39 protein-coding genes and 1 pseudogene are annotated in these 40447 nt (G+C 72.7%); 17 read left to right on the top strand and 23 right to left on the bottom strand.

Features of this window, described 5'->3' with window-relative positions:
- The 4 genes and pseudogenes from glnA to ntrC all read left to right on the top strand — a co-directional run.
- Positions 1-477: pseudogene (gene glnA / locus PKC53_RS13085) on the top strand (glutamine synthetase); the annotation flags it as partial.
- 135 nt (positions 478-612) lie between these two features.
- Complete coding sequence (locus tag PKC53_RS13080) at positions 613-1161, top strand: hypothetical protein (protein WP_324429271.1); 549 nt, start codon at positions 613-615, stop codon at positions 1159-1161.
- A 14-nt stretch (positions 1162-1175) separates the two neighbouring features.
- A complete protein-coding gene (gene glnL, locus PKC53_RS13075; RefSeq protein ID WP_324429269.1) occupies positions 1176-2264 on the top strand; it encodes a nitrogen regulation protein NR(II) in 1089 nt (362 codons plus the stop codon).
- A gap of 15 nt (positions 2265-2279) precedes the next feature.
- Positions 2280-3779, top strand: a complete 1500-nt coding sequence (gene ntrC / locus PKC53_RS13070; protein WP_324429268.1) for a nitrogen regulation protein NR(I) — start codon at positions 2280-2282, stop codon at positions 3777-3779.
- Positions 3780-3887: 108 nt separating this feature from the next.
- Here ntrC and xth read toward each other — a convergent pair whose 3' ends face one another.
- The 3 genes from xth to PKC53_RS13055 all read right to left on the bottom strand — a co-directional run bounded on the left by xth (position 3888) and on the right by PKC53_RS13055 (position 6100).
- Positions 3888-4658 (bottom strand): exodeoxyribonuclease III, encoded by a 771-nt coding sequence (gene xth, locus PKC53_RS13065; RefSeq protein WP_324429266.1) that lies wholly within the window; start codon positions 4656-4658, stop codon positions 3888-3890.
- A gap of 288 nt (positions 4659-4946) precedes the next feature.
- Positions 4947-5522 (bottom strand): hypothetical protein, encoded by a 576-nt coding sequence (locus PKC53_RS13060; RefSeq protein ID WP_324429264.1) that lies wholly within the window; start codon positions 5520-5522, stop codon positions 4947-4949.
- On the bottom strand, positions 5519-6100 hold the full coding sequence (locus PKC53_RS13055) for a sigma-70 family RNA polymerase sigma factor (RefSeq protein ID WP_324429262.1): 582 nt from the start codon (positions 6098-6100) through the stop codon (positions 5519-5521). The genes PKC53_RS13060 and PKC53_RS13055 overlap by 4 nt, the downstream gene beginning before the upstream one ends.
- A gap of 91 nt (positions 6101-6191) precedes the next feature.
- On the opposite strand from PKC53_RS13055, the gene PKC53_RS13050 reads away from it, so the two are divergent.
- A complete protein-coding gene (locus PKC53_RS13050; RefSeq protein WP_324429260.1) occupies positions 6192-6977 on the top strand; it encodes an MBL fold metallo-hydrolase in 786 nt (261 codons plus the stop codon).
- A gap of 92 nt (positions 6978-7069) precedes the next feature.
- Here the strand turns inward: PKC53_RS13050 and PKC53_RS13045 are convergent, their stop codons facing one another.
- Complete coding sequence (locus PKC53_RS13045; RefSeq protein WP_324429258.1) at positions 7070-8110, bottom strand: helix-turn-helix domain-containing protein; 1041 nt, start codon at positions 8108-8110, stop codon at positions 7070-7072.
- A 126-nt stretch (positions 8111-8236) separates the two neighbouring features.
- Here PKC53_RS13045 and PKC53_RS13040 point away from each other — a divergent pair, with 126 nt between their 5' ends.
- From PKC53_RS13040 to PKC53_RS13030, 3 genes are read left to right on the top strand one after another with little or no spacing between them, the layout of a single operon-like run.
- Positions 8237-8998: a sterol desaturase family protein gene (locus PKC53_RS13040; RefSeq protein WP_324429256.1), complete on the top strand. Its 762-nt coding sequence runs from the start codon at positions 8237-8239 to the stop codon at positions 8996-8998.
- A gap of 10 nt (positions 8999-9008) precedes the next feature.
- Positions 9009-9434 carry an alpha/beta hydrolase gene (locus tag PKC53_RS13035; protein ID WP_324429254.1) on the top strand — a complete coding sequence of 142 codons (426 nt, stop codon included), beginning with the start codon at positions 9009-9011 and terminating at the stop codon, positions 9432-9434.
- Positions 9431-10750, top strand: coding sequence for a tetratricopeptide repeat protein (locus tag PKC53_RS13030; RefSeq protein WP_324429252.1), 1320 nt, complete (start codon positions 9431-9433; stop codon positions 10748-10750). The genes PKC53_RS13035 and PKC53_RS13030 overlap by 4 nt, the downstream gene beginning before the upstream one ends.
- Positions 10751-11328: 578 nt before the next feature.
- Here the strand turns inward: PKC53_RS13030 and PKC53_RS13025 are convergent.
- Complete coding sequence (locus PKC53_RS13025; protein WP_324429250.1) at positions 11329-11943, bottom strand: hypothetical protein; 615 nt, start codon at positions 11941-11943, stop codon at positions 11329-11331.
- A gap of 242 nt (positions 11944-12185) precedes the next feature.
- Between PKC53_RS13025 and PKC53_RS13020 the strand changes: the two genes are divergently transcribed.
- Complete coding sequence (locus PKC53_RS13020; RefSeq protein ID WP_324429247.1) at positions 12186-12848, top strand: GNAT family N-acetyltransferase; 663 nt, start codon at positions 12186-12188, stop codon at positions 12846-12848.
- A gap of 66 nt (positions 12849-12914) precedes the next feature.
- Here PKC53_RS13020 and PKC53_RS13015 read toward each other — a convergent pair whose 3' ends face one another.
- The 6 genes from PKC53_RS13015 to PKC53_RS12990 all read right to left on the bottom strand — a co-directional run bounded on the left by PKC53_RS13015 (position 12915) and on the right by PKC53_RS12990 (position 19026).
- Positions 12915-14045 (bottom strand): 3-deoxy-7-phosphoheptulonate synthase, encoded by a 1131-nt coding sequence (locus PKC53_RS13015; RefSeq protein ID WP_324429245.1) that lies wholly within the window; start codon positions 14043-14045, stop codon positions 12915-12917.
- Positions 14042-14572, bottom strand: a complete 531-nt coding sequence (locus PKC53_RS13010) for a dihydrofolate reductase (protein WP_324429243.1) — start codon at positions 14570-14572, stop codon at positions 14042-14044. The genes PKC53_RS13015 and PKC53_RS13010 overlap by 4 nt, the downstream gene beginning before the upstream one ends.
- Positions 14569-15447 carry a DMT family transporter gene (locus PKC53_RS13005; RefSeq protein ID WP_324429241.1) on the bottom strand — a complete coding sequence of 293 codons (879 nt, stop codon included), beginning with the start codon at positions 15445-15447 and terminating at the stop codon, positions 14569-14571. The genes PKC53_RS13010 and PKC53_RS13005 overlap by 4 nt, the downstream gene beginning before the upstream one ends.
- 13 nt (positions 15448-15460) lie before the next feature.
- Positions 15461-16282, bottom strand: coding sequence for a thymidylate synthase (locus PKC53_RS13000; protein ID WP_324429239.1), 822 nt, complete (start codon positions 16280-16282; stop codon positions 15461-15463).
- Positions 16283-16394: 112 nt separating this feature from the next.
- Positions 16395-17060, bottom strand: coding sequence for an OmpA family protein (locus tag PKC53_RS12995; RefSeq protein WP_324429237.1), 666 nt, complete (start codon positions 17058-17060; stop codon positions 16395-16397).
- A gap of 139 nt (positions 17061-17199) precedes the next feature.
- Positions 17200-19026 (bottom strand): ABC transporter transmembrane domain-containing protein, encoded by a 1827-nt coding sequence (locus PKC53_RS12990; RefSeq protein WP_324429235.1) that lies wholly within the window; start codon positions 19024-19026, stop codon positions 17200-17202.
- Between the two features lie 176 nt (positions 19027-19202).
- On the opposite strand from PKC53_RS12990, the gene PKC53_RS12985 reads away from it, so the two are divergent.
- Positions 19203-20033, top strand: coding sequence for a GGDEF domain-containing protein (locus PKC53_RS12985; protein ID WP_324429234.1), 831 nt, complete (start codon positions 19203-19205; stop codon positions 20031-20033).
- Between the two features lie 15 nt (positions 20034-20048).
- On the opposite strand, the gene PKC53_RS12980 is transcribed toward PKC53_RS12985, so the two are convergent.
- The 8 genes from PKC53_RS12980 to PKC53_RS12945 form a co-directional block, all read right to left on the bottom strand.
- On the bottom strand, positions 20049-21194 hold the full coding sequence (locus PKC53_RS12980) for a lipocalin-like domain-containing protein (protein ID WP_324429232.1): 1146 nt from the start codon (positions 21192-21194) through the stop codon (positions 20049-20051).
- On the bottom strand, positions 21191-23728 hold the full coding sequence (locus tag PKC53_RS12975) for an ABC transporter permease (protein WP_324429230.1): 2538 nt from the start codon (positions 23726-23728) through the stop codon (positions 21191-21193). The genes PKC53_RS12980 and PKC53_RS12975 overlap by 4 nt, the downstream gene beginning before the upstream one ends.
- Before the next feature lie 58 nt (positions 23729-23786).
- Positions 23787-24452 (bottom strand): ABC transporter ATP-binding protein, encoded by a 666-nt coding sequence (locus tag PKC53_RS12970; RefSeq protein WP_324429228.1) that lies wholly within the window; start codon positions 24450-24452, stop codon positions 23787-23789.
- Between the two features lies 1 nt (position 24453).
- Positions 24454-25434 (bottom strand): tRNA (adenosine(37)-N6)-dimethylallyltransferase MiaA, encoded by a 981-nt coding sequence (gene miaA / locus PKC53_RS12965; RefSeq protein ID WP_324429226.1) that lies wholly within the window; start codon positions 25432-25434, stop codon positions 24454-24456.
- Positions 25431-26681, bottom strand: coding sequence for a multidrug effflux MFS transporter (locus PKC53_RS12960; RefSeq protein ID WP_324429224.1), 1251 nt, complete (start codon positions 26679-26681; stop codon positions 25431-25433). Before PKC53_RS12960 ends, miaA begins: the two co-directional genes overlap by 4 nt.
- A gap of 63 nt (positions 26682-26744) precedes the next feature.
- Positions 26745-27482, bottom strand: a complete 738-nt coding sequence (locus tag PKC53_RS12955; RefSeq protein ID WP_324429222.1) for an arginyltransferase — start codon at positions 27480-27482, stop codon at positions 26745-26747.
- A complete protein-coding gene (gene aat / locus PKC53_RS12950) occupies positions 27479-28264 on the bottom strand; it encodes a leucyl/phenylalanyl-tRNA--protein transferase (protein WP_324429220.1) in 786 nt (261 codons plus the stop codon). The genes PKC53_RS12955 and aat overlap by 4 nt, the downstream gene beginning before the upstream one ends.
- A gap of 6 nt (positions 28265-28270) precedes the next feature.
- Positions 28271-29095, bottom strand: a complete 825-nt coding sequence (locus PKC53_RS12945; RefSeq protein WP_324429218.1) for a pyruvate, water dikinase regulatory protein — start codon at positions 29093-29095, stop codon at positions 28271-28273.
- 184 nt (positions 29096-29279) lie between these two features.
- Between PKC53_RS12945 and ppsA the strand changes: the two genes are divergently transcribed.
- The 7 genes from ppsA (at position 29280) to PKC53_RS12910 (ending at position 36137) form a co-directional block, all read left to right on the top strand.
- A complete protein-coding gene (ppsA, locus tag PKC53_RS12940) occupies positions 29280-31676 on the top strand; it encodes a phosphoenolpyruvate synthase (RefSeq protein WP_324429216.1) in 2397 nt (798 codons plus the stop codon).
- Between the two features lie 162 nt (positions 31677-31838).
- Positions 31839-32207 carry a 30S ribosomal protein S6 gene (gene rpsF, locus PKC53_RS12935; RefSeq protein ID WP_324429273.1) on the top strand — a complete coding sequence of 123 codons (369 nt, stop codon included), beginning with the start codon at positions 31839-31841 and terminating at the stop codon, positions 32205-32207.
- A 31-nt stretch (positions 32208-32238) separates the two neighbouring features.
- Positions 32239-32532, top strand: coding sequence for a primosomal replication protein N (priB, locus tag PKC53_RS12930; RefSeq protein WP_324429214.1), 294 nt, complete (start codon positions 32239-32241; stop codon positions 32530-32532).
- Between the two features lie 52 nt (positions 32533-32584).
- Positions 32585-32875, top strand: a complete 291-nt coding sequence (rpsR, locus tag PKC53_RS12925; RefSeq protein ID WP_324429213.1) for a 30S ribosomal protein S18 — start codon at positions 32585-32587, stop codon at positions 32873-32875.
- A 16-nt stretch (positions 32876-32891) separates the two neighbouring features.
- Positions 32892-33344, top strand: coding sequence for a 50S ribosomal protein L9 (gene rplI / locus PKC53_RS12920; protein WP_324429211.1), 453 nt, complete (start codon positions 32892-32894; stop codon positions 33342-33344).
- Between the two features lie 139 nt (positions 33345-33483).
- Complete coding sequence (gene dnaB / locus PKC53_RS12915) at positions 33484-34908, top strand: replicative DNA helicase (RefSeq protein ID WP_324429209.1); 1425 nt, start codon at positions 33484-33486, stop codon at positions 34906-34908.
- An 86-nt stretch (positions 34909-34994) separates the two neighbouring features.
- Positions 34995-36137 carry a PA0069 family radical SAM protein gene (locus PKC53_RS12910; protein ID WP_324429207.1) on the top strand — a complete coding sequence of 381 codons (1143 nt, stop codon included), beginning with the start codon at positions 34995-34997 and terminating at the stop codon, positions 36135-36137.
- Between the two features lie 217 nt (positions 36138-36354).
- Here PKC53_RS12910 and PKC53_RS12905 read toward each other — a convergent pair whose 3' ends face one another.
- The 4 genes from PKC53_RS12905 to PKC53_RS12890 form a co-directional block, all read right to left on the bottom strand.
- Positions 36355-36564 carry a hypothetical protein gene (locus PKC53_RS12905; protein WP_324429205.1) on the bottom strand — a complete coding sequence of 70 codons (210 nt, stop codon included), beginning with the start codon at positions 36562-36564 and terminating at the stop codon, positions 36355-36357.
- Positions 36565-36610: 46 nt separating this feature from the next.
- Positions 36611-38269: a response regulator gene (locus tag PKC53_RS12900; RefSeq protein WP_324429204.1), complete on the bottom strand. Its 1659-nt coding sequence runs from the start codon at positions 38267-38269 to the stop codon at positions 36611-36613.
- Between the two features lie 43 nt (positions 38270-38312).
- Positions 38313-39461 carry a molecular chaperone DnaJ gene (gene dnaJ / locus PKC53_RS12895; RefSeq protein WP_324429203.1) on the bottom strand — a complete coding sequence of 383 codons (1149 nt, stop codon included), beginning with the start codon at positions 39459-39461 and terminating at the stop codon, positions 38313-38315.
- Between the two features lie 111 nt (positions 39462-39572).
- A partial coding sequence (locus PKC53_RS12890) for an Hsp70 family protein (RefSeq protein ID WP_324429202.1) occupies positions 39573-40447 on the bottom strand: 875 nt, incomplete at its 5' end.

Below are 40447 nucleotides of genomic sequence, written 5' to 3'. Positions count from 1 at the left end.
ATCACCAACCCCGGCACCAACAGCTACAAGCGGCTGGTGCCCGGCTTCGAGGCGCCGGTCAAGCTGGCGTACTCGTCGCGCAACCGCTCGGCGTCGATCCGCATCCCCTACGTCGCCAATCCGAAGGGCCGGCGCATCGAGGCGCGTTTCCCGGACCCGATGATGAACCCGTACCTGGGTTTCGCCGCGCTGCTGATGGCCGGGCTCGACGGCGTCGAGAACAAGATCCATCCGGGCGAGGCCGCCAGCAAGGACTTGTACCACCTGCCGCCGGAGGAGGACGCGAAGATCCCCACCGTGTGCTCGAGTCTCGACCAGGCGCTCGACTACCTCGACAAGGACCGCGCCTTCCTGACCAAGGGCGGTGTGTTCACCGACTCGTACATCGACGCCTACATCGACCTGAAGATGACCGAGGTCACGCGCTTCCGCATGACCACGCACCCGGTCGAGTTCGACATGTACTACAGCCTGTGACCCTGGCGCCGCGCGCGGCCGCGGTGGCAAAGGCAGGAAGGGGCGGCTCGGGCCGCCCCTTTTCGTTGCCTGCGCGCCGTGCAGCCTGGGTCACAATGGCCGCGCGGTGCGTGCGCCCGCGACGGAGAGACAGGCATGAAGCGGTTGGGAACTCGTACGCTCGGCGTCGGCACGGCGGCGGTGTGGGCGCTGGGCACGCTGGCCGGATCGGCGGCGTGGGCGCAGCAGCAGGGCGGCAGCGTCGTCTACCGCTGCCCGGGGCCGCCGGTGCTGTACACCGACGCGCTCACGCCGGCCGAAGCGCAGCAGCGCGGCTGCCGCACGATCGAGGGTGCGCCGATCAGCGTGATGCCGTCGACGCCGCGCCCGCGCCCCGAGGCCGCGCCGGCCGCGGCCGCCGCGGCGGCTTCAGCGCCACGCCCGGCGGGCAGCCGGGTCGACCCCGCCGAACAGCGCAGTCGCGACAGCGACCGTCGTGCGATCCTCGAGGCCGAACTCAGGCGCGAGCAGCAGCGCCTGGCCGAACTGCAGCGCGAGTACAACAACGGTCAGCCCGAGCGCCGCGGCGACGAGCGCAACTACCAGCGCTACCTCGACCGCGTCGCCGAGATGAAGGCCGGCATCGAGCGCAAGGAAGGCGACATCGCGGCGATCAGGCGCGAGTTGGGCAAGCTGTCGAACTGACGGGGGCGAGCGCGATGCCGCTGCCGTTCCTGCGTCCGGACGGCGCCCCGTCTTACGACGCGTTCGACCTGCTGGCGACGATGGTCGCCGTGGTCGACCCGGGGGGGCGGGTGCTGTTCGCCAATGCGATGTTCGAGCACCTCGTCGGCGCGTCGCGCAAGGCCATCGTCGGCGGCGCGGTCGTCGACTGGGTCGCCGACGCGAATCCGTTGCGCGAGGCGCTGCAGGCGGCGGCGCGCAACGACATCGCCACCGCGCGCTTCGACGCCGAACTGCGCCGGGTGCCCGGCGCGCACCCCGACCGGCTGCCCGTGCACGTGATCGTCAACCAGACCGAGTACGCCGAGCGCCTGGTCGTCGAGATGATCGAGATCGAGCAGCAGACCCGGCTCGATCGCGAGGAGCGCGCCCACGGCCAGGCCGAGGCGACGAAGGAGCTGATCCGCAACCTGGCGCACGAGATCAAGAACCCGCTGGGTGGCATCCGCGGCTCGGCGCAGTTGCTGCAGATGGAGCTCGAGTCGAAGGAGCTGGCCGAGTACACGCAGGTCATCGTGCACGAGGCCGACCGGCTGCAGGCGCTGGTCGACCGCCTGCTCGCGCCGCACCGCAAGGCGCAGGTCGTCGGCGACGTCAACATCCACGAGGTGTGCGAGCGTGTGCGCACCCTGGTGCTGGCCGAGTTCGCGCAGGGCCTGAAGGTCGAGCGCGACTACGACATTTCGATCCCCGAGTTCCGCGGCGACCGCGAGCAGCTGATCCAGGCGGTGCTGAACATCGCCCTCAACGCGGCGCAGGCGCTCGAGCCGCGCCGCGCGGTCGGCGACGCGGTGATCCTGCTGCGCACGCGAAGCGTGCGGCAGGTGACGATCGGCAAGACGCGCTGGCGGCTGGCACTGGAATTGCATGTCGAGGACAACGGGCCGGGCATTCCGGCGTCGATCCGTGATCGCGTCTTCTACCCGCTGGTGTCGGGGCGCGACGGCGGCTCGGGGCTGGGCCTGACGCTGGCGCAGACCATCGTGCAGCAGCACCAGGGCACGATCGAATGCGACAGCGTCCCCGGACGCACCGTGTTCAAGATCGTCGTCCCCCTGCCGTAGCGGACCGCACAGCGCATGAAACCCATCTGGATCGTCGACGACGACCAATCGATCCGCTTCGTGCTCGAGAGGGCGCTGGCGCGCGAGCAGTTCGCGGTGCGCTCGTTCTCGAGCGGCCACGACGTGCTCGCCGCGCTCGACACCGACGAGCCGCAGGTGCTGGTGTCGGACATCCGCATGCCGGGCGGGTCGGGCATCGACCTGCTCGCCAAGGTCAGGGCGCGGCTGCCGGCGCTGCCGGTGATCATCATTACCGCGTACGGCGACCTCGACAGCGCGGTGTCGGCGTTCCAGGGCGGCGCCTTCGAGTACCTGCCCAAGCCGTTCGACGTGACCAAGGCGGTCGAGCTGATCCGCCGCGCCGTCGAAGAGAGCCTGCGCGAGGCCGTGCAGGCCGAGCGCGCCGCCGAGATGCCCGAGATGCTCGGCCAGGCGAGCGCGATGCAGGACGTGTTCCGCGCGATCGGGCGACTCAGCCAGAGCCACGTGACGGTGCTGATCACCGGCGAGAGCGGGTCGGGCAAGGAGCTCGTCGCACGCGCGCTGCACAAGCACAGCCCGCGCGCCGGCGGGCCGTTCGTCGCGATCAACACCGCAGCGATCCCGAAGGACCTGCTCGAGAGCGAACTCTTCGGCCACGAGCGCGGCGCCTTCACTGGCGCGCAGACGATGCGCCGCGGCCGCTTCGAGCAGGCCGAGGGTGGCACGCTGTTCCTCGACGAGATCGGCGACATGCCGTTCGATCTGCAGACGCGGCTGTTGCGCGTGCTCTCGGACGGCCAGTTCTACCGCGTCGGCGGCCACCAGCCGCTGAAGGCCAACGTGCGCGTGATCGCCGCGACGCACCAGAACCTCGAGCAGCGCGTCAAGGACGGTGCGTTCCGCGAGGACCTGTTCCACCGCCTGAACGTCATCCGCCTGCGCCTGCCGGCGTTGCGCGAGCGCCGCGAGGATATCCCGATGCTCGCGCGCTTCTTCCTCGCGAAGAGCGCGAAGGAACTCGGCGTCGAAGCCAAGCGCATCGGCGACGCGGCACTGGCGCGGCTGGTGGCGTTCGACTTCCCGGGCAACGTGCGCCAGCTCGAGAACATCTGCCACTGGCTCACCGTGATGGCGCCGGCGCAGGTCATCGAGCCGAAGGACCTGCCGCCGGAGCTCGATGCGGGCGCAGCCGCCGCACCGGCGCCGACCGCGCCGACCGTGGCGTCGCCCGCAGCCGACGCCGTGCCGGGCATTGGCGCGGCAATGCCCGCGCCGACCTGCGCGCCGGCGTCGACGCCGGCGCTCGGCTGGCTGCACGACCTCGAGAGCGAGGCGCGCACGCTGCTGCAGTCCGGAGCGCCCGACGTGTGGGACACGCTGACCCGCCGCTTCGAGGGGCGGCTGATCCTCACCGCGCTCGAGGTCACGCGCGGGCGGCGCATCGAGGCGGCACACAAGCTGGGCATCGGCCGCAACACGATCACGCGCAAGATCCAGGAGCTCGGGCTCGACGACGACGCGCGCTGCAGGTGATCGAGCGTGGCGTCTGGGTCGGCGCCGCACGTCCGGCAGCCGATCGACCCTGGGCCGCCGGCGCAGTCGACCGGTGCGCAGGCGGCCGCGGGCCGCAGCCCGCGCGCCTCAGCCCGCCACGATCTCGACCACCACGGGCGCGTGGTCGCTGGGGCGCTCGTTGCGCCGTGGCGCCTTGTCGATCGTGCACGCGCTCACGCGCGGGCGCAGCGCCTCGCTGACCAGGATGTGGTCGATGCGCAGGCCCTGGTTCTTGCGGAACGCCAGGTTGCGGTAGTCCCACCAGCTCCAGCTCTTCGGCGGCTGCTCGAACAGGCGAAACGCGTCGACCAGCCCGATCGCGAGCAACTCGCGGAAGTGCTCGCGTTCCTCGGGCGTGCAGTGGATCTGCCCGGCCCACGCGACCGGGTCGTGCACGTCGCGGTCCTCGGGCGCGATGTTGAAGTCGCCCATCAGCACCAGCCGCGGGTGGACGGCCAGCTCGGCGCGTGTCCAGTCGCGCAGCGCCTCGATCCAGCGCAGCTTGTAGACGAACTTGTCGCTGTCGGGCGCCTGGCCGTTGGGGAAGTACGCACCGATCACCCGCACGCCTCCCAGCGTCGCGGCGATCACGCGCGCCTGCGCGTCGTCGTGCCCGGGGATGTTGCGCACCACGTCGGCGGCGTCGCCCTTGCTCAGCAACGCGACGCCGTTGTAGGTGCGCTGGCCGAACCACTGCGCACGGTAGCCGGCCGCCTCGATCTCGGCGACCGGGAACCTGTCGTCGGTGAGCTTGGTTTCCTGCAGTGCGATCACGTCGACCGGATTCGCCTCGAGCCAGGCGAGCAACTGCGGCAGACGCACCGCGAGCGAGTTCACGTTCCAGGTGGCGAGTTTCAAGGCAGTCCTGAGTTGTCGTCCTGACGGGGCTTCACTGTCACCGCGGCCTGTCGGACCGCCATGCACGCCGGCAGACGCATGCGTCGCGAACCCGACCGGCGCCGACAGGTCACCCGCGGCGGCCCCCATCGTACAAGGCGACCGGGGGAGCCTCGGCGCCGGCGGCTCGGCGGCGTGCGGCGCGAGCCGGTGCTCCAGTCGCCATGCCGGCCGGACTGCCCCGTCCGCCGTGTGCGCGCGGACGAGAGGCCGCCGGCTGCGGATGACCGTGCCTGCCGCAGCGGCGCCTCACCCGGCGCTCGCGCCGGCCTGGTGGTGGAAGGTGTAGCGGCCGATCTCGCGCTCGCCCGCATCGTCGACGGCGAGCAAGCGAAGGACGGAATCGTGCGCCGGCCGGTGGCGGAGCTCCGCCAGCTTGGGCGCGAGCAGCACCTCGCCGGCGGCCGCGTCGAAGGGCAGGTCGACTAGGCGTTGCTCCTCGCCCGGCGCGAAGGAGTAGCTCAGCACGGCGTCGAGCCGCCGCACGTCGCGAAGCGACGCACCGACGCGGCTGACGAGCAGCTCGTCGTCGGGCGCGACGCTGCACCGCACGCTGCCGCCGGCCGGCACCCTGTACTCGCGCACGCGGCGGCCGCCGGCCTTCAGCCTCTCGACGAGGCCTGGTGTCAACACCGCGGGCACGAGGCCGCGCGAGAAGGCGTCGCGAACGCCGCGTGCGAGCGCGACGACTTCGTCGAACGCGGCACCGCAGGTGTCGCAGTGCAGCAGGTGTTCGTCGACGATCTCGGTGGTGGCGGCATCCATGTCGCCCAGCCAGTAGTCGACGAGAGCCTGCCACTCGGGATGTGCGCGTTCGTGGGTCATTCGATTCTCCGGGTGGCGTCGACGCAGCGGCGCAGCTTGTCGATGCCGCGATGGCGGATCACGCGGACATTGCCGGCACTCAGGCCGAGCGAGCGGCCGACGTCCTCGGCGGACTGCTCCTCGTAGAAACTCAGCACCAGCACGGCGCGCTCGCGCTCGGGCAGGCGCTCCAGGCACTGCGCGACACGCTCGTGGTCCAGCCGCGGCGGCACGTGCAGGTCGGCGAGCGGCACGTCGCCGGCGAAGCGCTGCAGCAGATCCTCGCGCCGGCGCTGGTCGCGGTACAGCGCCGTCACCGTCATGCGGCACGCGCCGAGCACGAAGGAGACGACGCGCGCGGGCTCGTCGACCGCGCCGGCGCGCAGCTTCTCGATCGTCAGCGCCATCACCTGCTGCATCAGGTCGTTGGCGGCATGGTCGTCGCGCAGGTGGCGCTGGCCATAGCGCCTCACGCGCGGCGCGAGCAGCCGGTACAGCTGCGCTTCGGCCTCGGGGTCGAAGGCCGGGGCCGCGGCGACGATGCGCGCGGCAGCCCGGGCCTCGGGCGTCCCGGCGGGTGCGACGTCGACGCAGTCCATCACGCAAGCATAGTCCCGGCGGGCGCGCAAGTCTCGCTGTAACGCGGCGGCGGCTCGAGTCACATCCCGGTTGTCAACCACAGGAGGCACCATGCTCATCGATCCGAACACCGGCACCAACGTCCACGAGGTCGCCGACGGCATCTACCGCATCAACACGCCGATCACCTTCCCCGACGGACAGGGCTTCAGCTTCAACCAGTACCTCGTCGTCGACGACGCACCGTTGCTGTTCCACACAGGCCCGCGCGCGCTGTTCCCCATGGTGCGCAAGGCCATCGCCGCCGTGACGCCGATCGAGCGCCTGCGCTACATCGGGATGTCGCACACCGAGGCCGACGAGTGTGGCGCGATGAACCTGCTGCTCGCCACGGCACCCGAAGCCGTGCCGCTGTGCAGCCGGATCGCGGCCATGGTCTCGATGAACGACCTCGCCGACCGGGCACCGCGCGCGCTCGCCGACGGCGAGCGGCTGTCGCTGGGCCGGCGCGAGGTCCAGTGGTTCGACACGCCGCACGTTCCGCACGGCTGGGACGCGGGGCTGCTGATGGAGCGGACCACCCGGACCTTCTTCTGCGGCGACCTGTTCACGCAACCGGGCCCGGGCACCGAGGCGTTGACCGAGGCCGACATCCTCGGCCCCAGCGAAGCGTTCCGCGCGCCGATGGACTACTTCGCCCATGCGCCGCACACCGGCGCCTTGCTGCAGCGGCTGGCAGCGCAGGAGCCGCGCACGCTTGCCTGCATGCACGGCAGCGCCTGGCGCGGCGACGGCGCGGCGCTGCTGCGTCACCTGGCCGAGGCGGTCACCGCCTCCGATGCCCCCGGAGGCGGCGGCGCAAGTCCGTCGGCGCACGGCAACGCACGCAGGCCATAGCCCGCCGCGTCGAGCGCGTGCGCGATGCGTTGCCCGACGCCGCGGTGCGCACGCGGCTTGGCGCGGCCGCGCCAAGCCGCGCCGCGACCCGATCAGGCGCCGAGCGCGGTGCGCGCCTCGCGCAGGCGCGACCTCAGCGCCCCGAAACGGCGCCGGTACTGGGTGGGCGACATCAGCACCTTGCGCCGGAACAGCCGGTTGAAAAAGCTCGCGTCGCGGTAGCCGACCTCGTAGGCCACCGCCTCGATCGACGCCTCGCCGGACTCGAGCATCTGCTTGGCCTCCTCCAGCCGCAGGTGATGCACGTAGTCGAGCGGGCCCATGCCGGTGGCCTGGGCGAAGCGACGCTTGAACGTGCGCTCGGCAAGGCCGGAGACAGCGACCATCTGCGCCACCGGCGCCTCGTGCCGGTAGTTCTCGGCCGCCCAGGCCTGTGCGGCCGCCACCGGCGGGTCGCTCGCCTGGGCGCCGTGGCGCAGCGACGCGTAGGCGATCGGGCTCGTCGCCGCCCAGTCGATCAGGTTGATGCGCGCCACCTGCATCGCCGCTTCGGCGCCGGCGAAGCGGCTGATCAGCGCCATCACGAGCTGGTGCCACGCGATGCCGCTGCCGGCCATCACGATGCGCTGGCCGGCCCCGGCGAAGAGCAGGCCGCGCTCCGGGTGCCAGCGCGTGCGCGGGTACTCGCGACTCAGGGCGTCGCAGTAGGCCCAGTGCGACGTGGCGTCCAGCCCTTCGAGAAATCCGGTGCGCGCGAGCAGCACCGCCCCCGAGCACGACGAAGCCAGGATCGCGCCCTGGTCATGGCGCTCGCGCAGCCAGGCCACCTCGGGGTCGTAGTCGTCGCCGAGCGGCTCGCCGGGGGGCACCGCGATGTCGGTCACGCACACCACGTCGGGCGATTCGCAGGCCTCGAACGAAGCGTCCGGCGTGATGCGTACGCCGTTCGCCGCCTCGAGCGGCCGGCCGTCGCGGCTGACGATGAGCGAGCGAAACGGCGACTCGGCGTCACCGCCGTGCAGCAGCGACCAGTCGCGGTGCACGCCCGACAGGCAGTCGTGGAAGCCGTACAGCGTTCCCGCGGTGACACCGGGCATCGCCAGCAACGCCACCGTGATCGGTCGCTTCGTCATGGACGCCTCCGTGTGGCCGGAATGGACGGATTCTTGCCGAATCGCCGCTGGTCGGCATCGGGCCGCGTGCGCACACTGCCGCTCCTGCGCCGACCCGCGCCGAACCCCACTTGCCGGAGCCCATCGATGCCGACCCCTCTCGACCTGCTGCTCGATCCGATCACCCTGACGATGCTCGCGATGTTCGCGGCCCTCGCGCTCGCCGAGCGCCTGGCCCCCGGCCGGCCGCTGCCGCGCGTGCCCGGCTGGCACGCCCGTGCGCTGGCCGTGTTTGCGCTGTACTTCCTGCTCTCGTCGTACCTGCCGCTGCTGTGGGCCGACACGCTCGCGCCGCTGCAGCTGTTCGACCTGTCGGGCTGGCCCGTCTTGGCCGCGGCGGGTCTCGGCCTGATCGTCTACGAGCTGTTCGCGTACGCCTATCACCGCGGCATGCACGGCATCGACGCGTGGTTTCGCGTGTCGCACCAGATGCACCACAGCGCCGAGCGGCTCGACGTCTACGGTGCGTTCTGGTTACGCCCGCTGGACATCGTCGGCTGGTCGCTGGTGCCCAGCGTGGCGCTGACGCTGCTCGGCCTGCCGCCGGCCGCCGCGACGGCGACGATCCTCGTGATCACCTTCCTCGCGATCTTCCAGCACGCCAACCTGCGCACGCCGCGCTGGCTCGGCTTCATCGTGCAGCGCCCGGAGAGCCACACGATCCACCACGCCCGCGGCATCCATGCGAAGAACTACGCCGACCTGCCGCTGGTCGACATGCTCTTCGGCACCTTCGAGAACCCGCGCCGCTTCGAGCATGCCACCGGCTTCTGGGACGGCGCCTCGGCACGGATGCTCGACATGCTGCTCGCACGCGACGTCTCGCGTCCTGCCGCCGACCGACCCTGAGTACACCTCGATGAAGACCACCGTGCGCCAGATCCAGCTTCCCGGCCGCCTGCGCCTCGAGTTCGCCGAACAGGGCCGCCGCGGCGACGACCTGCCGGTGATCGCGCTGCACGGCGTCACCGACTCGTGTCGGAAGGTGCCGGCGCGCGTATGGCGGGCCGCCTTCGCCGGCTTCATGCGCGACGACTTCTCGGTGCGACTGCGCGAGATCGACGTACCCACGTGGACCGTCTGGGGGCGTCACGACGCCGTTTGTCCGGCCGCCGAGCAGCAGGCGATGCTGCAAGTCATCGGCGGTTTGCGCCTCGTCGAGTACGCCGACGCGGGGCATGCCATGCACTGGGAGGAGCCGCAGCGCTTTGCGCCTGACCTCGCCCGTTTCACCCAATCCGTCGCCACCGCAGTGGTGGCCCCATCCGAAGGAGACCTGCCATGACCACCCTGATCGATGCCCTCGGCCATCCGGTGAGCGGCGCCACCGCCACCGCGATCGAGCACTACGAGCAGGCCGCGCACGAACTGCGCTGCCTGATCGGCGACCCGCTCGCGACGATCGACCGCGCGCTCGCCTACGCGCCCGCGATGTCGGTCGCGCACACCCTGCGCGCCTGGCTGCACCTGCTCGGCACCGAGGCGAGCGCGCTGCAGACCGCGCGCGACGAGGCCGAGGCCGCGGCGCGCCATGCCGGCACCGAACGCGAGCGCATGCATGCGCAGGCCGCCGCCCGGGTGGCCCAGGGACGCTGGCGCGATGCGGCCCGTCTGCTCGAGGACCTCTCGGCGCAGCACCCGCGCGACCTGCTCGCGTTGCAGGCCGGCCACCAGCTGGACTTCTTCACCGGCGACTCGCGCATGCTGCGCGACCGCATCGCCCGCGTGCGGCCGCACTGGAACGACGCGATGCCCGGCCACCACGCGGTGCTCGGCATGCACGCCTTCGGCCTCGAGGAGATGGGCGACTATGCGCAGGCCGAACGCACCGGTCGGCGCGCGATCGAACTGCAGCAGCGCGACACCTGGGCCTGGCACGCGGTGGCGCACGTGCACGAGATGCGCAACGCGCCGAAGGAGGGCATCGCCTGGCTCGAGCCGAACGTCGAGCACTGGGCGCGCGACAGCTTCTTCGCGGTGCACAACTGGTGGCACTTGGCACTGTTCAAGCTCGAGCAGGACCGCCACGACGAGGTCCTCGCGATGTACGACGCCTCGATCGGCGGTCCGGGCTCGGGCGTGGTGCTCGACATGATCGACCAGAGCGCGCTGCTGTGGCGCCTCGTGCTGCGCGGCGTCGACGTCGGCGACCGCTGGCAGGCCCTGGCCGAGCGCTGGGCCCCGCACGCCGACGCGGGCAACTACGCCTTCAACGACCTGCACGCGATGATGGCGTTCGCCAGCGCCGGGCGAGCCGACCTTGCCGCGCGGCTGCGCGAGACGCAGCGTGCCGCGATGGCCGACGGCGGCGACAACCGCGCCTTCACCGCCGAGGTCGGCGAGCCGGCCACGCGCGCGGTGCAGGCCTTCGTCGCGGGCGACTTCCCGACCGTCGTCGCGCTGTTGCGGCCGGTGCGCTCCTACGCGCATCGCTTCGGCGGCAGCCACGCCCAGCGTGACCTGATCGACCTGACGCTGATCGAGGCCGCGCTGCGTGGCCGGGACCGATCGCTCGCGGCAGCGCTGACCGCCGAGCGGGCCGCGATGCGCCCGGCGAGCCCGCTCGCGCAGCGCCTGGTCCAGCGGGCCGAGGCCGCCTGAGCGCAGGTCGGACCCGATCGATGGGCCGTCGCGGCGCCGCACCGGCGAGCGCGGCACGGTGCAGCGACGCCGGCCCGATGCACGCGCCCGGTCTGTTCGCGCCCAGCGACGTCACCGACCGTCGGGACCCGGTCGCACCAACGCGCCATGCACGCGACGAGCCGCACCGACGCTCGTCGCGCGCGAGGCCGTGATGATGGGCGCGGTCATCACGGGTCGACACTGCGCGCGAGCGCCGTCGACGGCAGCCGTCCCCGGATCCCGCTGCGGCACCGCGTCGGCGGCCGTCGTCACCCGCAGAGCCGGTTCGATCGACCGGTCAGGCGACACGAGCCGGGGCCCCGGCGCTGCCCCGGTCACCACCGACATCGCCATCGTCGCCAACGGCGGCACGGCCCAGGCCGGCGCGCCGGTTGCGCCGACGGGCCTGTGGCTGGCCTGCCGCCGGGCGCGTCCGCCGGCAGGCCTCGGCCGGGGCAGCGCAGCACCCGGTGTGCCGCCCGGTCATCGGCCGTGCAGCGGGGGACTCCGCGGTCGCAGGCTTCATGACCGGACGTGTCGGGTCGGGGTGAACGCGGTCACGACGCCTGCGCGAGCTTGCGCGCGGTGTCGCGGTTCTTGCCGATCTGCGCGATCAGCGACTCCTCGCCGGGTACCTCCAGCGCGCGCTCGAACAGCTGCACGCCCAGTGCATGCCGGCCGGCGGCGCAGGCCTGCACGCCAGCCAGGTTCAGCCAGCGGCGCGGCCCGCCGCCCAGGCGCAGCGCGGCCTCGAAGTCGGCGGCGGCGTCGTCGTGCCGATGCAGCACCTTGGCCAGCGTCGCGCCGCGCTGCAGCAGCGCGTCGGCGCCGGGGGCCGTGTCGATGTCCTGCGTCAGCCGTGCAACGCGCGCCTGCGCCTGGCGTTCGATGCGCGACAGCACCTGGTTCGCGTTGATCCAGCCCGCCGCGTAGATCGCCGCGGCCAGCGCCAGCGCCGCGTACGAACCCTGCTGGCCGAGCCACACCACCAGCGTCACCGCGGGCAGGGCGTAGGCCCACCCGTGCGATTTCTTGCCCAGCTGGTCGAACGCGACGACGAGCAGCCAGCCCAGCGTGACCACGCCCAGCGCGCACTTGAGGTTCAGCGCGTCGCGGCGGATGCCGGCCGCCTGCAGCAGGTAGGTGTCGAGTTCGTTGTCGTCGGTGGGCATCGGCGGAGGTGGTGGGCGTCGCAGCGGCGTGGCGCCGCCGGGTGCAGTCTATCGCCCGGGTTGCAGCGCGGATGCGCGCGTGCGCAGGACGCGCGGGCAAGCTTCGGCGACGCCGGGAGAAGCGGCGCGGTGGGCCGACCGGAAGAATCCGCACGTGCCGCCCGCGTGGCCGACGGTGTCGCCGCCGGCGCGCCGGCGTGTCGCCAGCCGGCACTCCGCCATCGACCGAGGAGGACCCGAACGTGGACCCGAAGACGCCGCCGACTCCCGACGTGATCGACCACCCCGCGCCACTGACCATCCGCGACGCCCGCGCCGACGAGTTCGACGCGCTCGGCCGGCTGCTCGTGCGCGTGTACTCCGCGCTCGACGGCTTTCCGACGCCGGCCGAGCAACCGCGCTACTACGAGCTGATGGCCAACGTCGACCGCTTTGCCCGCGTGCCGCAGGCGCGGGTGCTGGTGGCGGTGAGGGCGGACGCGGTGCTGGCCGGCGGCGTCGTGTACTTCGGCGACATGGCGCACTACGGCTCCGGCGGCCGCGCCACGTTGGTGCGCGACGCATCGGGCATGCGCCTGCTCGGCGTCGACCCGTGGCATCGCGGTGCCGGCGTCGGCAGGGCGCTGACCCGGGCCTGCATCGCGCTGGCGCGCAGGCGCGGACACGCGCAGATGATCCTGCACACGACGGCGCCGATGCAGGTGGCGTGGCGCCTGTACGAGAGCCTGGGTTTCGTCCGCTTCGAGGACCTCGACTTCGCGCAGCAGGGACTGCCGGTGTTCGGCTTCAGACTGGCGCTGACAGGGGTGCGCCCGCACGGCGGCAACCGCGCACCTTGCACCTGCACCCCGCCGGACACGCAGGACCCCGGGCCGCGCGGTCATCGCGCAGGGATCTTGCGCTGAGCGGCGACGAGCGCCCGCCCGGACACCAACACGACTTCGCTCGTCGCGGCTTCGCCTGGCGCGTGGTTACCGCTGCTGCCGTCTGGCGCGCACCGCCTGCGCCAGTTCGCGCAGCACCGGCTCGGTCTGGTCCCAGCCCAGGCAGGCATCGGTGATCGACACGCCCCAGCGCAGCGGCTGGCCGGGCACCAGGTCCTGGCGACCCTCGTGCAGGTGGCTCTCGATCATCACGCCGGCGATGCGGCGCTCGCCGGCCTGCAGCTGCGCGGCCAGGTCGCGCGCCACGTCGGCCTGGCGGCGGTGGTCCTTGCGGCTGTTGGCGTGGCTGCAGTCGACCATCAGCCGCTCGGCGAGTCCCGCCGCGCGCAGCAGCGCGCAGGCGCTGTCGACGTGTTCGGCGCCGTGGTTCGGCACGCGCCCGCCGCGCAGGATCACGTGGCAGTGCGGGTTGCCGCGCGTCTCGAACACCGCGGCCTGCCCCATCTTGGTCATGCCGATGAAGGCGTGCGGCGCGCGCGCGGCGACGATGGCGTCGGCCGCCACCTTGACGCTGCCGTCGGTGCCGTTCTTGAATCCCACCGGGCAGCTCAACCCCGACGCCAGCTGGCGGTGGCTCTGGCTCTCGGTGGTGCGCGCACCGATCGCGCCCCAGCTGACGAGGTCGCTGATGAACTGCGGGCTCAGCAGGTCGAGGAACTCGGTGCCGGCGGGCAGGCCCAGCGCCAGCACGTCGAGCAGCAGCCGGCGCGCGCGCTCGAGCCCCTCGTTGATCGCGAAGCTGCCGTCCAGGTGCGGGTCGTTGATGTAGCCCTTCCAGCCCACCGTGGTGCGCGGCTTCTCGAAGTACACGCGCATCACCGGCAGCAGCTCGCCGGCCAGCTCGTCGGCCAGCGCCTTCAGCCGCGCGGCGTACTGCAGCGCCTGGTCGTGGTCGTGGATCGAGCAGGGGCCCACCACCGCCAGCAGCCGGTCGTCGCGGCCATCGAGCACCGCGGCCACCTGCGCGCGGGTGTCCTCGACCAGCATCAGCGCCGCCTCGGGCACCGGCAGCTTCTCCTGCAGCAGCGCGGGCGTGATCAGGGGGCGCACCGCGTCGATGCGCACGTCGTCGATGCGCGTGGTGTCGCGCGTGCTGCCCGGGGCGATGCGGCGGCTGCCGACTTCGCGGTCGTGGGTGGGGTCGTCCAGAGCGGTCATGCACGCGATTCTGCGCCGCCGCGACGACGGCGACGGTACGTGACGAAGGCGAAACGCGTGCCGTCGGTGGCGGTGTGCGGCTCGCGCGCGACCTCGTCGAAGTCGGCGCGGTCCCAGCGCGGGAAGTGCGCATCGCCGTCGAGCTCGGCGTCGATCTCGGTGAGCACCAGCTCGTCGGCCCACGGCAGCGCTGCGGCGTACAGCTGCGCGCCGCCGATGACGAACACCTTCGGCGCGCCGGCCAGCCGCGCCAGCGCGTCGGCCAGCGACGTCGAGGACTCGGCGCCGTCGGCGTGCCACTGCGGATTGCGCGTGACGACCACGTTGCGCCGCCCCGGCAGCGGACGAAAGCGCGGTGGCAGCGAGTCCCAGGTGCGCCGACCCATCACCACGGGGCAGCCCAGCGTGGCCTGGCGGAAGTGCGCCATGTCCTGCGGGTCGCGCCACAGCAGGGCGTTGTCGCGGCCGATCGCGCCGTTGCGCGCCACCGCGGCGATCAGCGCGACGACGGTGCGCCGCCGGTTCACCGCGCGCTCCTGCGCGGCAGCAGCGCGCTGGCGATGGCCAGGCTGACGCAGGCGATTGCCGCGGCATCGGCCCAGCCGGGGCGTTCGCCGACGATCAGCGTCGCGCCCAGCGTGCCGACCACCGGCACCGCCATGATCGAGAACGCGCTGGCCGACGGCGGCAGGTCGCGCGCCAGCGAGAACCAGATCACCTGCGCATAGCCGTAGTTGAGGAACACGCCGTACGCCAGCGACGCCCACATCGGCGCGCTGAAGCGCCAGTGCGGCGCCGGCTCGGCCAGCGGCGCGACGAGCCAGAAGAACGCCGCGCCCATCAGCATCATCCACACCGTCACCGCCTCGGTGGGCAGCGTCGTCTTCGTGCGGCGCATCAGCAGCGTGCCCAGCGCCCACGACAGGGCGGCCAGCTGCATCCACAGCACGCCCACCGGGCGGCCGGCCAGCGCGGCCAGCTCCTGCGTCGACAGCAGGCCCACCGCGGCAGTCGCCGCGACCATGCTCAGCCACACCCGCGCATCGAGCTTCTCGTGCGCCAGCAGCGCGCCGATCAGCATTGTCCACACCGGCATCGTGAAGCCCAGGATCGCCGCGCGTCCCGAGGCCAGCTCCTTGAGCCCGAGGATCGAGAACAGGTGCCAGCCGACGATGTTCGGCAGTGCCAGCCAGGCCACGCGGCCGACCTCGCGCCACGGCAGGCGCATGTCGACGCCGCGCCAGCGAAAGAACAGCCACAGCGTCAGTGCGCCGCCGCCCATGGTCAGTGCACGAAACCACAGCGGCGTGATCTCGCGCAGGCTGAACTTCATCATCGGCCAGTTGACGCCCCACATCAGCGTCAGCAGGGCCAGCACGCCGACCTGGCGCGGGCTCAGCACGTCGGCAACGCGTTCAGACCGCGACCGGCGCCTTGATCGCCGGATGGTGGCGGTAGTCGAGCAGCTCGAAGTCGTCGAGGTCGTAGTCGAAGATCGACGGCGGACGGCGCCGCAGCCGCATCACCGGGTACGGGTGCGGCGCGCGCGCCAGCTGCGTCTCGACCTGCTCGAAGTGGTTGCTGTAGATGTGGCAGTCGCCGCCGGTCCAGATGAACTCGCCGGGCTGCAGGTCGCATTGCTGCGCAAGCATCAGCGTCAGCAGCGCGTAGCTGGCGATGTTGAACGGCACACCGAGGAAGACGTCGGCGCTGCGCTGGTACAGCTGGCAGCTCAGCCGGCCCCCGGCCACGTAGAACTGGAAGAACGCGTGGCAGGGCGCCAGCGCCATCTTCGGCAGGTCGGCCACGTTCCACGCGCTGACGATGATGCGGCGGCTGTCGGGGTCGGTCTTGAGCTGCCGCACCACCTGCTCGATCTGGTCGACGTGGCCGCCGTCGGGCGTGGGCCAGCTGCGCCACTGCACACCGTACACCGGCCCCAACTCGCCGTCGGGGCGCGCCCATTCGTCCCAGATCGTGCAGCCGCGCTCCTGCAGCCAGCGCACGTTCGAGTCGCCGCGCAGGAACCACAGCAACTCGAGCACGATGCTCTTCAGGTGGACCTTCTTGGTGGTCACCAGCGGGAAGCCCTCGGCCAGGTCGAAACGCATCTGGTGGCCGAACACGCTGCGCGTGCCGGTGCCGGTGCGGTCGGCCTTGGCCACGCCGCGCGTGTAGACGTGGCGCACGAAGTCTTCGTACTGCGAGCGCACGGGACGCTCGACGGCGGTGGGCATCGACACGGCAAAGGGCGGCAGCGAAGGCGTCGGGACGCGGCGCGCCGGGCGCCGCGGGAAGGTCGCGATGATGCCACGCGCGTCGCGCCGGCCCCGCGGCGCCGGCGCATCGTCAGCCGGCGGTCTGCATGTCGCGAAGGAAGATCTCGACGCGGCGGTTCTTCGCGCGGCCCTCGGGGGTGTCGTTGGTCGCCACCGGCTCGCGCGAGCCGCGGCCCGACACCTCGATGCGGCTGGCGGCCACGCCGCGGTCGCTCAGGTAGTCGCGCACGCTCTCGGCGCGGCGCAGCGACAGCGGGTCGTTGATCGCGTCGCTGCCGGTGTTGTCGGTGTGGCCGACCACGCGCACGCGCATCTGCGGCTCGCTGCCCAGACCGCCGGCGAACGCGTCGAGCACCGGGCGCAGGCGCGGCTCGATGGCGGCGCTGTTGACCGCGAACGAGATGTCGCTGGGCACCTCGAGCTTGAGCTGGTTGTCGTCGGTGCGCACGACCTCGACGCCGGTGCCGGCGGTGGCGCGCTCCATTTCGCGGCGCTTGTCCTCCATGCGCTTGGACCACAGGTTGCCGGCCACCGCACCGACCGCGGCGCCGACCGCGGCGCCGGTGCCGGCCTTGCCGCCGGTGGCCGAGCCGATCACGGCGCCGGCGATCGCGCCGATGCCGGCGCCGGTGGCGGTGCCGCGCTGGCGTTCGCTCATCGACTCGCAGCCGCTGGCCAGCAGCAGCACGGCAGCGGCGGCGGCGGCGACGAGGGGCGTGGCGGGGTGACGTGTCATGTTCGGACTCCTCGGGGGTTGGACGCGGGCGGCTCCCCGGCCGCCATGCGCGCATCGTACGATGCCGCCGGGGCGCCCCGTGTCGGACGCCGCGGCGACGCCGCGTAGGCCGCGTCCGACAGGCCGCGGCGCCGCGGCCTCAGCCGCCCGGCTCGAGGCCGAACTGCATCGCCGCGAGCCGCGCGTACAGCCCGCCGCGCGCCACCAGCTCGGCGTGCGTGCCGGTGTCGACGATGCGCCCGGCGTCGAGCACGACGATGCGGTCGGCGCGCTGCACCGTGGCCAGCCGGTGCGCGATGACCAGCGTCGTGCGGTCGGCCATCGCCGCCTCGAGCGCGGCCTGCACCATGCGCTCGCTCTCGGCGTCGAGCGCGCTGGTGGCCTCGTCGAGCAGCAGCAGCGGCGGGTTCTTCAGCATCGCGCGCGCGATGCTGATGCGCTGGCGCTGCCCGCCCGACAGGCGCACGCCGCGCTCGCCGAGGAAGGTGCGGTAGCCCTGCGGCAGCGCGACGATGAAGTCGTGCGCGAACGCCGCCTTCGCGGCCGCGATCACCTCGTCGTCGCCGGCGTCGGGGCGGCCGTAGCGGATGTTGTCCATCGCGTCGGCGCTGAAGACCGTGCTGTCCTGCGGCACGATGCCGATGCGCCGGCGCAGCGCGGCGAGCGGGATGCGGTCGACCGGCACGCCGTCGATGGCCACCGTGCCGCGCTGCGTGTCGTAGAAGCGCAGCAGCAGGTGGAACAGCGTGGTCTTGCCGGCACCGCTGGGGCCGACCAGCGCCACCGTCTCGCCGGGGCGCACGTCGAGGTCGATGTCGGCCAGCGCCGCGTGCTGCGGGCGCGACGGGTAGTGGAAGGTCACGCCGCGCAGTGTCACCGCCGAGCCGCCGCGTGCCGGCGGCAGCGCCACCGGCTGCGGCGGGTCGGCCACCGGCGAGCGCGCGGCCAGCAGCTCCATCAGCCGCTCGGTGGCGCCGGCGGCGCGCAGCAGGTCGCCGTAGACCTCGGACAGCACCGCCACCGAGCCGACGAGGATGATCACGAACACCACCGTCTGCCCTAGGTGGCCGGCGCTGATGCGCCCGGCCATCACCGCCTGCGTGCCCTGGTACAGGCCCCACAGCAGCGCGCCGAAGGTGGCGCTGATCATGAACGCGACGAGCAGCGCGCGCACCCGCGTGCGCCTCCGCGCGGTGTCGAACGCGGCCTCGGTGGCGCGGTCGAAGCGCTCGGCCTCGCGCTGCTCCTGCGTGTGGCTCTGCACCACCGGGATCGCGTTGAGCACCTCGGCGGCGATCGCGCTGGTGTCGGCCACGCGGTCCTGGCTGGCGCGGCTGAGCTTGCGCACGCGCCGCCCGAAGTACAGGCTGGGCAGCACGACGAGCACCAGGATGCCGAGCACCTGCGACATCACCCAGGGGTTGGTGACGACCAGCATCGCCAGCGCGCCGGCACCCATCACCGCGTTGCGCAACCCCAGGCTCAGGCTCGAGCCGACCACGGTCTGCACCAGCGTGGTGTCGGTGGTCAGGCGGCTGAGCACCTCGCCGGTCTGGGTGGTCTCGAAGAACTCGGGGCTCTGCTGCACGACGTGGCGGTACACCGCGTTGCGCAGGTCGGCGGTGACCCGCTCGCCGAGCCAGGTGACCATGTAGAAGCGCGCACCCGAGAGCAACCCCAGCGCGGCGCCGACCGCGAACAGCGCGAGGAAGTGACCGCGCAGCGCCATCAGCTGCTCGCCCGGGTCGGCGCGCACCAGGCCCTCGTCGATCAGCGACTTCAGCGCCAGCGGGAACAGCAGCGTGGTGCCGGCGGCCAGCAGCAGGAACAGCAGCGCCAGCGCGATGCGCCCGCGGTAGGGGCGCAGGAACGGCAGCAGTCCCGACAGCGAGCGCACCCGCTGCGCCGGTGGCGCGTCGTCGGCGGCGGCGGGCCCGCGCCGCGCGCGCCGGGTCGTGGCATTCATGGGGGCGCAGTGTAGGCGGCGCTCGGGGCGGGCCGCGTCGCGCCGCGGTGCGCGGCGTGTCGACGAACGGCGCGTCCCGCTCGACCGCGGGGGTTGTGCGGCATCGGTCCTCGTGGCGAGCGCGGCTTTGTGGTCGAATCCGTGAGTCGCGCGGCATCGGCCGCCCGGCGGCTGCGATGACCGACTCCCCGAACGACCCGTCCTGGCTGCCCCGACTGGGCCGCGTCGTCGTGCGCCTGGGCCCGTGGCGGGCGACGGCGCTGCTCACCGCGCTGGTCCTTGCCGCGACGGTGTCGCTGGCGGCGGCGCTGGTCGCGCTGGGCGGCGGCGACGTGGGGCTGGCGGTGACCGTCGCCGCGACCTGCGTGCTGCTGACGGCGCCGGTGGCCGGCGGAGTGATCGTGCACCTGGCGTACCGGCTCGAGCTGGCACGGCGGCGGCTGGCGGTGGCCGCCACCTGCGACGAGCTCACCGGGCTGCCGAACCGGCGCCACTTCACCGCCGGGGCGGGCCGCGTGTGGGCGCAGTGCCGCCGCTACGACACCGACGCGGCGCTGCTGCTCGTCGACGTCGACGACTTCAAGGCCGTCAACGACAGCCACGGCCACGTCGCCGGCGACCACGTGCTGCGCGAGGTTGCGCGCGTGGTCGCCCAGGCGCTGCGCCAGGCCGACCTGCCGGCGCGTTTCGGCGGCGACGAGCTGGTCGTGTTCCTGCCGCACACCGACCCGCTCGGCGCGCTCGACGTGGCCGAACGCATCCGCGTGCACGTGGGCGACCTGCGCGTCGACTGGCACGACGAGCTGCTGAAGGTCACGGTGTCGGTCGGCGTCGCGGCGGCGAACCACACGCACGCCTCGCTCGACGCGCTGGTGCACGACGCCGACGTCGCGCTGTACGCCGCCAAGCAGGCCGGGCGCAACTGCGTGCGCTGCGCGCCGGCGCCCTACGGGCGCGCGCCTGCCGACTCGTCGGTGGGTGATCGCCGCCCGGCCGGACCCGTGTAGCGCGGGGTCAAGGACTCACAGCCGCAGCGGCGCCGCGTAGCCGGTCATCTCGAGGTAGCCGGCGCCGACGCGGCGGCCGCCCGCGTCGCGCAACTCGCTCAGACCCTCCCAGTACACCGCACCGGTCGAGCCCCGGCTGTCGAGCTCCTGCGCGTCGAGCAGCGCCTCGACCTGGAAGCGCCCGGCCGGCGTGTCGATGCGCCACTGCACCGGATAGCTCGCGCGCGTGGCCGCGCTGGCCCAGCGCCGCCCGGGTGCGAAGTGCACCGCGCCGGCGTCGAAGCTGCGAACTGCGCCCCCGGCAGCGCGGTAGCTGCCACCGGCCCACACCGTGCTGCCGTCGGCACGGCGCAGCCGGAACGCGGTCAGTGCGCCGCCGTCGTCGAGGTTCATGCCGATCCAGTCCCAGCCGACGGCCTCGGGGTGCAGCAGCGTCTCGCTCCACTCGTGGTCGAGCCAGGCGCGCCCGCGCACCTCGGTCGACGCCGAGCCCAGATGCAGCCGCCCGCGCACCGAGAGATGCGGCTGGCTGTAGTAGTGGCTGGCCTGTGACGGCTCGGGGCCCTTGCGGCTGAAGCCGGCGTCGCCCTGCAGCAGCAGCGGCTGGGTGGTCGCGAGCTCGAGCTCGTACGCGAAGCCGGCGTCGGCGTCGCCGAGTCGCGCGACGTAACGGCTGCGCTCGGGCGCCCCGTCGCGCGCGAAGCGCCAGTCGCCGAGGTGCACGCGCGTGTCGCCGAGCGCGGCGGCGGCCGTCGCGGCCTGCGCATCGCCCGACCAGCGCGCGATGCGCTGCGCGTGCCGCAGCCGGCCTTCGCGCAGGTCGGTCAGCGCGGCATGCGCGAACAGCAGCTGGCGCGGCGCGAAGCGGCTGCGGTTGTCCGCCCAGGCGCCGGCGTGCGCGGCGCGCGAGCGGAAGAACGTCAGCTGAAAGCCGAACGTCGGCGCGCCGGCGCGATCTGCCGCGTCGTCGGCGTGCAACCATCCGGTGGCGTACCACCACTCGGTGCGGAACTCGGGGTGCGCGCCGAAGTCGCGCGGGAACTGCAGCGGCCGCGGCACGACCCGTGGCGCCGTGTCGTCGACCTGCGCGCCGGCGGCGCGGCCGGCGGCCAGCGCGGGCAGCGCGAGCAGCAGGCGGCGGCGCGCGACCAGCGTCGTCACCAGTCCTCCTTGACCGCGAGCACGGCGTCGCGGCCGGCGGCGGCGCGCGCGCTCAACGCCGCGGTGACGCCGCCGGCCACGCCGACGGCGCAGGCGAGCCAGGCCAGGCGGCCCCATGGCAGCAGCAGTTCCATCGTCCAGTGAAAACTCTGCGGGTTCACGACCTTGACAAGCACCACCGCCACCGCCAGCCCCAGCGCCAGCCCGACGAGCGCGCCGGCGGCGGTCCACGCCAGCCCCTCGCCGGCGACCACGCCGACGATCTGCCGCCGCGTCAGCCCCAGGTGCACCAGCAGCCCGAACTCGCGCCGTCGCGCCAGCACCTGTGCCGAGAAGCTCGCCGCGATGCCGAACAGCCCGATGCCGATCGCCACCGCCTGCAGGTAGTAGGTGACGGCGAAGCTGCGGTCGAAGATGCGCAGCGACACGGCGCGGATCTCGCCGGGCTGCGCGAACTCGAGCGCCGCGGCGTCGGGGGCCAGCGCGCGCACCGCGGCCTGCACCGCGTCGGCGCGCGCGCCGGCGGCCAGCCACAGCGCGAGGTCGTTGACCCGCGCGTCGCCGCTGGCGCGGCGGTAGTCGGCGGCGTCGATGGTGACCGCACCGAACTGGCGCGCGTAGTCGCGCCACACGCCGCGCACCTCGAAGTCCACCGCGGCGCCTCCCGCACCGATCGGCAGCGACAGCGTGGCGCCGGGGGTGGCAGCGTACAGTGCGACCATCGCCTCGCTGACCCATGCGCCGGGCAGGGCCGTTCGCGGCGCCGCCGGCGCGTCGACCAACGGCAGCGCCTGCGCAGGGTCGGGCAGCGGGCGCGCGATCAGCGTCACCGCCGGGCGCAGCACGTCGAGCTGCAGCGCGCGCAGCCTCGTCGCCTCGGCCCGCGCGATGCCGGGCAGCGCGGCCACCGCGTCGACGAATCCCGGTTCGAGGAACGCCGTGTCGGCCGCCGCGCTGGTGGCGGCGGTGCGCGCGTACAGGTCGGCCGGCAGCACGGTGTCGAGCCAGCGCGCGACGCCGTCGCGAAAGCTCGCCACCATGACCGTCAGCGCCACCGCCAGGCTCAGGCTGGCGACGACGCCGGCCACCGCCACCGTCGCCGCCTGGCGCTCGTGGCGCGCGCGCTCGACCGCGAGCAGCGCCAGCGCGTTGCGCCGGGGGTGCCGGCGCGCCAGCACCGCGCCGACCGCCACCGGCACGCAGGCGATGCCGCCGAGCAGCAGCGCCGCGACCGACGCATAGGCGGCCAACGGCAGCCCTCGCCACGGCGGCAGCAGCGCGAGCAGCACGCCGGCGACGAGCAGCGCGGCGCCCCAGCCCGGGTGCGCCGCAGTCGCGGCGACGCCGCCGAGCCCCTTGATCGCCTGCGCCGGCGCGAGCGCGCTGGCCTGCCACGCCGGCAGCCAGCCGCCGGCCAGCGCGGCGGCGACGCCGAGCGCACCGAACACCAGCGCCGCCGACCACGAGAACTGCAGCGCCGGCGCGATGCCGGGGAAGTAGCCGCCGCCGAGATCGCCGGCCAGCCAGCGCAGCGCCAGCGCGGCCAGCGCGGTGCCGGCAAGCAACCCGAGCGCGGCGCCGAGCGCACCGACCAGCGCCGACTCGGCGAGCACCAGCCGCCGGCGCTCGGCCGCGCCGAGCCCGAGCACGCCGAGCAGCGCGAACTGCGGCGTGCGCTGCGCCACCGACAGCGCGAGCACCGAGAACACCAGGAACGCACCGACGAACAGCGCCACCAGCGCGAGCACCGTCAGGTTCACGCGGTACGCGCGCGACAGGTTCGACACGCGCTGCGCCGCCGCGTCGGGCGGGACGGCGGCGACACCCGGCGGCAGCGTCAGCGCGCGCAGCCACGCGTCGGTGTCGACGCCGGGTTCGAGGCGCAGGTCGATGCGACTGAGGCGCGCGTCGAAGCCCAGCAGCGGCTGCGCCGCGGCGACGTCGAGCACCGCCAGTGGCGGCCCGCCGGCGGCGACGCTACCCGCCACGCGCAGTTGAACCCGTCTCGGGCCGATCTGCAGCGCCAGCATGTCGCCCGCGGCCAGCGCCAGGCGCTGCTGCGCGGCGGGGTTGACGAACACCGCATCGGGGGCGAGGAAGGCGCCGCGCTCGCTGCCTTCGTCGACGCGTGGCAGCAGCCCCGGTGCCACCGCGGCGACGCGCAGCGCGTCGACGCCGACCAGCTTCAGGGCGACGCGCCGGCCGTCGGCGGCGTGGGCCTGGGCCTCGGCCTCGACCACCGGGCTGGCCACGCGAACGCCGGCGGCGCCGGCCACGCGCTCGTACAGCGCGTCGTCGAAGCCTTCGCGCTGCGTGCCGCGCAGGCTCAGGTCGGGTTCGCCGTTGGCGGCGCGCACCGCCGCCGAGAACTCCGACAGCGCCGACGCGTTGATCAGATGCACCGAGAACGCCAGCGCGACGCCGAGCAGCACCGCCAGCACCGCGGCCGCCTGGCGCCACGGGTGGTGGCGCCACTCGGGCCAGGCCAACGTGGCCAGCAACGCGGGCAGCGGCACGCTGCCGGCGGCGCTCATGGGACGCACCCGCGCACGGCGTGCGCCGCGGCGTGCACGGGGCGCGGGCCCGGCGCGCTCATGCCGCGACGATCCCCGCGGCGGTCAGACGCAGCACGCGGTCGGCGTGCGCGGCCGCCTGCGTCGAGTGCGTGACCATCAGCGCCGCGGCGCCGGCGGCGCGCACCTGCGCCGCGAGCAGCTCGACGATGCGCGCGGCGGTGGCCGGGTCGAGGTTGCCGGTGGGCTCGTCGGCGAGCAGCAGGCGCGGCGCGTGCACCAGCGCGCGGGCGATCGCCACGCGCTGCAGCTGGCCGCCCGACAGCGTGCGCGGCAGCCGCGGCTCGAACCCCGCGAGGCCGACGGTGTGCAGCATCTGCGCCACCCGCGCCGGGTCGCGCCGGCCGAGCAGCAGCAGCGGCAGCGCGACGTTGTCTCCCACCGTCAGGTGCGGCAGCACGTGGAACGCCTGGAACACGAAGCCGACCGCGCCGCGGCGCCACGCCGCCTGCGCCGGTTCGGCGAGCGCACCGACATCGACGCCGTCGACCCGCACCTGTCCGCGCGCCGGCTGGTCGAGCCCGGCGATGCAGTTCAGCAGGGTCGACTTGCCGACGCCCGACTCGCCGAGCAGCGCGACGACCTCGCCGGCGGCCACCTGCAGGTCGACGCCGGCAAAGACCAGCGTGTCGCCGTAGGCCTTGGCCAGGCCGCGCACGTCGAGCACCACGCGAGTCCCGTCCACGTCACGCGCCCGCCGCGGCGGCAACGGCGTCGCGCAGTCGCACGGCGACGTCGGCGGCGTCGCAGGCGACGACGCGGCGCTGCGGCATGCCGCGCAGCCAGGTCAGCTGACGCTTGGCGAGCTGGCGCGTCGCCGCCACCCCGGTGGCGAAGACGCGTTCGCGCAACGCGTCGCCCTGCAGCCCCTCGTCGAGGGCCTGCCAGACCTGACGGTAGCCGACGCAGCGCATCGACGGCAGCCCCGCGTGCAGGTCGCCTCGCGCGCGCAGGCGGCGCACCTCGTCGACCAGCCCGGCGTCGAGCATCGTCGCGAAGCGATGCGCGATGCGCTGGTGCAGCCAGCCGCGCGACGCGGGTTCGAGCGCCACCAGCGCCGCGGTGGCGGCGGCGGGCGCCGCGCCGCGGCGGTGGTAGCTCGACAGGGGCCGCCCGGTGGCGCGCCAAACCTCGAGCGCGCGCTGGATGCGCTGCGCGTCGTGGGGCGCCAGCCGCGCCGCCGTGGTCGGGTCGACGCGTGCCAGCTCGGCGTGCAGCGCCGGCCAGCCGCGCGTGACGGCCTCGGCGTCGAGCGCGGCGCGCAGCGCCGGGTCGGCCGCCGGGATCGTGTCGAGCCCCTCGATCAGCGCCTTGAAGTACAGCATCGTGCCGCCGACCAGCAGCGGCAGCGCGCCGCGCGCCGCGATCTCGGCGATGCAGCGCGACGCGTCGACCACGAACTGCGCCGCCGAGTACGACCGCGTCGGGTCGATCAGGTCGATCAGGTGGTGCGGCACGCGCGCGCGCTCGGCCGGCGAGGGTTTCGCGGTGCCGAGGTCCATGCCGCGGTAGACCAACGCCGAGTCGACGCTGACGATCTCCACCGGCTGCGGGCCCTGCGCCGTCCACTCGGCGGCGAGCTCGAGCGCCAGCGCGCTCTTGCCCGACGCGGTCGGCCCGGCGAGACCGACCCAGCGCGGTGCGGGCATCACCGAGGTGCGACTCATGCGGCGCGCTGCACGGCCGGGTGCGGCGCGCCGTGGCGCTGCACCAGCGTCCACGCCACCGCGGCGGTGGCCAGCGCCCAGAAGCCGACGGTGTAGGCCATCGGACGCACCGTGTCGTCGAGCGCGACGCCGAGCCACAGCCCGGCCGCGAACGCGGTCGCGGCGAGCACGAAGCCGGCCAGCGCCGCCGCGACCCCGGCGGCCTGCGGGAACGGGCCGATCGCGCCCGACTGGCCGCACGGCTGGTGGATGCCGTGGCCGAACAGGAACAGCCAGTGCGGCACCAGCATCGCCCACACCGAGCCGACGCCGGCGAACGCCAGCGCCGCCATCCCCAGCCCGCCGGCGAGCGTGAAGGCGCCGCCGCGGCGCACCGCGCCGGTCAGCCCGTGGCGGCGCAGCCAGCGGCGGCACACGACGGTGCCGGCCAGGTAGGCGATCGAGCCCGAGCCGAGCGCGACCCCGTACAGCGCCGGGCTCAGGCCCAGCACCTCGATGTAGACGAACGACGACGACGCGAGGATCGTGTACAGCCCGCCGTAGGTGCACGAGGTCAGCGCGGTCCAGGCGACGAAGGTCGGGTGGCGCAGCACGCCACGCGAGGTGCGCCACAGCGGCCCCGGGCGCGTGGCGTGCGGGTCGCGGCGGCGGTGCGTCTCGGGCAGCGCGCGCCAGACGAACAGCAGCGTCGCCGCGACGATCAGCGCCACCGCACCCAACGCCGCGCGCCAGCCGCCGAACGCGGCGAGCACGCCGCCGAGCACCGGGCTCGACAGCGCGATCAGCCCGAGCCCCGACAGGCCCTTGGACATCACGTGCGCGCCCTGGTGCGGCTCGTACAGATCGCGCACCATCGCGCGGGCACACACCACCGCGGCGGCCATCGTCGCACCCTGTGCGGCGCGCCAGCCGACCAGCACCTCGATCGAGCCGGCCAGCGCCGCGCCGACGCTGGCCAGCGTGAACAGCGCCAGGCTGCCCAGCAGCACCGGGCGGCGCCCCCAGCGGTCGGCCACCGGCCCCCACACGAGCTGGGCGACGCCGAACGCGAGGATCAGCGCCGACATCGTCAGCTGCGTCGCGCCCATCGGCGCGCGCAGGTCGCGCGCAAGCTGCGGCAGCGCGGGCAGGTACAGGTCGGTGACCACCGGCTGCAGACCGAGCAGCAGCGCCAGCGACAGCGCGACGACGTGCGGCGCGACGGCCACGGTTGGCGCCGCGGCGGCGGCGTCGACGGAAGACGACATGGCGGCAGGTTAGCAGGCCGCCGCCCGCGGCACCGGCGCCGGGGGGTGGGCGTCGCGGGGCGGCTACTCGCGCAGCGTCCAGCGCCCGTCGACGAACACCTCGTGCGGGCGGAACTGCGCCTTGTACGACATCTTCGCGCTGTCGCCGATCCAGTAGCCGAGGTAGACGTGCGGCAGCTTGAGCTGGCGCGTCTGCGCGATCTGCCACAGCACGCCGTAGGTGCCGTAGCTGGCGCCGGGGTCGGGGTCGTAGAAGGTGTAGACCGCCGACAGGCCGTCGTTGAGCACGTCGAGGATCGCGACCATCTTCAGCGCACCGGGCGAGCCGTCGGGCTGCGGCTCGCGGAACTCGACCAGCCGCGAGTTGACGCGGCTTTGCAGCAGGAACTGCGTGTACTGGTCGACGCTGTCGTGGTCCATGCCGCCGCCGGCGTGACGGCCCGACTGGTAGCGCAGGTACAGCTGATAGTGTTCGGGCACGAAGCACAGCCGCAGCACGCGCGCCTTCAGGTCGGCGTGCGCCCTGGCCGCGCGGCGCTGGCTGCGGCTGGGGTGGAAGCGCTCGACCGGGATGCGCAGCGGCACGCAGGCGCGGCAGCCGTCGCAGTGGGGGCGGTAGGTGAACAGCCCCGAGCGCCGGAAACCCGCCGCGACGAGCCCCGAGTACGCGTCGGCGTGGATCAGGTGGCTGGGCGTGGCCACCTGCGAGCGCGCCTGGTGGCCCGGCAGGTAGCTGCACGGGTACGGCGCGGTGGCGTAGAACTGCAGCGAGGCGAGCGGAAGCTCTTTCGGGTGGGTCACGCGTCGTCGTCGGAAGCGGGGCCGGCCTCGGCTGCGCGCAGCCCGAGTTGCGCCCAATGCGAGGCATGATAGGTCCAATCGCGCACCGGCGCGGCCCCCTGGGTGCGGGCCAGGTGGCGTTCGAATTCGGCGCGCGGCACCTCGCGTGCGCCGAAGGACGCCAGGTGTTCGGTGTTCTGCTGGCAGTCGATCCACGCGATGCCGTGCGCCCGGCAGAACGCGACCAGCGCGGCCAGCGCGATCTTCGAGGCGTCGGTGCGCCGGGCGAACATCGACTCGCCGAAGAACATGCGGCCCAGCGCGACGCCGTACAGCCCGCCGACGAGTTCGCCGTCGATCCAGCACTCGAAGCTGTGCACCTCGCCCATCGCGTGCCAGTCGCCGTAGGCGGAGATCATCTCGGGCACGATCCAGGTGCCTTCCTGCCCCTGGCGCGGCACGCGCGCGCACTCGGTGATGACGCGCTCGAACGCGGCGTCGATGCGCACCGCGCAGCGCCGGTCGGCGACGAAGCGGCGCAGCGTCTTGCGCAGCGAGCGGCTGATGCGGAACTCGGCCACCGGCAGCACCATGCGCGGGTCGGGCGCCCACCACAGCACCGGCTGCCCCGACGAGAACCAGGGGAACACGCCGTGGCGATACGCCTCGCGCAGCCGCTGCAGGCTCAACCGCCCGCCGACGGCGAGCAGCCCCGGCGCCAGCGTGCCCGGGCCGAGCGCCTGCGACGTCGGCGGCAGCGGCGTCGCGTCGTCGTCGATCCAGGGCACCGGCGAGGCACGCATCGCGGGTCAGTACACCAGCCGGTCGGGGCGGATGTCGCGCAGGATCGTCGTGGCGATCTCCTCGATCGACTTGTGCGTCGAACTCAGCCAGGCGATGCCCTCGCGGCGCATCATCGACTCGGCCTCGCGCACCTCGTAGCGGCAGTTGTCGATCGCCGCGTAGCGACTCCCCGGGCGGCGCTCGTGCCGGATCTGCGACAGCCGCTCGGGGTCGATCGTCAGGCCGAAGCACTTGCCCTTGAACGGCGCCAGCGCCGAAGGCAGGCGCGCGCGCTCGAAGTCCTCGGGGATCAGCGGGTAGTTGGCCGCCTTGATGCCGTGCTGCATCGCCAGGTACAGCGAGGTCGGCGTCTTGCCGCTGCGGCTGACGCCGACGAGGATCACGTCGGCCGCCTCGAGATTGCGCGCCGACTGGCCGTCGTCGTGCTGCAGCGCGAAGTTGATGGCCTCGATGCGGTGGTGGTACTCCTCGCTGTGCGCGGCGTCGGAAAAGCGCCCGATGCGGTGGTTCGACTTGACGCCCAGTTCGTGCTCGAGCGGCTCGACGAAGGTGCGGAACATGTCCATCACCACGCCGCGGCAGGCGGGGTCGTCGATCACGTCGCGCGTCGCCGGGTCGACCAGCGTGACGAACACGATCGGCGCCTTGCCCTCGCGTTCGGCGGTCTCGTTGATCTCGCGCCGCACCTGCCAGGCCTTGTCGACGGTGTCGACGAACGGGCGGCGCACGTGCCGCGGCTTGATCGGGAACTGCGCGAGGATCGAGTTGCCGAAAGTCTCGGCGGTGATGCCGGTGCCGTCGGAGACGAAGAACACGCTTCGGTCGGGCATGGGGGCAAGCGCGGCTGTCGACACGGCCGCATGATAGGCAATCCTTCTTAGAATCCGCGCAACCGCCGTCGCCGCGCGCCATCATGCCCCCCCGTGTATCGAAAACACCACCCCAACGCCTCGCGGCGGGGGTGCGCGCAGGCTGGTCGATGGCCCCCGTTTCTTGTCATCACGGAGTGCACTCATGTCATCGACCTCACTGGCGACCGCCCTGGTCGTGCCGTTCGAACAGCTGAGAATGACCGACGTCGAGTCGGTGGGCGGCAAGAACGCCTCCCTCGGCGAGATGATCAGCCAGCTGGCCGCCTCGGGCGTGCGCGTGCCCGGCGGCTTCGCGACGACGGCGCACGCGTACCGCCAGTTCCTGCAGCACAACGCGCTGACCGCGAAGATCGAGCAGCGGCTGGCGGGCCTGAACATCGACGACGTGCGCGCGCTGGCCGCCGCCGGCGCCGAGATCCGTCGCTGGGTGGTCGAGGCGCCGCTGCCGGCCGGGCTCGAGGCCGCGGTGCGCGCCGAGTACGAACGCCTGGCCGCCGGTCAGCCCGGGGCGTCGTTCGCGGTGCGCTCGTCGGCCACCGCCGAGGACCTGCCCGACGCCTCGTTCGCCGGCCAGCAGGAGACCTTCCTCAACGTCGTCGGCATCGACGACGTGCTGGCGAAGATGAAGGAGGTGTTCGCGTCGCTGTACAACGACCGTGCGATCGCCTACCGCGTGCACAAGGGCTTCGCGCACGGCGACGTCGCGCTGTCGGCCGGCGTGCAGCGCATGGTGCGCTCCGACCTGGGCGCAGCCGGCGTGATGTTCACGATCGACACCGAGAGCGGCTTCGCCGACGTGGTGTTCATCACCGCCAGCTACGGCCTGGGCGAGACGGTGGTGCAGGGCGCCGTCAACCCCGACGAGTTCTACGTGCACAAGCCGGCGCTGAAGGCCGGCAAGCAACCGATCATCCGCCGCAACCTGGGCAGCAAGTTGCTGCGCATGGTGTTCACGAGCCCCGAGGAGAAGGCCGCCGGCGGCAAGCTGGTGAAGACGGTGGACACGCCGCCCGAGCAGCGCAACCGCTACTCGCTGTCCGACGCCGACGTGGTCGAGCTCGCGCGCTACGCGCTGGTCATCGAGCAGCACTACGGCCGGCCGATGGACATCGAGTGGGGCAAGGACGGCGGCGACGGTAAGCTCTACATCCTGCAGGCGCGCCCCGAGACGGTGAAGAGCCAGGCGCGGGTCGAGCACCGCTACCGGCTCAAGGGTGCCGGCCAGCGCCACGTGCTGGTCGAGGGCCGCGCGATCGGCCAGAAGATTGGTACCGGGCCGGTGCGCGTGGTGCACAACCTGGCCGAGATGGACAAGGTGCAAAGTGGCGACGTGCTGGTCGCCGACATGACCGACCCGAACTGGGAGCCGGTGATGAAACGCGCCGCGGCGATCGTCACCAACCGCGGCGGGCGCACGTGCCACGCGGCGATCATCGCGCGCGAGCTGGGCATCCCGGCGGTGGTCGGCTGCGGCAACGCCACCGAAGCGCTGCACGACGGCGCGCTGGTCACCGTCAGCTGCGCCGAGGGCGACACGGGCTTCGTCTACGACGGCCTGCTCGAGACGGAGGTCACCGAGGTCGAGCGCACCGAACTGCCGTACTGCCCGGTGAAGATCATGATGAACGTCGGCAACCCGCAGCTGGCGTTCGAGTTCGCGCAGATGCCGAACTCGGGCGTCGGGCTGGCGCGCCTGGAGTTCATCATCAACAACAACATCGGCGTGCACCCGAAGGCGATCCTCGACTACCCCAACATCGACCTCGACCTGAAGAAGGCCGTCGAGTCGGTGGCGCGCGGCCACGCCAGCCCGCGCGCGTTCTACGTCGACAAGCTCGCCGAGGGCATCGCGACGATCGCCGCGGCGTTCTGGCCCAAGCCGGTGATCGTGCGGCTGTCGGACTTCAAGAGCAACGAGTACCGCAAGCTGATCGGCGGCAGCCGCTACGAGCCCGACGAGGAGAACCCGATGCTGGGGTTCCGAGGCGCGTCGCGCTACATCAACGCCGACTTCAGCGACGCCTTCGCGATGGAGTGCGAGGCGCTCAAGCGCGTGCGCACCGACATGGGCCTGACCAACGTCGAGGTCATGGTGCCGTTCGTGCGCACGATCCGCCAGGCACAACGTGTCGAGCAGATGCTGGCCGAGCGCGGGCTGCGGCGTGGCGTCAACGGGTTGAAGCTGATCATGATGTGCGAGGTGCCGAGCAACGCGATCCTCGCCGAGCAGTTCCTCGAGCACTTCGACGGGATGTCGATCGGCTCGAACGACCTGACGCAGCTCACGCTGGGCCTGGACCGCGACTCGGGCCTCGAGCAGCTCGCCGACGACTTCGACGAGCGCGACCCCGCGGTCAAGGCGCTGATCTCGCGCGCCATCGCCGCCTGCCGCGCCACCGGCAAGTACGTCGGCATCTGCGGCCAGGGGCCGAGCGACCACGCCGACTTCGCCGACTGGCTCGCCGCCGAAGGCATCACGTCGATCTCGCTGAACCCCGACAGCGTCGTCGAGACCTGGAAGCGGCTGGCGGCGCGCTGACGCCGGGCGGACGGCTCCAAGGCAGGTGCCCGCGGGGCACCTGCCGCTTCTCTCCTATAATCTTTGGTTTTCCCTTGCCGCCCCCGGCTGTGTGACGCACCAGGGCGGCTTTCGCGGCGGCCCGGCATGGCGCCGGGCGGCGAAATCCACAAGGAGATGTCGATGCGTCATTACGAGATCGTGCTGCTGATCCATCCGGATCAGAGCGAACAGGTTCCGGCGATGCTGGAACGCTACAAGTCGCTGGTGACCAACGCCGGCGGCAAGGTGCACCGGGTCGAGGACTGGGGGCGGCGCCAGTTGGCCTACCAGATCCAGAAGCTCGCCAAGGCGCACTACCTGTGCCTGAACATCGAGTGCGGCAGCGAAGCGCTGAACGAACTCGAGACGGGCTTCCGCTTCAACGACGCCGTGTTGCGCCACCTGACCGTGGCCAAGGCCAAGGCCGAGACCACGCCGTCGGTGATGATGAAGGCGGTCGAGCGCGAGGAAGCGCGCAAGGCCTCGCAGCAGCAGGAGGCCTCGGCCTGAGCACGGCGCCGACGCCGTCGGCGGCGCGGCGATGAACCGGCTGGTTCTGACCGCGCAACTGACCGAGCGCTCGGCCTTGCGCTACACCCCGGCCGGCACGCCGGCCTGCGACCTCGGTCTGTCGCACGAGTCGCAGGCGAGCGAATCCGGGCACCCGCGCCGCGTCACGCTGGAGATCAGGGCGGTGGCGCTCGGCGACGAGGTGGTGCAGCGGCTGATGCCGCTGCCGCTGGGGGCGCAGGCGCGCTTCGCGGGCTTCCTGGCCAGTGGGCGCAACGGGCGAGGCGTCGTGTTCCACGTCACCACGGTCGAGACCGTCGAATGAACATCGAGGGCGGCGCGAGGCGCGGCCCGCAATCGCATCAGGAGCAAGTCACATGGCCACATCACGAGGCAAGGGCAAGGGCAGCAAGGACCGCAAGCCGCGCCGCAGCCAGCAGTCGCTGCTGTTCAGGCGCAAGAAGTTCTGCCGCTTCACCGTCGCCGGTGTCGAGGAGATCGACTACAAGGACGTCGACACGCTGCGCGACTTCATCGGCGAGAACGGCAAGATCACGCCGGCGCGTCTGACCGGCACGCGCGCGTTCTACCAGCGCCAGCTCGGCACGGCGATCAAGCGCGCACGTTTCCTCGCGCTGATCCCGTACACCGACCAGCACAAGGCCTGAGGGGGAGCCAGACACCATGCAAGTCATCCTGCTCGAGAAGGTCGCCAACCTGGGCAACCTGGGCGACATCGTCAAGGTCAAGGACGGCTACGCCCGCAACTACCTGATCCCGACCAGGCAGGCGCGCCGCGCCACCGAGGCCGCGATCAAGGAGTTCGAGGCCAAGCGCGCCGAACTGGAGAAGATCGCCGCCGACAAACTCACCGCCGCGCAGGCGCTGGGCGAGAAGCTCGCCGGCAAGACCGTGCGCATCGCGCAGAAGGCCGGCGTCGACGGGCGCCTGTTCGGCTCGGTGACCAACGCCGACGTTGCCGACGCGCTGAAGAAGATCGGCCTCGAGGTGCAGAAGGCGCAGGTGCGCATGCCGCACGGCCCGCTGAAGCACGTCGGCGAGTTCCCGGTGTCGGTCGCGGTGCACCACGACGTGGTCGCCGAGATCTCGGTGCAGGTCGTCGCCGAAGCCGACTGAGTCGCGACGCCGCGCGTGCGAGGGCCGGCCACCGCCGGCCCTTTGTCTTTGTGCGGCGCAGTTGTCCACTGCCGTCAACCGGTTGTACACAGGCTCGTCCACCGGCAGCGTTGCCGCCATGCCCTACGATCGCACGACCATGAGCGAACGAACCCTGACCCCCTCGGCGCCGCGCGAGGCCGGCGGCACGTCGCGCGACGACGAGGTCGCACGCCTGCGCGTGCCGCCGCACTCGATCGAGGCCGAGCAGAGCGTGCTCGGCGGCCTGCTGCTCGACAACGGTGCCTGGGACCGCGCCGCCGACCTGCTGCGTGACGGTGACTTCTACCGCTGGGAGCACCGCGTGATCTACGCGGCGATCGGCGCGCTGGTCAACGCCAGCAAACCGGCCGACGTGATCACCGTCTACGAGCAGTTGCAGATGCAGGGCAGGGCCGACGACTGTGGCGGGCTGGCCTACCTCAACGCGCTGGCGCAGAGCGTGCCCAGCGCCGCCAACCTGCGCCGCTACGCCGAGATCGTGCGCGAGCGCGCGATCCTGCGCGGCCTGATCGAGGCCAGCGACGAGATCGCCACGACCGCGTTCAACCCGCAGGGGCGTAGCGTGACGACGATCCTCGACGAGGCCGAGAGCCGCATCTTCAAGATCGGCGAGGAGGGCTCGCGCACCAAGCAGGGCTTCCAGCGCATGGACCACCTGGTGATGCAGCTGATCGACCGCGTCACCGAGCTGGCCGAGAACGGCGCCGAGGAGGTCACCGGCGTGCGCACCGGCTTCTACGAGCTCGACCGCAAGACCGCCGGGCTGCAGCCTGGCGACCTGATCGTGCTCGCCGCGAGGCCGTCGATGGGCAAGACGGCCTTCGCGCTCAACATCGCCGAGCACGTCGCGGTGCACGAGGGGCTGCCGGTGGTCGTGTTCTCGATGGAGATGGGCGCTTCTCAGCTCGCGCTGCGCCTGGTCGGCTCGCTCGGGCGCATCGACCAGCAGCACCTGCGCACCGGTGCGCTGCGCGACGACGAGTGGACGCGGCTGACCGAGGCGGTCGACAAGCTGAGCAAGGCGTCGGTGTTCATCGACGAGACGCCGGCGCTGAACCCGGCCGAACTGCGCGCGCGCGCTCGCCGGCAGGCGCGCCAGTGCGGCCGGCTGGGGCTGATCGTCGTCGACTACCTGCAGCTGATGAGCGGCAGCAGTTCGAGCGACGAGAACCGCGCCACCGAACTCGGCGAGATCAGCCGGGGCCTGAAGGCGCTGGCCAAGGAACTGCAGTGCCCGGTGATCGCACTGTCGCAGCTCAACCGCAGCGTCGAGACGCGCAACGACAAGCGCCCGATGATGAGCGACCTGCGCGAGTCCGGCGCGATCGAGCAGGATGCCGACGTCATCATGTTCATCTACCGCGACGACTACTACAACAAGGACAGCAAGGAGCCGGGCGTGGCCGAGATCATCATCGGCAAGCAGCGCAACGGGCCCACCGGCGAGGTGAAGCTGACCTTCCTGAAGCCGCTGACGCGCTTCGAAAACCTGGCCGCCGGGCACGCCGACCCGGGCTACTGATCGCAGCGCCCCGCCGGGCGCGTTGCCGGGGCGCGTCGGGGCGGTGAGTGCTGGCGCATCGGGCGATAACTGTATATATTTACAGTATGCCAGACGCCTCCCGCTCTTGCGTTGCCGCTCAGGTCCGTTGGGTCTGCCAGCCCACCACGAAGGGGCGCGGCACCGACTGGGCCATCGCCCACCGCTTCGACGGCGACCGCCGCGAAGCCTTCGACGACGGCTGGGGCACGCTCGAGCAGCACGCCACCGAGCAACGGCTGGCGCCGCACACGCAGGTCATCGAGCAGCGCGTGCGCACCATCCTCACGGGCAACGACTCGCCCGACATCGGCTTCGACCTGTCGATCAACCCGTACCGCGGCTGCGAACACGGCTGCATCTACTGCTACGCGAGGCCGACACACAGCTACCTCAACCTATCGCCGGGGCTGGACTTCGAGACGCGCATCGTCGCCAAGGTCAACGCCGCGGAGCGGCTGCGCGAGGCGCTGGGCAGCCGCACCTACCAGCCGGCACTGATCAACATCGGCTCGGCGACCGACGCCTACCAGCCGGTCGAGCGGCGGTTGGGTATCACGCGTGCGGTGCTGCAGGTGCTGGCCGAGTGCGCGCACCCGTTCGCGATCGTCACCAAGTCGGCGCTGGTCGAACGCGACCTCGACCTGATCGCGCCGATGGCGCAGGCCGGTCGGGCCGCGGTGTACGTCTCGCTGACCACGCTGGACCCGGCGCTGGCGCGCATCATGGAGCCGCGCGCCGCAGCGCCGCACCGGCGGCTGCGCACGATCGCGACGCTGGCGAGCGCGGGCGTGCCTGTCGGGGTCAGCGTCTCGCCGATCATCCCTTTCGTCAACGAACCCGAGCTCGAACGCATCCTCGAAGCCGCCGCCGGGGCCGGCGCGCGCGCTGCGTTCAGCATCGTGCTGCGCCTGCCCTGGGAAGTGAGCCCGCTGTTCCAGGACTGGCTGCAACGGCACTTCCCGTCGCGTGCGCAGCGGGTGATGGCGCGCGTGCGCGAGATGCGCGCAGGTCGCGACAACGACCCGAATTTCGGCACACGCATGACCGGGCAGGGTGTGTGGGCCGAGTTGCTGCGCCAGCGCCTGCGCAAGGCCGCCGCGCGGCTGGGCCTGAACGCCACGCGCATCGAGCTCGACGCATCGGGTTTCCAGGCACCGTTGCGCGCCGGCACGACGATTGACGCCAAGCAAGGCGACTTGTTCGGCTGACCGTCGATGCGGGTGCCAGGCGCCGGCGGGCGGTGCGACCGGCAGCCGTCGCGCACCGCCTCGCCGGTCGTGCCGCCGAGCCGCGCCGCGCCGATCAGCCGCCTTCGCGCTCGACCCTTGCGCGCTGGCGTGCGATCTCGAGGCGCAGCGCACCGATCAGTGCGCCGACCTCGGGCCTCAGCGCGACGACGGCGAGCGCCGGACGCAGCGCGATGCCTCAGGCGCGGCGCCAGTCGGCGTCGACGGCGCGGCGCAGCGCGTCGATCGCCCCCTGCGGCTGGCTGCCGAGCGCGAGCAGCCGCGCGCGCTGATGCGCGCGGCTGTGCCACGCGAAGCCATTGGTCGCGCAGCGCCCGATCTCGTTGCGGGCCAGCGCCAGCCAGGCGTTGGCGTCACGGTCGTGCAGCCATGTCGCAGCCGCGACCACGTCGTGCGCGGTGCGCGCGGCGTCGGCGTCGCCGCGGCGTCCGGCGCTACGCCGCCGCCGCCGACGAGGCGATCGCGGCTGCGGCCGTGCGCAGGCGCAGCCCCCCGGCTTGGCGTCCGAGCGCCTGGCCGAGCCGCGGCAGGGCGGCGGCGGGGTGGCGCTCGCGCATCGCGTCGACGGTGGCGGCGAGGGCATCGGCGTCGGCGATCTGGGTGCGGTAGCGGTGCAGCGTCATCGCGGCCGTCTCGAGGAGCTTGGCGTTGTGCGTCTGCGCGCCGTGTGCGATCAGCGCGCGCACCGCGCCGCGCGGATCGCCGTCCATCTTCAGCGCCATCGCCTGCTCGGCCAGGGCGAGTACGCGCGCGTGCGCACGCTGCACCGCCTCGGCGGTGTGCGGCTGGTCGAGCGCGGCGCCGGCGAGCAGTTCGGTCGACCCCTTGGTGGTGCAAAAACGCAGCGCCAGCTGCTCGGTCCAGGCGGGCACCTGCTCGAGGCGGATCCCGGTGTCGGCCAGCAGCGCGAGCAGCGTCAGCAGGTTGCACGCGGCCTCGAGGTCGAAGTCCGGCTCCAGCCGTTCGGCGGCCAGTGCGTCGACGGCCTGCGCCACCGCGCCGACCTGGCGTTGCAGCATCAGGTCGAGCGCGCGCAGCACGCGCACGAAGCGCGGCAGGCGTGGGGTGTCGTCTCCGCGCGCCAGGTGCTCGAGGTTGTCGAGGCAGCGCAGCAGGCCCTTGCGCTCGCGCGCGCGGAAACGCAGCGCGCCGAGCAGCAGCAGCGCCAGCGGGTCGAACATCTTCGAGCCGATGCCTTGCGCCACCGCGCGCTCGAGCGCCCTCGTCGCCTCGTCGACCTGGCCGCGGTAGAACGCGAGCAGGCCCAGGCGCTGCACGCGTTCGATCGAGCCCGGTGTCGTCGTGCTGGCGTCGCGGGCGCTGCGCAGTGCCGCGTCGAGCTGGCCCAGCTCGAGCTGCACCCGCGAGCGAAGATCCAGCGCATCGGCGTACTGCGGCTCGTCGGCGGCCAGCGCGTCGAGCGTGCGCAGCGCGGCGATCGCCTGGCCGGCGTCGGCCTGAGCACGCGCCACGCCCAGCCGCGCCCACGCCAGCGGCTTGTGTGCGAGCACCGCCTCGTAGACCTGCGAAGCGGCGGGAACCCGGCCCAGACGCAGCAGCAGTTCGGCGCCGATGCGCGCCGCGTACAACCAGAACGGCGCACGCTGCCCGAAGCGCCGCAGCGCCAGCGCGGCCGCGTCGGCGGGCCGGTCAGCCTCGATCGCGGCGAAGACGTCGTTGAGCGCGCGCTTGCGCGCGCGCGCCTGCTTGACGCGCTCGGCCAGCGCCTGCGCGGTGTAGGGCTTGAGCAGGTAGCCGTCGAGCGCCGACTCGGCGGCCTCGGCGACGCTGGCGTAGCTCGCTTCGCCGGTGATCATCAGGAACACCGTCGCGTACGGCAGCATCTGCGCGCGGCGCAGGTCGTCGAGCAGGTCCTGGCCCGAGTAGCCGTCGCCGTGGAAGTGCTGTTCGCACAGCACCAGGTCGTAGTTCTCGAGTTCGAGGCGCTTGCGTGCGTCGGCGGTGCGTGAACATTGCACGATGTGCACGACGCCGAACTCGCGCATCTGCGCGGCGAGGATGCTGCGCGACGTCGGGTTGCCGTCGACGAGCAGGGCGCGGCAGTCGGCGATGTCGCGATCGAGCAGGTACATCGCCGGCGTATCGGCCGCCGGCGCTGCGACTTGAGTCCGCAGGCTACTTGAACAGGTCCTTGACGCGGTCGGTCCAGCTCTTGGCGTTCGGCGAGTGGCGGTCGCCGCCCTTGCGGAAGCTCTCGTCGAGCTCGCGCAGCAGCTTGCGCTGGTGTTCCGTCAGCTTGACCGGCGTCTCGATCGCGACGTGACAGTACAGGTCGCCCGGGTAGCTCGAGCGGATGCCCTTGATGCCCTTGCCTCGCAGGCGGAACGTCTTGCCGTGCTGCGTGCCCTCGGGCAGTTCGATCTCGGCCTTGCCGCCGAGCGTGGGCACCTCGATCGTGCCGCCGAGCGCGGCGGTGGTCACGCCCACCGGCACGGTGCAGTGCAGGTCGTCGCCGTCGCGTTCGAAGATGTCGTGCTGCCGGATGCGGATCTCGATGTACAGGTCGCCCGGCGGCCCGCCGTTGGTGCCCGGCTCGCCGTTGCCCGCCGAGCGGATGCGCATGCCCTCGTTGATGCCGGCCGGGATCTTGACCTCGAGCGTCTTCTGCTTCTTCACGCGCCCGGCGCCGTGGCAGCTGGGGCAGGGGTCGGGGATGATCTTGCCGCTGCCGTGACAGTGCGGGCAGGTCTGCTGGATGCTGAAGAAGCCCTGGCGCAGGTGCACCGTGCCGGCGCCGTTGCAGCTGCTGCAGGTCTTGGCGCTGGTGCCGGGTTTGGCGCCGCTGCCGTGGCACGTCTCGCAGCCGTCCCAGCTCGGGATGCGGATCTGCGTGTCCTTGCCGTGCGCCGCCTCCTCGAGCGTGATCTCCATCGCGTAGCTGAGGTCGGCGCCGCGGTAGACCTGCTTGCCGCCGCGGCGCGCGCCGGCCGCGCCGGCGCCGAACAGGTCGCCGAAGATGTCGCCGAAGGCTTCCGCGAAGCCGCCGAAGCCCTCCGGCCCCGCGCCGCCGCGACCCATGCCCATGTTCGGGTCGACGCCGGCATGGCCGAACTGGTCGTACGCGGCGCGCTTCTGCGGGTCGGAGAGCATCTCGTAGGCCTCCTTGGCCTCCTTGAACTTCTCCTCGGCCTTCCTCGCCTCGTCACCCTGGTTGCGGTCAGGGTGGTGCTTCATGGCCAGCTTGCGGTAGGCCTTCTTGATGTCGTCGTCGGAGGCGTTCTTCGCCACCCCGAGGACGTCGTAGTAGTCGCGCTTGGCTGCCATGAGCGATCTCGGTTCACCCGAAACGGAACCGCCGCGTCGAGGTGAGGACCGGGTCGCTCACCTCGAACGCGGCGCAGACCCGCGGCCGGCCCCCCGGGGCCGATCCGCGTGTCACTTCTTCACTTCTTTGAACTCGGCATCGACGACGTTGTCGTCGGCCGGCTTGGCCTGCGACTGCGGCTGCCCGGCCCCGTCGCCGGCCGCACCGGCCGCCGCGGCGGCGGCCTGCGCGTCGGCGTACATCTTCTCGCCGAGCTTCTGGCTGGCCGCCATCAGCGCCTCGGTCCTGGCCTCGATGTCGGCCTTGTCGTCGCCCTTGATCGCCGCCTCGGCGTCCTTCAGCGCCGACTCGATCTTCTCCTTCTCGCCGGCGTCGAGCTTGTCGCCGTGCTCGGCCAGGCTCTTCTTCACCGAGTGCACCATCGCGTCGGCCTGGTTGCGCGCCTGCACCAGCTCGAACTTGCGGTGGTCCTCGGCGGCGTTGAGCTCGGCGTCCTTGACCATCTTCTCGATCTCGGCCTCCGACAGGCCGGAGTTCGCCTTGATGGTGATCTTGTTCTCCTTGCCGGTGCCCTTGTCCTTGGCGCTGACATGCAGGATGCCGTTGGCGTCGATGTCGAACGTGACCTCGATCTGCGGCAGGCCGCGCGGCGCCGGCGGAATGCCCTCGAGGTTGAACTCGCCCAGGCTCTTGTTGCCCGCGGCCATCTCGCGCTCGCCCTGGAAGACCTTGATCGTGACCGCCGGCTGGTTGTCGTCGGCGGTCGAGAACACCTGGCTGAACTTGGTCGGGATCGTGGTGTTCTTCTTGATCATCTTGGTCATCACGCCGCCCAGCGTCTCGATGCCCAGGCTCAGCGGGGTGACGTCGAGCAGCAGCACGTCCTTGCGCTCGCCGCCCAGGACCTGGCCCTGGATCGCGGCGCCGACGGCCACCGCCTCGTCGGGGTTGACGTCCTTGCGCGGCTCCTTGCCGAAGAACTCCT

The organism is Azohydromonas sp., from assembly GCF_035325925.1.
GTDB lineage: Bacteria > Pseudomonadota > Gammaproteobacteria > Burkholderiales > Burkholderiaceae_C > Calidifontimicrobium.
This window is presented reverse-complemented; position numbering and strand designations above follow the sequence as displayed.

Coding starts and splice junctions, on each gene's coding strand:
- PKC53_RS13080 (WP_324429271.1), top strand. CDS start 613: ATGAAGCGGTTGGGAACTCGTACGCTCGGCGTCGGCACGGCGGCGGTG.
- glnL (WP_324429269.1), top strand. CDS start 1,176: ATGCCGCTGCCGTTCCTGCGTCCGGACGGCGCCCCGTCTTACGACGCG.
- ntrC (WP_324429268.1), top strand. CDS start 2,280: ATGAAACCCATCTGGATCGTCGACGACGACCAATCGATCCGCTTCGTG.
- PKC53_RS13060 (WP_324429264.1), bottom strand. CDS start 5,522: ATGACCCACGAACGCGCACATCCCGAGTGGCAGGCTCTCGTCGACTAC.
- PKC53_RS13055 (WP_324429262.1), bottom strand. CDS start 6,100: ATGGACTGCGTCGACGTCGCACCCGCCGGGACGCCCGAGGCCCGGGCT.
- PKC53_RS13050 (WP_324429260.1), top strand. CDS start 6,192: ATGCTCATCGATCCGAACACCGGCACCAACGTCCACGAGGTCGCCGAC.
- PKC53_RS13045 (WP_324429258.1), bottom strand. CDS start 8,110: ATGACGAAGCGACCGATCACGGTGGCGTTGCTGGCGATGCCCGGTGTC.
- PKC53_RS13040 (WP_324429256.1), top strand. CDS start 8,237: ATGCCGACCCCTCTCGACCTGCTGCTCGATCCGATCACCCTGACGATG.
- PKC53_RS13035 (WP_324429254.1), top strand. CDS start 9,009: ATGAAGACCACCGTGCGCCAGATCCAGCTTCCCGGCCGCCTGCGCCTC.
- PKC53_RS13030 (WP_324429252.1), top strand. CDS start 9,431: ATGACCACCCTGATCGATGCCCTCGGCCATCCGGTGAGCGGCGCCACC.
- PKC53_RS13025 (WP_324429250.1), bottom strand. CDS start 11,943: ATGCCCACCGACGACAACGAACTCGACACCTACCTGCTGCAGGCGGCC.
- PKC53_RS13015 (WP_324429245.1), bottom strand. CDS start 14,045: ATGACCGCTCTGGACGACCCCACCCACGACCGCGAAGTCGGCAGCCGC.
- PKC53_RS13000 (WP_324429239.1), bottom strand. CDS start 16,282: ATGCCCACCGCCGTCGAGCGTCCCGTGCGCTCGCAGTACGAAGACTTC.
- PKC53_RS12995 (WP_324429237.1), bottom strand. CDS start 17,060: ATGACACGTCACCCCGCCACGCCCCTCGTCGCCGCCGCCGCCGCTGCC.
- PKC53_RS12990 (WP_324429235.1), bottom strand. CDS start 19,026: ATGAATGCCACGACCCGGCGCGCGCGGCGCGGGCCCGCCGCCGCCGAC.
- PKC53_RS12985 (WP_324429234.1), top strand. CDS start 19,203: ATGACCGACTCCCCGAACGACCCGTCCTGGCTGCCCCGACTGGGCCGC.
- PKC53_RS12975 (WP_324429230.1), bottom strand. CDS start 23,728: ATGAGCGCCGCCGGCAGCGTGCCGCTGCCCGCGTTGCTGGCCACGTTG.
- miaA (WP_324429226.1), bottom strand. CDS start 25,434: ATGAGTCGCACCTCGGTGATGCCCGCACCGCGCTGGGTCGGTCTCGCC.
- PKC53_RS12960 (WP_324429224.1), bottom strand. CDS start 26,681: ATGTCGTCTTCCGTCGACGCCGCCGCCGCGGCGCCAACCGTGGCCGTC.
- aat (WP_324429220.1), bottom strand. CDS start 28,264: ATGCGTGCCTCGCCGGTGCCCTGGATCGACGACGACGCGACGCCGCTG.
- PKC53_RS12945 (WP_324429218.1), bottom strand. CDS start 29,095: ATGCCCGACCGAAGCGTGTTCTTCGTCTCCGACGGCACCGGCATCACC.
- ppsA (WP_324429216.1), top strand. CDS start 29,280: ATGTCATCGACCTCACTGGCGACCGCCCTGGTCGTGCCGTTCGAACAG.
- rpsF (WP_324429273.1), top strand. CDS start 31,839: ATGCGTCATTACGAGATCGTGCTGCTGATCCATCCGGATCAGAGCGAA.
- priB (WP_324429214.1), top strand. CDS start 32,239: ATGAACCGGCTGGTTCTGACCGCGCAACTGACCGAGCGCTCGGCCTTG.
- rpsR (WP_324429213.1), top strand. CDS start 32,585: ATGGCCACATCACGAGGCAAGGGCAAGGGCAGCAAGGACCGCAAGCCG.
- rplI (WP_324429211.1), top strand. CDS start 32,892: ATGCAAGTCATCCTGCTCGAGAAGGTCGCCAACCTGGGCAACCTGGGC.
- dnaB (WP_324429209.1), top strand. CDS start 33,484: ATGAGCGAACGAACCCTGACCCCCTCGGCGCCGCGCGAGGCCGGCGGC.
- PKC53_RS12910 (WP_324429207.1), top strand. CDS start 34,995: ATGCCAGACGCCTCCCGCTCTTGCGTTGCCGCTCAGGTCCGTTGGGTC.
- PKC53_RS12900 (WP_324429204.1), bottom strand. CDS start 38,269: ATGTACCTGCTCGATCGCGACATCGCCGACTGCCGCGCCCTGCTCGTC.
- dnaJ (WP_324429203.1), bottom strand. CDS start 39,461: ATGGCAGCCAAGCGCGACTACTACGACGTCCTCGGGGTGGCGAAGAAC.